This window comes from Stenotrophomonas sp. MH181796 (genome assembly GCF_009659995.1).
GTDB lineage: Bacteria > Pseudomonadota > Gammaproteobacteria > Xanthomonadales > Xanthomonadaceae > Stenotrophomonas > Stenotrophomonas riyadhensis.
Map to the genome: position 1 here is coordinate 1 of NZ_RAHU01000009.1, position 57,034 is coordinate 57,034.

The window sequence follows — 57,034 nt, forward strand, 5'->3', positions numbered from 1 at the left end:
CGACTCCTGTTTCCGGCACCAGTTGTAATGGAAAGCCCCGGCCCGTGGTCGGGGCTTTTTTTGTGCTCCGGTAGTGCCGGCCGCTGGCCGGCAGCTCCAGTAGTGCCAGCCCATGGCTGGCAGCCCAGGATTTCCGAGTCTCGCGGCCTACTCGCCCCACCGGCTTCCCAGGCGCTTAGCTCTTCGCACAGTTCCTGACCTGGCAACTGCAGCCAGCCATTCCTGTGCTATGAATACCCAGCCTTGCTCCAAGGCTCTTTCAGGGATTGGAAGGATGCGCAGGTTCGGGGGAGTTGCAGGCGGTGTATTTACCCGCTTGAGGGGATTTGAAGATCGAATTCGGAAGCTGGGGGCATCAGGCGCCTGGCTGTGCTGCGTGCTGCTGATCGGCTTTGGCTTGTCGCCAGCCGCAATCGCCCAGGAGACGGTCACCTACATCCACACCGATGCCTTGGGCTCGGTTGTGGCCGAGACCGATGCCAATGGCACCGTGGTCAAACGCTATGACTACGAGCCTTACGGCGCCGTGGTGGGCGGGGAAGTCACGGACGGACCAGGGTATACCGGACATGTGAGCGATTCGGCTACCGGGCTGAGCTACATGCAGCAGCGGTACATGGATCCGCAGTTGGGTGTGTTCTTATCGGTTGATCCGGTGACGGCGTATCAGAAACCGGTTGAGCAGTTCAATAGGTACCGGTATGCAAACGGGAATCCGTACACCTACGTAGATTCTGATGGAGAAGCCGGAAAAGTTGCATGGCTCGTCAGACTCACCGCAAACCAGGCCCATAAGATTGCACGACTGACTCAGGAGCAGGCCGTCAGTGCGCGCCGGGCGCAGCAGAACGTGATAGCGGACAGAAGACAAGTAGCGAGGCAGATTGAGACATCCGCACACGGGGCGGAGGGCCAGCTCAAACATGTGGGCCATGAACTAGAGGGGGGCGGCAAAGGACTTCCGCATTACCAGACAGAGAGCGTAAGGGGACACTCCTTCTGGGGTAAGGTCAGCGTCGGCGCACTAGCTCTGGCCGGTACGCTTGAGCAAGTTGCTGATTCGGCAGAGTACATCCCTGACCCGGTTCCTAGACCTGCTGAGCAGTCTGATATTGCAAGATGGAATGGCACTATGGGTGCGATCAGCGAGAAGACTGGCCTGCCTATGCCGGGCGTAAAGATGGGGGAGGATGGTGGATTTCAGGGTTATTTTCGAGTTGACGGAAGGATTGATTCTAAAAGGCTGGATCAAGAGCTGAGCAAGGGGAGATAGGCTTGTGAGATTCTATGAGTTCATGGTTGAAGGGATCTTTGTTCGAGCGTCTGGCCTCGGGGCTGATGTTGGCGGATTCCAAGCGACGTTTTTCATCAAGTCATCGAATGTTGCGACTGCAGTTGATCGCATGCGGTGGGTACTTTTGGATCGTATGGGTTCACATTTCGTATCGACTATTGAGATGGGATTATTCAGAACATATTTTTCAATACGTGATGTTTGGGAAATTTCTGAAGGGAGGATGTTTGAATTCGAAGGGCGTGACCTGGGTTTTACTTTTTTTAGGATAGGCAAGGTTGAGCGCATGTGTCTTGCGTTCCGGCGTATGCTGCTTAGGATCTTTCGGCCGCAGCGTGTGTTTTTCCCGCGCCGGAACGCTTAGATGTGGGCTGTGATGCACTGATTTGGGCTGGATGTATCCAGCAAGAATGTGGCGGCGTTCGAAGGATTTGCCTTGATTTGCATTTTCCCGCGACGATTGAGAGCGCACGAATTTCTTGGTCGCGGTCAATCCTTGTCCAATCACCGCCTCGCATCTTGTCCTAAGTTGGTCTTATGGCCACTTATGGATCCTCCGCCTGATGTCATCCGCCCTCACCAAACGCATTGTTCTCACGGCTGAGCTCCGAGACCGCCCCTATGAGCTTAGGGATGCCCAGGTTCGAGGTCTGATCCTGCGAGTGCAGCCTTCAGGGCACAAGGCTTGGATCGTGACCTGGGCCCACGGTAAGCGTCGAACCTTGGGTTCGGTTGAGCATCTGACGCTGGATCAGGCCCGCGACCAAGCCCGGCAAGCGGTCGCTGAGTAGGTTCAGTCCGGATTGCCTGCGCTTGCGAAGTCGAAGCCTACCAGTTGCACTCTCGAAGCGCTCCTCAACGATCACCTCGAACCCCGGGCGGTTGCTGAGCTCAAGGGTGGTCGTCAGTACCCGGGCCGCATGGCTTCCGATCAAACAATGAGTTGGAGTGACGTAGATCATGGAAACTGAAGCTGCGATCATTGAGATGACGACGCTTGTGAGAGAGTTCGCGTTGGGTTCCGTTGATGCCCAAATTTTTATTGAGAAATACTCGAATTTCTACTACTACGAAGCGCTGGACGGACATGAAGCTTCAAGTGCGCTGCATCCCGAGAGCAAAATTAAGCTCGGTCCCGCTATCGAGTTGCATCGCCGCGTTCAGGAAGATGTGGTGAACAAGATCTCGTTCGATGCGGGGCTGTCAGCTGAAGCGATGAGGATGGCTGGGCGACTCTCCCCGACGGAGGCGCGGCAGCATCCAACCACCGCCTCGCATCCTGTCCTAAGTTGGCCTTATCCCCACCTACGAACAGTTCGGCCAATGTCAGCCGCCGTTGCCAAATGCATCGTTGTCTCTGCTGTGCACCCGAGATCGTCCATGGCAGCTCAAGGATGCTCGGGTTCGCGGGCTGGTTCTTCGTACGCAGTCCTGGGTTTGCAGCCCTAGGGGGGGGGGCGTCAGTCACGCAGGCTCAGGGTCAGCTTGCCGCGTTCGGCCCTTGAACAAAGGCTGAGTGAATGATATTCATCCGGTTCACGTTGAGTTCACTTGCCTGATCGGATGGCGCATGCGTCTTCCGTGCACCCAAGGAGTGGTATCTCGCTATGGAAGCCATGAAGACGCACGCGCGAAGCTGTCGATGCCTGATCGGGCTGATTTTTCTGGGGATGTTCAGTGCTTCGGGCGCAGCTGCGCAGGATACCCAGCCCGGCAAGTATCCCTGGGAGGAGTTCGACAAGCGCTTGCAGAGCAGCATGGGCGTTGCCAGGTTGTCGGACGATTTGCTGGGAGACAGCGTAGGTCTTTCAAATGGCGCCTTGTCATTCTCGGCGGCTGACGTATCGCTGGAAAGTCATCACGCGTTACCAGTGAGCCTGAAACGCAAGTACGTGATGAAGAATCGCTATCAGTACGAGAACGATGCGCTTCTTGCTGACTGGGACCTGGACTTGCCCAGCATCAGTGGCGTTTTCTCAACAGACTGGGTCATGGGGCATGCCGCAGCGTCGCCCGGTGCGCGCTGCAGTGTCAGCACAGTGTCCCAGGCGCAGCCGTCCATTCCATTCAGCGGGTCGATGGATGTCAGTGACGTGTGGTCCGGAAACTCGATGAACATTCCGGGCGTGACCAGCGGGGAAATGCTGCTGATCAATGGTTCAACGGCCAGACCTGCCCAAGGGGGGCCGTACTACTGGATGACCAACGACCAGGTCTTCGTTGGCTGCCTGCCTGCCATTCGCAACGGCACCGGCGAGGGATTTCTGGCGGTCGGGCCAGACGGCACCCGCTATTGGTTCGACTGGATGGCCCAGTACGTCGAGCCGCAGATCAAGAATCCGTTGAATGGTACAAAGCGGCTGGATCGTAGGCTCAATGTGCTGTACGCCACGCGTGTTGAAGATCGGTTCGGCAATAGCGTGGCGTACAACTATGCCAACGCAGCCAATGCCCCCGCTCGACTGCAATCCATCGTTGCCAGTGACGGGCGTCAGATCAGTTTTTCCTATAATCCACGAGGTCAGATCGAGACCGCAACCACGAATGGCCGGACTTGGCGCTATCTGTATCGAAGCGACGGCAAGGTCTCGCTGTCGGCGGTCATCCAACCTGATGGAAGCCAGTGGAAGATCGACTTCTCGGGCCTCTCCAATGCCGCGTACTACGCCACGCTGCCTATTCCAAATGAGCCAGTCCGCAGTTGCTTCATGGACGGAACTCCGCTCGTGGGGCCGCAGTTGGCAACTGGCCGTATCGAGCATCCTTCCGGGGCCGTAGGGACATTTACTGTCGCCATCCGCGAGCATGGCCGGAGCAACGTCCCGATATCTTGCAAGAATTTCACGACAGGGATAGGTGGAAACGACACCGGTGATGATGTCAACCAGTGGGCGATTGCGTACAAGGCCTACACGCTGATCGAGAAGACCATCAGCGGACCGGCCATTTCTCCGATGGCCTGGAAGTACAGCTACAGTTCCGCAATCAGTTCCATTTTTTACCCGGGTGGAACGATGGATCGGCCATGCCCATTGACGGGTGGAGTGGTGTGTGGCGAACCGATCTGCACGAGTGACAGCTGCGCGGGTCGCGCAACGACGGTGGTGGAGGGGCCCGGCGCTGAGTGGACCCGCTACACCCACGGAAACAGCTTCAAGTATGACGAAGGAAAGCTCTTGCGCATTGAGCGTGGCAAGGGCGGCGATATCCTGCAGGTTGTCGAGAACACTTACGCGCTCTCTCCTGCAGGCCGGCCGTATCCCGCGCGTTTTGGTGTCAGCGCGCAGGATACCGGCGACAACTTCCCCCGCGAGGCGATCCAGCCAGAGCTGTCAACCGTCACGCGCCTGGACGGGGTGGTCTACACCCGTCGCACGAACAGCTTTGACAGCCTGGCTCGACCACTGAGCGTCTCCCGGTTCAGTAGTCAGGGAGACGCCCGTACGGATGTGACTGAGTATGGCGACAACCTTGGCCTCTGGGTGTTGGGTCAGGTGGCGCGCGTTTCCAGCTCGGATACGGCGTCCGTGATCACTCGCACCACCTACGACGGTCGGGCACTTCCGATCGAACTCCACCGCCACGGGCGCCTTCTGCAGCGCTACAGCTACAATCCGGATGGCTCACTCTCGAGTATTGCCGATGCGAACAATCACATCACCCATCTGGCGAACTGGAAGCGCGGCGTTGCGCAGACGCTGAAGTTCGCAGATGGCACGACACTGGTTCGTGGCGTGGATGACAATGGCTTCGTCACGTCGGTCACAGACGAGATCGGTGCCGCAACCGGGTATGAATATGACCCGATGGGGCGCATCTCGCGCATACGCTATCCAGCGGGCGACACGGTGGCATGGGCGGATACTGTTCGCAGTTTCAGCAAAAGCAGTGCAGATGAGTATGGGGTCGCTGCAGGCCATTGGCGTCAGGATGTTTCGACCGGAAATGCACGCAAGCGCGTCTACTACGATGCATTCTGGCGGCCGCTGCTGACCCAGGAGTTTGATGCGGCGTCGCCTGCTGAAACCCAGCGATTCGTGAGAGCCAGCTACGATCTACAGGGGCGCCTTGAGTTCCAGTCATATCCGTCGGCATCGGCCAATGCCTCCACGGGCACTTGGACGACGTACGACGGCCTGGGGCGAGTGGCATCTGTTTCGCAGGACAGCGAGTCTGGTTTGCTGACGACTACGACCAGTTATCTTGCTGGTGGACTGGTAAAGGTGATTGATCCGAAAGGTCGGGTGACTACGACTGCATACCAGGCCTTTGATCAGCCCAGTCAGACGCAGCCGATCGCCATTGCACATCCCGGGGGGGTGTTCTCCGAGATTGTCCGTGACGTTTTTGGCAAGCCACTTTCCATCAAGCGGCGAAACGCGTCTTCTACTGAAGCGCTGACGCGCACCTATGTCTACGACGGTCACCAGCAGCTTTGCAAGTCGATTGAACCGGAAACTGGCAGTACCGCGATGGGATATGACCCTGCGGGAAATCTGCTGTGGACGGCATCCGGGCTCGCATTGCCCAACGTCGCCTCCTGTGATGCTGCCGCAGCCTTGTCGTCTTCGCGCCGCGTGGACCGGACGTACGATGCGCGGAACCGTCTAGCGACACTGCGTTTTCCCGACCGGAATGGTGATCAGGACTGGCTCTATCATGCCGATGGCAAGCCCGCGCAGGTGACCACTCTGAATGACGGGGGCGGGGCCGTAGCGGTGAACGGCTATACCTACAACAAGCGTCGGCTTCTTACCGGTGAGTCGCTGCAGGAGTCGGCCGGACCCGCCCTTTCGCTGGGGTATGGCTACGACAGCAACGGTAACAGGGCCGGAATTGCCTATCCGAGCGGGATGTTCGTCGGCCTTGCCCCAAATGCGCTCGGGCAGGCAACCCAGGCCGGCCCTTACGCGACTGCAGTGAGTTATTACCCTAATGGAGCGATTCGCCGATTCACTTACGGTAATGGCGTCGTGCACAGCATGCAGCAGAACGCCCGCCAGCTGCCGGCGCAGGTTGTTGACGGCAACGGAGTGCTCGACTATTCGTATCTTTATGATGGCGCTGGAAACGTCGTCACCATCCTCGATGGCGTCGACAGCCTTCGTGATCGTCGGATGGAGTATGACCAGCTTGATCGCCTTCAGCAGGCGACCTCTGCGATGTTTGGCGGCAATGGTGTCATGCGCTACACCTATGACGCACTGGATAACCTTCGTAGCAGCAGCCTCGCCGGAGTGAGGGACCACCAGTACTGGTACGACGCATTCAATCGGCTGACCAATGTACAGGCGACGGGTGGTTCCACGATTATTGGCTTGGACTATGACCCGCAAGGAAACCTTAGGAATCGAAACGGCGTTGTTCACACGTTCGATGTCGGCAATCGGCTGCGAAAGGTGGCCGGGGCTGAGTCGTATCGCTATGACGCATACGGGCGACGAGTTTTGTCGTCTGCCGAGAATGAGGATCGCCGGATTTTCTCGCTGTATGGCGAGGATGGCTTGCTGCGGCGACAGAACAATGAGCGGACGGGTGAAATCTCTGAATATGTCTACCTGGGCAGCAGTCTCGTAGCGAAGGTCGTTGGGCATGTTGCACCGGGCGTTCCGTCGCTGTCGGTTCCGCCTTCGTCGGAGACGGGGAGCTTCAGCGTAAGCTGGGGGGAAGTCGGTCGCGCGGCGCGCTACGAGCTTCGTGAGCAGCGAGACAGTGGCGGCTGGACCACGGTGTATTCGGGGGCTGGTAGAGCCTGGGCGGCGAGCAATCGTTCGGCCGGTATCTACGGATACTCGGTGCGCGCGTGCTCGTCGAATGCGTGTGGTGCCTGGAGCAGTGTTGGCGCGATCAACGTTCAGGCTGAGCCGGTTGATGTTCCCATTGTCACAGTGCCGGCCACGAGCTATTCAGGAAGCTACGTCGTGACCTGGAGCACAGTCGCCGGCGCCAGTCGCTATGAGCTGCAGGCATCCACTGGAGGTGCGTGGGCGACCCTCCTCTCCGCCAATGTCGCGAATCATCCCGTTAGTGGGCAGCCCGCCGGCTCCGTGCAGTACCGCGTGCGCGGTTGCAACGGGCGTGGATGTGCAGCTTACTCGGCTCCCGCTTCCATCCAGGTCATCCTCAAGCCGGCGGCCGCGCCGACATTGTCGTTGCCGGCCAGCAACAGCTCCGGTGCGTATGTGGTTTCCTGGAGCCAGGTGGCAGGGGCAGCCCGCTATGCCCTGGAGCAACGCTCCGGTACAAGTGAATGGACGCAGATCGCGAACGCCGCCAGGACTTCGCAGGATGTTGCGGGGCGCCCCAGCGGTGAGGATGGCTATCGCGTCCGTGCCTGCAATGATGCCGGGTGTTCCAGCTATTCCGCCGTCGCGACCACCCGTGTCCTGCGCATCCCTGCCGTGGCGCCTGTAATGAGTGGCAACTCCGCGCAGTATGGCAGTCCGGTCGTTGTTGGCTGGAGCGCCGTGCCCGATGGTGCGAGCTATGCGTTGGAAGAGCAGGCGCCGGGTAGAGTCTGGGCCCAGGTGCAGAACTCCAGCGCGATCGCCGCAACGCTTCCCGAACGTTCGACAGGGACGTACGGCTATCGCGTGCGAGCCTGCAATGCCAGTGGTTGCGGACCGTTGTCCTCGGCGCTGCTTGTCGCCGTGCTGCGGGCGCCGTCTGCACCTGGTCTGTCCATCGATTCGTCAAACGTTGGAAGCGGTCAAGGGTTCAGGGTCTACTGGGGAGCCGTTGCCACTGCGAGTTCCTATCGGCTGGAGGAGCAATTTGCAGCAGGGCAGTGGACGCAGGTTCTGGACTCGGCCGAGACCCAGTTCGCTGCGGGTGCTCGCGGCGCGGGTGGCTACGGCTACCGTGCCCGTGCATGTAATGCCGCCGGGTGCAGCGGGTACTCCGCTGTGGCTACCTTCACGCTGGTCCTGCGCCCGGTGCCTGATGTGCCGGGGAACCTCAACGTCGCCGAAATGCGGAGTTCCTGTGAAATGGCCTGGGGAGCTTCCGCACGCGCTGAGCGGTATGAACTGAGCAATGACGGTGGCGTGGTTTACCAGGGGGCCAATACGTCCTTCTCACAGGCAAATCCGCGTCGATGCGTTTCACCGTATCGCGTCCGTGCCTGCAACAGTACTGGCTGTTCTGAGTGGTCGCTACCTGTCTATCATGGTGGAGGGGCTATGCTGTTGCGGAGCCGATGATCAGCAGGCCGGCAATCCATTGCGCACCGACTGCCGCAGGACGGTTTTCAACCGCGCCGCGTCGGTCCTGCGCGGGTCGCTCAGGTAGATCTCATGATGGGGGCCGGCAAAGGTGTAACCCAGTGCGGGCATCAGCTCGCCGTGCAGATGGGCCAGGATCGGGCCCTCGTCATCGTAGGCACCCACATGCAAGGTCTGCAGGCAGAGGCCTTCTTCAAGAATTTCATGGCGAAGGCTGGCCGGGACCTCGCCCAGTTTCTTCGCCGCATTGGCGATGGCAGCCTCCCACTGCTCTGGACTGATCCCGTTCGGCGTACGGATCATCACCGTCCACCTCCACTCATCCTTGCGGCGTGCGACAAAGCTCGACGGATCCCCGGCGCTCCACAGCGCTTCCAGCGGTGGCACCACGTAGTCCTGGCCCATGGCCTTCAGCGCGAACTTCAGTGCATAGCTCACCGAGTACAGCCACTGCACGGCCTGCAGGTAGGCGGGGGCGGTATTCGGATCACCGTGGCCGTCGACCATCACGTAGGGCAGGGGCGGTACGTCCACAGTCACGAACCGGCCCACCGGGGGCTGGTACAACGCGCGATCGCGCTTCTTGAAGTCGATCTTGTCCACGGACCCTCCTCCTGCGCCGAGCATCCCACGCCGGGCACCCATCAGCACGCCTGAACAGGTTCAGATGACTTTGCCGAACGAGGGCGGACCGCCGGCCAGCACCTGATGCTAGGATGCCGCCCCCGGGCGTTCTGCCCGCCGCGCCTGCGCGGTGCGACAACGTGTCGCAGCCAGAATCGGGCCTTTCCTGCGCTCGATCATTGTCAATGCCTTTCTTAAATGGTGGGTGACGGCCTAAAATTGAAAGGCTGACTCGACCCCACCTCCCTGCCTGTCTTCCGGACCGGTGGGACCGGCTTTGGCCGGAACAGGCAGGACGGGGAACGGCATTCCCTCGCAATTGGATCGACCGATGATTCCGTTGAAAACCCTTGGGCGCTGGTTGCGCCCGGGCCTGCTGCTGTCGTTGCTGGTGATGCTCACCGGTTGCGATGCGGTGGCCATCCTCAGTCCGAAGGGCCAGATCGGCCAGGATGAGAAGACCCTGCTGATCACGGCCACCGTGCTCATGCTGCTGGTCGTCATCCCGGTCATCATCATGACCCTGACCTTCGCGTGGAAGTATCGCGCCTCCAACACCAAGGCCCGCTACGAGCCGAAGTGGTCCCACTCGACGGCGATCGAGGTGGTGGTGTGGTCCATTCCCTGCATGATCGTGCTGGTGCTGGCGGTCCTGACCTGGCGCTCGTCGCACGCACTGGACCCGTATCGTCCGCTGGATTCGGACGTCAAGCCGGTCACCATCGAGGCGATCTCGCTGGACTGGAAGTGGCTGTTCATCTATCCGGAAGAGAAGGTGGCGGTCGTCAACGAAATCAAGTTCCCGGTCAACACGCCGCTGAACTTCAAGATCACGTCCGATTCGGTGATGAATGCGTTCTTCATCCCGCACCTGGGCAGCATGATCTACTCGATGGCTGCGATGGAGACCAAGCTCCACCTGATCGCCAACGAGACCGGTGAATTCCCGGGCATGTCCTCGCACTACAGTGGTGCCGGCTTCGCCAAGATGCACTTCACCGCCTACTCGGTTACCGATGCCGAATACCGCCAGTGGCTGGACCAGGTCCGTGCCGGTGAGCAGACCCTGGACAAGGCCTCGTTCAAGGCCCTGGGTGAAGCACGCAATGCCGAGTGGTACCCGGTCACCTACTTCGGCAAGACTGAAGAAGGCCTGTTCGACTGGGTCATCGCCAAGCACATGGGCGACAACAAGCATTACGGCATGAAGCACGAGCACAAGGCCCCGGCCGACGGTGCCGCTGCTGAAGGTCACGATGCCCATGCAGGTCACGAGGGCCATGAAGGCCACACCGACGCTGCCGCCGCTCCGGCCGAACACGCCGGACACACTGCTGACGAGCACGCCGCCGCCGGTCACGCCGGCCACGCGGGCTCGGGAGAATGAACATGTTGGGTAAACTCTCAATTGAGTCGATCCCCCACGATCCGATCGTGCTGACCACCCTGGTCGGCGCGGTGCTGGGTGGCCTGGGCGTCATGGCCCTGATCACCAAGTTCAAGCTGTGGGGCTATCTGTGGAAGGAGTGGTTCACCTCGGTGGATCACAAGAAGATCGGCGTGATGTACCTCATCGTCGCCTTCGTCATGCTGCTGCGCGGTTTCTCCGACGCCATCATGATGCGTACCCAGCAGGCGCTCGCCGTCGGCGGGTCCGAGGGGTACCTGCCGCCGCACCACTACGACCAGATCTTCACCGCCCACGGCGTGATCATGATCTTCTTCGTGGCGATGCCGCTGATCACCGGCCTGATGAACCTGGCCGTGCCGCTGCAGATCGGTGCACGCGACGTCGCGTTCCCGTTCGTCAACTCGCTCAGCTTCTGGCTGTTCGTGTCCGGTGCGGTGCTGATCATGCTGTCGCTGTGGATCGGTGAGTTCGCTGCCACCGGCTGGCTGGCGTTCCCGCCGTTGTCGGGCATCGAATACAGTCCAAGCGTAGGCATGGACTACTACATATGGGGTCTACAGGTCGCAGGCCTGGGTACCACGCTGAGCGGTATCAACTTCTTCATCACCATCCTGAAGATGCGTACCCCGAGCATGAAGCTGATGCAGATGCCGGTGTTCACCTGGACCGCCCTGGTGACCAACGTGCTGATCGTCGCTGCCTTCCCGGTGCTGACCATCACCCTGGTGCTGCTGACCCTGGACCGTTACCTGGGTACGCACTTCTTCACCAATGACGGTGGCGGCAACGCCATGCTGTACATCAACCTGATCTGGATCTGGGGTCACCCGGAGGTGTACATCCTGGTCCTGCCGGCGTTCGGTGTGTTCTCCGAAGTCATCGCGACCTTCTCGCGCAAGGCGCTGTTCGGCTACAAGGGCATGGTCTACGCCACCGCCTGCATCGGCGTGCTGTCGTTCATCGTGTGGCTGCACCACTTCTTCACCATGGGCTCGGGTGCCAACGTCAATGCCTTCTTCGGCATCACGACGATGATCATCTCGATCCCGACCGGCGTGAAGATCTTCAACTGGCTGTTCACCATGTTCCGCGGCCGCGTGCAGTTCACCACGCCCGTGCTGTGGACCATCGGCTTCATGGTCACCTTCACCATCGGCGGCATGACCGGCGTGATGCTGGCGATCCCGGCCATCGACTTCGTGCTGCACAACAGCCTGTTCCTGATCGCCCACTTCCACAACGTCATCATCGGCGGCGTGGTGTTCGGCATGTTCGCCGGCATCACCTACTGGTGGCCGAAGATGTTCGGCTTCCGCCTCAATGAGTTCTGGGGCAAGTGCGCGTTCTGGTGCTGGTTCATCGGCTTCTACGTGACCTTCATGCCGATGTACGTGCTGGGCTTCATGGGCATGACCCGTCGTCTGCAGAGCACCGTCAACCCGGCCTACGAGCCGCTGCTGCTGGTGGCCGCTGCAGGTGCCTTCATCGTGGGTGCCGGCATCCTGTGCCAGATCATCCAGGTGGCCGTGTCGATCCGCGACCGCAAGAAGACTGCCGACCTGACCGGCGACCCGTGGGATGCCCGTACGCTGGAGTGGGAAACCTCTTCGCCGCCGGCCTTCTACAACTTCGGCACCCTGCCGGAAGTCACCGAGCTGGACGATTTCTGGGAGCGCAAGCAGCGTGGTGAAGCCTGGCCGAAGCCGGCCAAGTACACCGACATCCACATGCCGCGCAACACCGGCACGGGCGTTGTCATCGGTGCCTTCAGCCTGGTGTTCGGCTTCGCGATGATCTGGCACATCTGGTGGCTGGCCATCGTCGGCTTCGTCGGCATGATCGCCACGTTCATCTACCGCACCTTCGACCAGGACGTGGACTACTGGGTCCCGGCCGCCGAGGTGGAACGCATCGAGAACGAACACCGCAAGCACCTGGAAAACCAGGGCCTGGTGAAGTCGGAGCTGAAGGCATGAGCACCAATACCTCGACCCTGAGCCACGGGCACGCCGCGCATGCGGCGGCCCATGGCCATGACGACCACGAGCACCACGACACCGGCGGCAACACCGTCTTCGGTTTCTGGGTGTACCTGATGAGCGACTGCCTCATCTTCGCCTCGCTGTTCGCCACCTACGTGGTGCTGTCCGGCGGTACTGATGGTGGTCCCACCGCGAAGGACCTGTTCGAGCTGCCGTTCGTGGCGTGGGAAACCGCGCTGCTGCTGACCTCGTCGCTGACCTTCGGCCTGGGCATGATCGCCATGCACCGCAAGCAGATGGGCCAGATGTACCTGTGGCTGGGCATCACCTGGCTGCTGGGCTTCGGCTTCATGTGCATGGAAGTGTGGGAGTTCCAGCACCTGATCCATCAGGGCTACGGTCCGGACCGCAGTGCCTTCCTGTCGGCGTTCTTCGCCCTGGTCGGTACCCACGGCCTGCACGTCAGCGCCGGCCTGCTGTGGCTGCTGGTGATGTTCGTGCAGCTGAAGAAGTACGGCCTGACCCCGACCAACAAGACCCGCATGGCGTGCCTGAGCCTGTTCTGGCACTTCCTGGACCTGATCTGGATCGGCGTGTTCTCCGTCGTCTACCTCAATGGAGCGCTGTAATGGCACATGACAACCATGCACACGACCACGCCGCCGGCGGCGAGAGCCACGGCAGCGTCAAGTCCTACCTGATCGGCTTCGTGCTGGCGGTGGTGCTGACCGTCATCCCGTTCTGGATGGTGATGTCGGGCGACTTCTCGCGCACCGTCAACGGTGTGGTGATCGCGGTCACCGCGGTGCTGCAGATGCTGGTCCACCTGGTGTTCTTCCTGCACCTGGACCGCTCTTCGGAAAGCCGCTGGAACGTCAACGCTGCAGCCTTCACCGTCGTGGTGATCGGCATCATCGTGATCGGCACCCTGTGGGTCATGCATAACATGAACGTGCACATGATGCACTGACGTCCGCGCGACGTTGCCACGCAGAAAGGCCGCCCTCGGGCGGCCTTTTTGTTGGCAGGTGGATGGGGTCGGATCCCTGGCCGCAGGCCAGGGCTCTGACCCCGGGGGCCGGTAGATCCAGGCCACGCGTGGATGGGGTTGCGTGGATGGAGTCAGAGCCCTTGCCCGCGGCAAGGGATCCGACCCCGAAACCGGGGCCTCACCCCACCCGGCGCAGGAACTCCTCGGGCTCCATCGGCCGCCCCAGGTGATAACCCTGCAGCTGGTCGCAGCCCAGCTCGCTCAGGTATTCGCGCTGTGCCTGCGTCTCCACGCCTTCGGCCACCACCTGCAGCTGCAGGGTGCGGCCCAGCGCGATGATCGATGAAACGATGGCGGCTTCTTCGTCATTGCGTTCCAGGTCGTGTACGAACGCACGGTCGATCTTCAGTTCGGTGGCGGGCATGCGCTTGAGATACAGCAGGCTGGAATAGCCGGTGCCGAAATCATCGATGGCGATGTGCACCCCCATCGCGGTCAGGTCGTTGAGGATCGCCAGGCTGGCATCGACGTCCTTCATCGCCGTGGTCTCGGTGATCTCCAGGGTCAGCCGCGAGGGGTCGATCCGGTGCCGTTGCAGCACCTCGCGCACACTGTCCAGCAGCGCCGGCGAGGCGAACTGCAACGGTGACAGGTTGACCGCCATCGACCATTCGCTGTGCCCTGCGTCGTGCCAGGTACGCAGCTGTGCACAGGCACGGTCCAGTACCCAGTCACCGATGGGCAGGATCAGGCCGCTGCGTTCGGCGATGGGAATGAACACATCCGGCGCCAGCAGGCCCAGCTCCGGATGCTGCCAGCGCAGCAGCGCTTCGGCGCCGGTGGCCGGTGCGCCGGCGGCAGGGAACTTGGGCTGGTAGTGCAGCACCAGCTCGTCGCGGGCGATGGCCTTGCGCAGGTCCTGCAGCAGGCGCAGCTGGCGGTTGGCGCTGAGCTGCATCGAGGGGGTGAAGAAGGTATAGCCGTTCCGGCCGGTTTCCTTGGTGTGGTACATCGCCGCATCGGCGTGCGCCATCAGCTCGCGCTCGTTGCTGGCGTCATCCGGGTACAGGGCGATGCCCAGGCTGGCACTGACCTGCAGCTCGGCCGCATCCAGCGTGAACGATTCGCCGGCAGCGGCGATGATGCGCTCGGCCACCACCACCGCATCGTCGGGAATATCGATGGCCAGCACGATCACGAACTCGTCGCCGCCGAGACGGGCAAACGTATCCTGTGGCCGCAGCAGGCCGCCGATGCGCTGCGCCACCGCCACCAGCAGACGGTCGCCGAGCTGGTGGCCATAGGCATCATTGACCGCCTTGAAGCCGTCCAGGTCGCAGAACATCACCGCCACGGCGCGGCCACGGCGGCGCGCCTTCTCGATGGCCTGCTCGATGCGGTCCTGCAGCAGCATGCGGTTGGGCAGCTGGGTCAGCGGGTCATGCAGGGCGGCCTGGATCAGCTTGTCGTTGGCGTGCGCCAGCGAATCGGCCAGCAGCCCGGTGCGAACGCGCATCTGCCGGTCGAACAGCGAGGCGACCAGGGCGATGCCCAGCGTGGCCACGGTGGTGACGATCACCAGCACCGCCAGCCAACGCGTGTCGATGCCGCCGCTGCCGACCGCACCGCAGATGCTGCCTTCGGGGAAGCGTGCGGCGGCCATGCCGGTGTAATGCATGCCGACGATGGCCAGGCCCATCACCAGGGAGGCCAGTGCGCGCAGGCGCATGGTGTTGCGCTGCTCGGCACGCAGGCGGAAGGCGATCCACAGCGCCGCGCCGGCGGCACCGATGGCGACCGCGATGGAGGCGGCGAACCATCCAGGGTGATAGTCGATGCCCGGCTGCATGCGCATCGCCGCCATGCCGAGGTAGTGCATGGTGGCAATGCCCAGGCCCATCAGCACGGCACCGGCCAGCAATCGTCGCCACGGCAGGCTGGGCCGCGACACCAGCCACAGTGCATAGGCCGAGGCGCCGATCGAGACTGCCAGTGAGTACAGGGTGATGCCCAGGTCGTAGCCGACCGGGATCGGCAGGTCGAAGGCGAGCATGCCGATGAAGTGCATCGACCAGATGCCCAGGCCCATCGCCGCCGCGCCACCGGCCAGCCACCAGCGGGCCACGCGGCCTTCGGCCGTGGCCAGGCGGCCGGCCATGTCCAGCGCCGTGTACGAGGCAAGAATGGCCACCAGCAGGGAGATGGCGACCAGGCTCTGACTGTAACTGCCAGTCATGTTGAATCCAGAGGGGGAGGGAGGGGCGCCCGCAAGGCGCACGCCCGCGACAGCTATCGGCGCGGGTGGGCGGGACTTGAGCGGTCGCAGCACCTGCGACCCGGCTCGGCTATCCTGCCACGCCTGTTCCCGTTGCTGGAAATCATCCGATGGCAAAAGCCCGCACCGCCTACGTCTGCAATGAATGCGGCGCCGAATTCAGCAAGTGGCAGGGCCAGTGCACCGAGTGCAACGCCTGGAACTCGCTGTCGGAAATCGTGCTGGAGAGCGCGGCGGCGGCCAAGGCGCCGGCCTCGCGCCGGGCCGGCTGGGCCGGCAAGATCGACCCGCCGAAGATCACCGCCCTGAAGGACGTGGAGCAGACCGAGCATCGCCGTGTCTCGACCGGCATCGGCGAGTTCGATCGCGTGCTGGGCGGTGGCCTGGTCGAGGGCGCGGTGGTGCTGGTCGGTGGCGATCCGGGTATCGGCAAGTCGACGCTGCTGCTGCAGGCGGTGGCGAAGATGGCGGCCGAGCTGCCGGTGCTGTACGTCACGGGCGAGGAGTCGCTGGCCCAGGTGGCCGGGCGCGCGCACCGGCTGGAATTGCCGCTGGACGGTGTCAACGCGCTGGCCGAGACCGGCGTCGAGTCGATCCTGCAGCATGCGTCCAAGGCCGGCCCGCGGCTGATCGTGGCCGACTCCGTGCAGACCCTGTGGACCGAGAGCCTGACCGCCGCGCCCGGCTCGGTCAGCCAGGTGCGCGAGAGCGCGGCGCGGCTGGTGCGTTTCGCCAAGGAGACCGGCACCGCCGTGTTCCTGGTCGGCCACGTGACCAAGGAGGGCGGTATCGCCGGCCCGCGCGTGCTCGAACACATGGTCGATGCGGTGCTGTACTTCGAAGGCGAGAGTGGCAGCCGCTTCCGCCTGTTGCGCGCGTTCAAGAACCGCTTCGGTGCGGTCAACGAGCTGGGCGTGTTCGCGATGGGCGACAAGGGTCTGAAGGAAGTCTCCAATCCGTCGGCGATCTTCCTGTCCGGCGGCAGCACCCACCAGCCGGGCAGCTGCGTGATGGTCACCCGCGAGGGTACCCGGCCGCTGCTGGTGGAAGTGCAGGCGCTGGTGGATGCGTCGCCGCTGTCGAACCCGCGCCGTGTCGCGGTCGGCCTGGAGCAGAACCGGCTGGCGATGCTGCTGGCGGTGCTGCATCGCCATGGCGGCGTGCTGGTCGGCGACCAGGACGTGTTCGTCAATGTCGTCGGCGGCATCCGCGTGCAGGAGACCGCTGCCGACCTGCCGGTGTTGCTGGCGGTGCTGTCCTCGCTGCAGGACCGGCCGCTGGCGGAAAAGACGATTGCGTTTGGCGAGGTTGGCCTGTCCGGCGAGATCCGACCGGTGCCCAATGGCGAAGACCGCTTGCGCGAAGCCGCCACCCATGGCTTCAAGCGCGCCATCGTGCCCAAGGCCAATGCGCCGAAGGGCGGTTCGGTGAAGGGTATGGAAGTGATCGCGGTGGAGCGCCTGTCCGAGGCCATCGACGCGGCGTGATCGCGCCGGGCATGGCCCGGCGTCACCACCGCGCACGTGGAATACGGCGGCCGACACGGCAACGGTCAGCCTCCCTGTGCTAGTTTTTCCCGCTCGACGAAGGCGCCCTCTGGCGCCTTTCCGTGCCCAGGAGTAAACGATTACATGCAGGACACCGCGCTCACCGCCCCCAACGCCGAAATCCGTCGCGCCGGGGTCGATCTCAATGGACTGATGACGGTGCTGGGCAAGCACCTGTATTCCACCCCGGTGGTGGCACTGCGTGAGCTGGTGCAGAACGCGCACGACTCGATCATTCGCCGCCGCATCGAGCAGCCCGGCGTCGAGGTGCCCTCGCGCATCGCGGTACAGGTCGATGCCGGTGCCGGCGTGCTGCGCATCATCGATACCGGCGCCGGCCTGACCCGCCAGGAGATCCACGATTACCTGGCCACCGTCGGCGTCGGCTACACCCGCGGCCTGCGCCAGGGTGGCGAGGACGATGAGGGCCTGATCGGCATGTTCGGCCTCGGCTTCCTGTCGGCCTTCGTGCTGGCGCGCCGGGTCAGCGTGCGCACCACCTCGTACCAGACGCCGGAACTGGGCCATCTGTACGTGTCCAGCAACGCCGAGCAGTACACCGTCAGCGAAGTGCCGGCACGCGCGGTCGGCACCGAGGTGGAACTGGAGCTGCATCCGGACTTCCTGCCGCTGGCCAACGAGGCGCGCCTGCACGAGGTACTGGGCCGCTACTGCGCGCTGCTGTCCGAGCCGATCTTCATCGGTGCTGCGGGCGAGGCGCTGAACCCCGAGCCGCCGCCGTGGCGCGGCCAGGGGGAGGTTGCCCTGCATCCGGTGCAGGCGCGTCGCCAGGCGCTGCAGTTCGCGGCGCGCTTCGAGCACGACTTCGAGCCGATCGTCACCCTGCCGCTGCGTGCGGATGGCAACAGCGATGCCACCGGTCTGTTGTGGGTGCAGGACGGCGCCACCTACGGCACCAGCGACAACCGCAACCTGTCGGTGTTCGTGCGCGGCATGCTGCTGGACGACGACGCGCGCGACCTGCTGCCGCCGTGGGCGGGCTTCATCGGCGGGGTGATCGAATCCTCGCGGCTCACGCCTACCGCCAGCCGCGAAGACCTGCAGCGCGATGACCAGTACCGCGCCGTGCAGCATGCGTTGCTGGAGGCGCTGATTGATGGCCTGGCCGACGTCGCGCGGCAGCAGCCGGAAGCGTGGCGACGTGTATTGAGCCGCCACAACGAGGCGCTGCTGGGCGCGGCGCTGTGCGATGACCGCCTGTTCGACCTGTTGCTGGAGCACGTGCGCGTGCCGACCTCGCAGGGCGATCTGCCTGCCAGTGCGCTGCCCGCACGCGGTGCCGTGCATGTGATCCTCGACAACGGTGGCGGCTTCGAGGAAATGCTGTTCCGTGCGATGGGCGTGCCGGTCGCGCATGGTCATCGCTATGCAGTAGTGCCGTTCCTGCGGCGCTGGGCCCAGGCCAAGGGCCTGCGCTTGGTTGAACTGGGCACCGAACAGGGCAACCGTGCGCTGTTCCGCAGCGATGACAGCCTCGACGAGGCGCAGCTGGCATGGCTGCGCGAGCAGCTGGGTGACGGCGAACAATTGCTGCCGGCACGCTTCAGTCCCGAGTCGCTGCCGGTGGTGGTGGTGCCCGACCGCGAAGCCGAGCTGAAGCAGCGCCTGGAAGACGATGAGAACGACAAGCGCGTTTCAATGGCGGCGCTGCGGCTGGCGCGTCAGTTCACCGCGCGCATCGAATCGCGTGCGCCATCGCGGCTGTACCTCAACCTCGACAACCCCGCGGTGCAGGCGCTGCTTCGCGCCCAGCGCGAGGGCCACCCGCAGGCCGAGGCCGCAGCGCGCCTGCTGCGCTCACTGAAGATCATCGTCGCCGCGCAGGGCCGTCCACTGGCCCGCGCGACCGCCTCGCCCGGCCCGGATCTCAACGGCGCCTTCACCGATATCGCCGGTGCCCTGCAGCAGATGCTGCGCTGAGCACCGCATCCTCTCATCCAGCCTTCGCTAGACAGGAGTACTTACCCCATGGACATCTGGAACTGGGTTGAAAAACTGCAGGGTGACCTGCGCCAGGCCGGCCAGGCGCAGAATGCGCACCTGCTGAACCGCCTCGCCGACGAGGTGAGTGAACTGCGTGTCGATCGCGTCGACGCGCTGCTGCCCGAAGCGCGTGCGCTGGGCAAGGCGCTGGACAACCCGTGGGTCGACGTCTACGTCGGCCACTGGGCGCTGCGCAACCGCGTCGGCAACCGCGTCGAAGGCGAGAGCGCGCTGGGCGAAGCCGTGGCGCTGTTCGAGCGTGCGCATCGCGAGGACACCCTGGAATGCCCGCAGTCGATCTGCGTGACCCAGGATCTTGCCGCCTGCTACGGCAACATCGATGGCCCCGGCTGGGTGCCGGAGCGCATCGAGGTGTGCGACGAGACGCTGGGCCGCATCGACCCGAGCTGGGCCTGCTTCCAGTGCCTGAGCTGCGAAAAGGCCGATGCACTGCTTGATGATGGCCGTGGCCAGGATGCACTGGATTACCTGCAGGTGCAGTCCGACGCGATCGAGGCCTGCGGCAAGGAAGTGTTCGACAGCTTCCCGGAGATGCAGATCAAGATCCTGCTGGGCATGGGCCGCGCCGAAGAAGCGCTGCTGCTGATCGAGAAGCGCGAGGCCGAAGTGGCCGCGTCCGGCGAGTACGAGCCGGCCAACTGCACGGTGCCGCGCCGCCTGTCCAAGGCGTGGGCGCTGGCCCAGCTGGACCGCGACGAAGAGGCCTTGCAGCAGCTGGTGCCGTGGAGCGAGCTGACGCCTACCTACTGGCGGCTGTGGGCGAACACCGCCGCAGCGCTGTGCCGGCGTGATCCCGCACGCAATACCTGGGACCTGGGTACGCGCTTCAACACCATCATCGAACACTTTGCCGAGGTTGGCTCGCACCGCCTGCTGATCGAAGTCGCTGCGCTGAGCCTGGAGCTGGCCCTGCAGCGTGGCGCACGCTGGGTGGCGATGCGCCAGCTGGAACTGGCGCGTACCCATCTGGCACAGCTGCGCCAGGACCGTGGGGCGGCTGCGCTGGTGGCCGGCCTGGCCGCGCGCATCGATGCATTGCCGGACGTGGCACCGCTGCCGGTGCCGGCCGGCGAGCTGCTGGCATGGCTGGAGACGCAGGGCGAACAGAACCAGGTGCGTGACCCCGAGCGTGAGGCGCAATGGCTGCTGCAGGCGCATGCCGAGCTGCCGGATGATGAAGCGCTGGCCGAGATGGCTGCCTCCGCGCTGAGCGCCTGTGGGGCGCAGACGGAAGCGCGCGCATTGCTGTGGCGCTTCGTGCGCGCACATGCGCAGGATGATGGCCCGGCCGCCTACACGCTGATGCGCTGGCTGACCGAGCAGGGCGACGACGAAGGCCTGCGCCAGTTGGCTGATCTCTATCGTGGCAGCGTGCCGGTGTTCGCGCACTGGTGCGAGGTGCAGCGCGCCCGTCGCGTGTCCGACTGGCCGGCACTGGAGCAGGCCGCGCAGGCGCTGCTGGCGGCCTCGCCGGGCTCGCATGGCGCACGCGGTACGCTGGCGCGGATGTACATGGAAACCGGTCGCTTCAGCGAGGCGCAGGCCTGCTATGCGCAGCTGGTGGAGCTGCTGGAAGAACCCAACGCCGCACACTGGGACCACATGAGCGCGGCCAGCGCGGCACGCGACTGGGATGCGGTGCGCCGTTCGGCGGCAGCGATCGGCATGGAGCTGTCCAGCCAGGACGGCGTGGTCGAGGAGCCGTGGGGCTGGGTGATCATCCGCAGCGAAGAGAACGGCGAGCCGATGGAGTACTACGCGCGCCGCAGTGGCCCGGTCACCGCGCGTATCGTCGAGAACGCGCCGGCCAACCGCGCCCAGCAGGTCGGTGACTGGGTGGTGTTCGATGCTGCCTTGGTACATCCGGCGCCGGAGGAGGAAGAGGCGCGTGAGCACTTCATCCCGACCTATGCGCAGGTGCATGTGCTGGAGCGTGGTGGTTTCGCCCGCAGTTGGCTGATCGACGGTGCGCACCCCGGCGAAGAGGCCTGGAACGACTTCGTGGAAGCGGCCGAAGCGCAGGGCTGGAAGGTGTGGTCGCACAGCCGTGCGGACTACACCGTGACCGATCCGGATATGGAGGAAGGCACGCTGCCGGGCCTGCTGTTCACGGTTGCCCAGCCGCAGGACCATGCGCCGTTGGCGCTGCACCGCTTCCTGCAGCAGGAGACCGCGAAATGGCTGTATCCGCATTGCTGGCTGCGATTGGCCGAGGCGTGTGACCAGGATCGCCGGCCGCACCTGGATGTGATCGAGCGTTACGGGTTGTAAGCCTGGTCTCGGGTAGTGCCAGCCGCTGGCCGGCAACGCCATGAGATCCTGTGTTGCCGGCCAGCGGCCGGCACTACCTCAAGGAGAAATACATGCGAAAGACTGGGATGTTCGTGATCATCGGCCTGCTGCTGGCCCCCATCGCGCAGGCTGCGCCCGCCTGCCAGGAGCCCACCGCCGTGGCCCGTGCCTTCTACGAGGCAACGACGGGCGATGGCGACCTGCTGGAGCCGCCGGCCGCACTGGTCAGCCCGGCCTTTGGCAAGGCGCTGCGCGGCGAACGCGCCTGCCAGGTACGCGAAGAGGGCATCTGCACGATCGATTCCGACCCCTGGCTGGATGCGCAGGACGGCGACATAGAAACCCCGGTGCGTTACAGCTGGAAAGAGGCGTCGGCCACCGCCGGCCAGGTCGAGATGCGCTATTCGGTATGGAAGAAGGCCTACGTGACCCGCCTGCCGATGGTGCGCCAGGGGCAGGGCTGCTGGCAGGTCGATGACATCCTCACCAACAGCGGCCGTTCGGTACGGAAGATCCTGGCCCAGCCGGTGCCCTGACCTTCTGCGGCATCCACGCAGGGTGCGGCCCTGTTGCCGGCCAGCGGCCGGCACTACCGGGGTGGGTGCCGACCGTTGGTCGGCACACCGCCTATCGCGTGTGCCCGAACACCAGTTCGATCACGAACTGGCTGCCGAAGAACGCCAGCAGCAGCAACAGCATCGCCGCCAGCGTCCAGTGCACCGCCTTCATGCCGCGCCAGCCATAGCGCCGGCGGCCGATCAGCAGCACGCCGAACACGATCCACGACAGCACGCTCAGCACGGTCTTGTGTACCAGCTTCTGCGCCAGCAGGTCGTCGACGAACAGCACGCCGGTGACCAGGGTCAGGGTCAGCAGCGCGAAGCCGACAGTGATCACCCGGAACAGCAGGGATTCGAGGTCCGCCAACGGCGGCAGGGCACGCAGCCACGGCCGGAATTCACGGCGGCGCAGGGCGCGTTCCTGCAGCCACAGCATGATCGCCAGCAGCGCGGCGATGCTCAACGTCGCGTAGGCCAGCAGCGCCAGCCAGGCGTGGCTGGCCAGGCGCCAGCCCAGCACCTTGCTCGGTTCGTGGCCGTAGCCGTGGTAGGCCAGCAGCAGTACCGCGGCCAACGGGAACACCACCACGCCCAGTGCCGACATCCGCCCGCGCGCGCCGACCAGCGAGGTCAGCCAGGCCATGCCCAGGCCGACCAGCGACAGCGCGGCGAAGAAGTGCATGTCCGGCCCGCCGTTGGTGCGCATCGCCACCATCACGTGGTAGCCGCCATGCAGCAGCATCGCCGGCAGGGCCGGCCACAGCCAGATGGGGGAGCCGGTGCTTTCATCGCGGCCGAGCGCGCGCACCAGCAGGGTACTGGCAGCCAGGTAGAGCAGGACGGCGATGAGAACGATTGTCATCGTTGCAGTTTCGCATACCCCCGCGGTGGTGGCGACGGCCGCGGCGTCGCAGTCCGGCAGGCGTGGCGGACCCGTTATACTGTCTGCCTTATTGTCCCCCGTTTTCAGACAGGTCGTACCGCATGTTCGAGTCCCTGACCCAGCGCCTTTCCGGCACCATCGAGCGCCTGCGTGGCCGCGGCCGCCTGACCGAGGAGAACATCCGCGAGGCCACCCGTGAGGTCCGCATCGCGCTGCTCGAAGCCGACGTTGCGCTGCCGGTGGTGCAGGCCCTGATCGAGCGCATCAAGGTGCGCGCGGTCGGCCAGGAAGTGCTGAAGTCGCTGACCCCGGGCCAGGCCCTGATCAAGGTCGTGCGCGACGAGCTGACCGCGGTGATGGGCGCCGAAGCCAGCGACCTGAACCTCAATGTTCCCGCTCCGGCCATCATCCTGATGGCAGGCCTGCAGGGCGCCGGCAAGACCACCACGGTGGGCAAGCTGGCCAAGCACCTGAAGGAAAAGCGCAAGAAGAAGGTGATGGTGGTCTCGGCGGACGTCTACCGCCCGGCCGCGATCGAGCAGCTGAAGACCCTGGCCGAGCAGGTCGGCGTGCTGTTCTTCCCGTCCAGTGCCGACCAGAAGCCCGAAGCCATCGTCCGCGCCGCCATCGACGATGCGCGCAAGTCGTTCGTCGACGTGCTGCTGGTCGATACCGCCGGCCGCCTGGCCATCGACGAAGCGATGATGGCCGAGATCAAGGCCCTGCATGCTGCGGTGAACCCGGCCGAAACCTTGTTCGTGGTCGACGCCATGACCGGCCAGGACGCGGCCAACACCGCCAAGGCCTTTGGCGATGCGCTGCCGCTGACCGGCGTGGTGCTGACCAAGACCGACGGTGACGCCCGTGGCGGTGCCGCGCTGAGCGTGCGCTACATCACCGGCAAGCCGATCAAGTTCGTGGGTGTGAGCGAAAAGCCGGAAGGCCTTGACGTGTTCCACCCGGACCGTATCGCCAGCCGCATCCTCGACATGGGCGACGTGCTGTCGCTGGTCGAGCAGGTCGAGCAGCAGGTCGACAAGGACAAGGCCGCCAAGCTGGCCGAGAAGGTCGCCAAGGGCAAGAAGTTCGACCTGAACGACATGCGTGACCAGCTCGAGCAGATGCAGAACATGGGCGGCATTGGCGGCCTGATGGACAAGCTGCCGGGCCTGGGCAACATCCCGGACCATCTGAAGCAGCAGGTCAGCCAGGGCAAGGAAGTGCCGCGCATGATCGCCATCATCGGCTCGATGACCAAGAAGGAACGGCGCAACCCGAACCTGCTCAATGGCTCGCGCCGCGCGCGCATCGCCAAGGGCTCGGGCGTGACTCCGGCCGACGTCAACAAGCTGATGAAGCAGTACATGCAGATGGAAAAAATGATGAGCAAGATGGCCGGCGGCGGCATGAAGGGCATGCTGCGCAGCATGAAGGGCATGATGGGCGCCATGGGCGGCCGCGGCATGCCGTTCCGTTGATGTCTGAAAGGGGGAGAGGGCGCAGGTGCCGGGACCGGCACTTGCGTGGCCAGCCCCCTGTTGCTTGACTACGTGTTGATCTGACAAGGGAATGCTCATGAACAAGATGATCGTGGTAGCGGCGCTGGTGCTGGCGCTGGCCGCATGCAAGGACGACACGTCCGTATCGCAGAAGGCCGGCAGTGCCATCAGTGGCACGGCGGCCGATTTCGTCGCCGGCCTGGGCGAAGGCGTGGACAAGCGCATGAACGTGACGCTGCAGGCCGATCCTGGCCTGGCCGCACATGGCCTGACCGTGACCCTGGGCAAGAGCCGCGGCATGGGTTCCAAGGAAGCGGCGGTGTATGTGGTGGCCGACAAGGCCTTCAAGGGCAAGCTGGTGGCGCGCGCGCTGGACGCAGAGGGCACCGAGATCGGCCGCGCAGCGGCCGAGGTGGAGTTCGCCGCAGACGACGCGCGCTACGTGACCTTCCAGTTCAACGAGGAAATGGACAGCCAGCTGGTGCGCACCTACGCGGTGGTGGCGCGCTGATCCTTGCGCGACCGGGTCTACGGATCCGGTCGCGGCGACTGGCGTATGCTGGGTGGTGACTTCTCCCACAGGTATGTCGCGTGAACGCATCGCCGATCCTTGAGCGCGCCGACACCTTCTGTCGGCGTTTTTCATTGCAGCTTCCGATCCTGCTGGCCCCGATGGCCGGCGCCTGCCCGGTGCCGTTGTCGGCTGCGCTGGCCAATGCCGGCAGCATGGGGGCGATGGGCGCAGTGCTGTCGTCATCGGCCGATATCGGCCACTGGATGGATGACTTCCGCGCTGCCTCGACGGGCCCCGCACAGGTGAACCTGTGGGTGCCGGACCCGGCACCGACCCGTGATGTCGCCGCTGAAGCCGCCAGCCGCGCCTTCCTTGCACAGTGGGGCCCGGACGTGCCAGCCAGCGCTGCCGACGCCACGCCCGCCGATTTCGAAGAACAGTTCGCCGCGCTGCTGGCCGCGCGCCCGGCGGTGGCCTCGACCATCATGGGCGTGCTGCTGCCGCGCCACGTGCAGCAGTTGAAGGATGCCGGCATTGCATGGATTGCCTGTGCGACCACTCTGTCCGAAGCGCGCGCGGCACAGGACGCCGGTGCAGACGCGGTGGTGGCGCAGGGCGTGGAGGCCGGTGGTCATCGCGGTGCGTTCGATCCGGCGATGGCCGAGCGCCAGCTGGTCGGCCTGTTTGCGTTGTTGCCGCGCCTGGCCGATCACCTGCAGATTCCGGTGATCGCTGCGGGTGGTATCGCCGACGGCCGTGGCATTGCTGCCGCACTCACCCTGGGGGCCAGCGCCGTGCAGATCGGCACGGCCTTCCTGCGCACGCCCGAAGCGGCGATCGCTTCGGCGTGGGCCGATGGATTGGCGGCCAGCGAACCGGAAGATACCTGGCCGACCCGTGCCTTCAGTGGCCGCCTCGGCCGTGGCCTGGCGACCCCCTATGTGCGCGCCGCCGCTGCGGAAGGCGCCCCCGCGCCGCGTCCATACCCGGTGCAGCGCGGCCTGACCGCGCCGATGCGCAGGCAGGCCGTGCAGGAAAACCGGCTGGCGGCGATGCAGGCCTGGGCCGGGCAGTCGGCGTGGATGGCACCGGCACAGCCGGCCGCTGACGTGTTGCGTGGCATGTGGCAGCAGGCGCAGGCGATGCTGCGATGACGCTGACCTGCAACGGCCGGCTGGCGCAGGTGGAGGATCTGCTGCCTGCACTGGTCAACTATGGCCACTTCACCTCGCTGCAGGTGCGCGGCCACGCCGTGCAGGGACTGGACCTGCATCTGGCGCGGCTGTCGCAGGCCACGCGCGAACTGTTCGGCAGCGAACTGGATGTGGCGCAGGTGCAGGGCTGGATGGCGCAGGCGCTGCAACAGGCCGGCCTGGCCGATGCCTCGCTGCGGGTGACGGTGTACTCGCGCCGCTTCGATTTCCGTAATCCGCTGGCGACGGTACCGGTGGACGTTCTTGTGGCCGTGTCTGCACCGGTGGCGCTGGTCGCGCCAAAGCGGGTGCGTAGCGTGGTGTGGCAGCGCGAGCTGCCGCAGATCAAGCACGTCGGTACGTTTGGACTGTTTGCCGAGCGTCGCGCGGCGATGGGCGGGGGCTTTGACGATGCCTTGCTGGTCGGCAGCGACGACTGCATCAGCGAAGGCACGACCTGGAATCTGGCCGTGCACGACGGTCACCAGTTGCTCTGGCCGCGCGCCCCCGCTCTGCGGGGTACCGCCGAGAGTCTGCTGAAGCAGCACTGGCCCGGCCCGCAGGTCACCCGGCCCCTCCCGCGGGCGGCCCTGGCCGGTGTGAAGGCGGCCTTCGCCTGCAACGCCAGCGGCCTATGGGCGCTGGAGGCCATTGACGAGCATGTCCTGCCCGGCTCGGAGGCGCTGGCTGAACAGGGCAGGGCAGTGCTGGCGGCGGTGGCTTGGGACGGCTTGGGGTCAGATCCCTTTTGCGTCGCAAAAGGGATCTGACCCCGGGCGAGCCCCCGGGGTTGGCTCGGCCGGGCTCTGCCGCTATAATCGCCCGCTTACCTCGCCATCCTGGCGACTGGGCAATAGGAAAAACACCATGGTCAAGATTCGACTGACCCGCGGCGGCGCCAAGAAGCGTCCGTTCTACCACATCATCGTCACCGACGTGCGCAGCGCGCGCGACGGCCGCAACATCGAGCGCGTTGGCTTCTACAACCCGGTCGCCCAGGGCGCCGAGAAGCGCATCGAGCTGGACCTGGCCCGCGTTGACCATTGGGTCAAGAACGGCGCCCAGCCGACCGACAAGGTCCGCAACCTGATCAAGGAAGCGACCAAGTCCCAGGCCGCTGCGGCCTGATCCTGACGGGCCACGCTTCGGCGTGGCCCTCTTGGTTGAAGCAGATGAAAGATATCGAGCGCCGCATCCTGCTGGGCAGGGTTGTCGGCGCTTTTGGTGTGCGCGGCGAGATCAAGCTCGAGTCCTGGACCGAGCCACGTTCCGCCATTTTCCGTTACCAGCCGTGGATCGTGCGCAGCCCGTCCGGCGTGGAAACCACGATTGAAGGTGTACGCGGCCGCGACAGCGGCAAGCACCTGGTCGCGCGTTTCCCCGGCGTCGAGGACCGCGATACCGTCGAAGCGATGCACGGCACCGAGATCTACGTGGCCCGCAGTGCATTGCCGCCGCCGAAGCCCGATGAGTATTACTGGGTGGACCTGGAAGGCCTGGACGTGAGGACCGCCGAGGGCGTTGCCCTGGGCCAGGTCTCGCACCTGTTCAGCACCGGCGCCAACGACGTGGTGGTGGTCCGTGGTGACCGCGAGCGGATGATTCCGTTCGTGCAGCCGGACTTCGTCAAGTCGGTCGACTTCGAGGCCAACCTGGTCGTGGTCGACTGGGATCCCGAGTTCTGAGTGTGAGCATGCGTTTCGACGTCATCACCCTGTTCCCCGAGTTCCTTGCCCAGTCCGCTGGACTGGGCGTGGTCGGGCGCGCGCAGGAGAAGGGACTGTTCAGCCTGCATGGCTGGAACCCCCGTGATTACGCCGAAGGCAACTACCGCCGGGTGGACGACCGTCCGTTCGGCGGTGGCCCCGGCATGGTGATGCTGATCGAGCCGCTGCAGGCCTGCCTGCAGGCGATCCGTGATGCTGATCCGACCCCGGCGCGGGTGATCCATCTCAGCCCGCAGGGGGCGCCGTTGACCCAGGCCAAGGTGCGGGAACTGGCGGCGCTGCCGCGCATGGTCCTGCTCTGCGGCCGCTACGAAGGCATCGACGAGCGTTTCCTGGAGGCCAATGTCGACGAGGAGATTTCCCTCGGCGACTACGTGCTGTCCGGTGGCGAGCTGGGCGCGGCGGTGATCATCGACGCCGTGGCCCGCCTGCAGGACGGTGCCCTGAATGACGCTGAATCGGCGGCGCAGGACAGCTTCGAGGGCGACCTCGGCCTGCTCGACTGCCCGCACTACAGCCAGCCGGCCCAGCACCCGCTGGGTGACGTGCCGGACGTGCTGCGCTCGGGCAACCACGCGGCCATCGCGGCCTGGCGCCGCCAGCAGTCGCTGGTCCGTACCGCCCAGCGGCGCCCGGACCTGCTGGATGAACAGGCGCTGGGCAAGGCCGACCGCAAGCTGCTGGAGCAGGGCCGTCAGGCCCAGAAATACAAGGCCAGCCCCTAGCGCAGGGCTGGCTTTATCGGCTATCATGGCCAATTCCCGCCGGCCCCGGTCGGCGCGCGCAGTACCCAAAACAAACGTGCAGCACAGTCCGGTGACTGCATGAGCCTACGTTGTCGATACGACACGCCCACCCGAACAAGAATCGGTGTAACCCATGAGCAAGCTGAACAAGTCCATCGTCGCGGAATTCGAATCCGCCCAGATCACCCGTGAACTGCCGAAGTTCAGCCAGGGCGACACCGTTGTCGTCAACGTGAAGGTGAAGGAAGGCAGCCGCGAGCGCGTGCAGGCCTACGAAGGCGTTGTCATCGCCACCAAGAACGCCGGCCTGAACTCCTCGTTCACCGTCCGCAAGATCTCGCACGGCTACGGCGTCGAGCGCGTTTTCCAGACCCACAGCGCCATCATCGACTCGGTCGAAGTGAAGCGTCGTGGTAAGGTCCGCGCCGGCAAGCTGTACTACCTGCGTGGCCTGGAAGGCAAGGCTGCCCGCATCAAGGAAGACCTGGCTGCCGCTGCTGCCGCCAAGGCTGCCCGTCTGGCCGAAAAGGCCTGATAAACAACTTCGGTTGTTGCCGCGACGGCCACCTTCGGGTGGCCGTTTGCGTTTCCGGTATCGCATCGGCCACGATCAGGTGATGAACGACATCAACCCGCGCTATCCCGCCGTGATCCAGTCGGCGCTGCGCTTCCTCGACGGCAAGGGGCTGGCGCGCGTGCAGTCGGCACCGCTGCTGCATCGCCTGCTGTGGCGCTTGGGCATCGCGCTGCCACCGCCGATCCTGGCCAGCTTCGGCATCAATGCGCTGGTGCAGGGGCTGTTGTTCGGGCTGTTCTGGACCGGCCTGATGTGGCTGATGCTGTGGCAGGGCAGCGAGCGTCCGCTGGCGCTGTTGCTGTTGGCCGGTCTGTTGGCCGGTGCCCTGTTCGGCATGGTGATGGCGGCGCTGATGCGCTCGCTGCGCCGCCACCGCAAGCTGCCGGACTGGCAGCAGTTCCGGGCGCGGCAGGCGGACTGAGCCGATGGCGCACCGCGCCGTGACCGGCAGGTGCGAGCCGCGCTAGGCTGCGGTTTCATCCTGATGGACGTGCCGTGCGATGCCTGCCAAGCGAACCGCACCTTCCGCCGCGCCCACGCTGCTGTCCGGCGGCAACCCGCAGATTGCCAAGGGCGAGGGCGATGCCCCGGTGCAGGCCTATATCGCGGCGATGCCGGACTGGAAGCGGCCGATCGGAGCACAGCTGGACGCGCTGATCGAACAGGCTGTACCCGGTGTGCACAAGGCAGTGAAGTGGAATTCGCCGATGTATGCGGTTGCGCCGGGCGAAGGCTGGTTTCTCAGCTTCCACTGCTTCACCCGCTACATCAAGGTGGCATTCTTCCGCGGCGCTGCGCTGAAGCCGGTGCCGCCGGAGCCGTCGAAGAGTGCCGATACGCGCTACCTGCACATCCAGCAGGAGGGTGCGTTGGATGAGGCGCAGTTCCTCGACTGGGTGCGCCAGGCCGCGGCATTGCCCGGCGAGCGCATGTAAGTGCATCGTTCCGATCTCCCTGCCGACGAGAACCGCTGATGGCCACGCATGCACCGAACCCTGCCGATGCCGGAACCCCGGCCGCTGAACTGATCGATGCACGCATCGCCGAGCTGGGGGATTGGCGTGGCGAAGCGCTGGCACACGTGCGCGCGCTGATCCATGAGGCGCTGCCGGACGTGCAGGAAACCTGGAAGTGGCGCGGTACACCGGTGTGGGAGCACAACGGCATCCTGTGCACCGGCGAGACCTACAAGCAGGCGGTGAAGCTGACCTTCGCCAACGGTGCCGCGCTGGCGGACCCGAAGGGCCTGTTCAACGCCAGCCTCGAGGGCAACACGCGGCGTGCGATCGACATCCATGAAGGCGCGATGCCGGATGCCGCTGCGTTCAAGGCGCTGATGCGCGCGGCGGCGACGTTCAACGCGGCGAAGAAGAAGCGGTAGAGCCGGCCGCTGGCCGGCTGTTGCGCGATGCCCCCGGAGGGGTTTGAGGTTGCCGGCCAGCGGCCGGCACTACCGCAGCGGCGCCGCATCCGGGTCGGCCACCGGCGACGGTGGGCAGGCGGGAATTTCCGAGGGCGTGGCCAGTTCTTCGGCATGCGAGGGCTTGCCCATCATCTTCGCCTTGCGCCAGCCACCCCAGCGGTAATACGCCAGCGACAGCAGCATCGACACCAGTGAGCTGACCGGGAAGCTCCACCAGATTGCGTCGGCGCCCCAGTACGGCTGCAGCAGTTCGGCGAACGGGACGCGTACGCCCCACAGCGAGCCGGCCAGGATCAGCAGCGGCGGAATCACCGCGCCGGTGGAGCGCACCACGCCGGAGATCACGAAGCTGACGCCGAAGAACAGGAACGAGCCGATCACCACGTGGTTGAGGTGGCGGGCGATGTCCAGCGCCTGGCTGGCCGGTGGCAGGAACAGCGCCAGCAGCTGGCGGTCGAACACCACCAGCGGCAGGATCAGCGCACCGGTCAGCAGGAAGTTGAACAGCACGCCCTGGCGCGCGGTGCCGCGCACGCGATCCCAGCGCTGCGCACCGACGTTCTGCGCGGCCATCGACGAGCAGGCCGCACCGATCGCCATCGCCGGCATCTGTAGGTAGTTCCACAGCTGCAGCGAGGCGCCATAGCCCGCGCCGGTAGCGGTGCCGTACTGGTTGACCATGGTCATCAGCAGGATCACCGACAGCGAGATCAGCACCATCTGCAGGCCCATCGGCACGCCCTTGAGCACCAGCGCCTTGAGGATGGTCAGGTCGAGCTTGAACAGGCGCATGTCGGCGCGGCCCAGCCACAGGGTGTGGCGCTTGTGCCGCATGTACAGCAGCAGGCCGGCCAGCGACAGCGTCTGCGCGACCAGCGTGGCCCAGGCCGAGCCGGCGATACCCAGCGCGGGGAACGGCCCCATGCCGAAGATCAGTACCGGGTTCAGCACGATGTCCAGTGCCACCGACACCATCAGGAAGCGGAACGGCGTGCGCGAGTCACCGGCACCGCGCAGTGCGGCGGTGAGGAAGGCGAACGCGTACAGCGTCGGCATCGCCAGGAAGATGATCTGCAGGTAGGCCTCGGCCAATGGCAGCGAGGCGGCCGGCGTGCCCATCGCCGCCAGCAGCGGATGGGCCATGAACCAGCCAGCGATGGCGATGATCACCGACAGGCCGATGAAGAAGGTGGCGCTGGTGCCGACCACGCGCCGCGCCTGCGCGATGTCACGCGCGCCGATCGCCTGGCCGATCAGGATGGTCGAGGCCATGCCGAAGCCGAACACCGAACCGATCAGGAAGAACATGATGTTGTTGGCGTTCGCGGTGGCGGTCAGTGCCGCCTCGCCGAGGAAGCGCCCGACCCAGACCGCATTCACCGAACCGTTCAGCGACTGCGCGATGTTGCCCGCCAGGATCGGCAGGGAAAACAACAGGAGATTGCGGCCGATCGGGCCGGAGGTCAGGTCAAGCGGCGCTTTGGCCATGGAGTGGTGATCGAATCCCGGGAGGCGCACACTAGCACCAAGCCGGTTTGCGGGATGTGGCAATGCATCAACGACTGCAGGTGAAGCGAAGCCTGGCACTGGCCTTGATCGGCACCGCGCTGGCCGCATGTTCGACAGGTGACCGGCTGGGCGATACCCAGGTGCGGCCGACCGACCGCCCCGAGTGCCTGGTCGGCAGCCAGCGCCAGGATCTGTCTGCTGGCGTACCCACCTTGATCGGGGGCAGCGGTTGCCGTACCGACCCCGATCATCCGCGTCCCCTGAACAAGCCACCGGAGTAGCACGCACCAATGCCCGAGCTTTCCCCGCTGTCGCCCAGTGTCCGCCTGGACATCTGGCTGTGGGCGGCCCGTTTCTTCAAGACCCGCAGCCTGGCCAAGCAGGCCATCGAAACCGGCAAGGTCAGCGTCGCCGGGCAGCGCCCGAAATCCTCACGCGCAGTGCGCGTCGGTGAGCAGCTGCAGGTCGACCGCGGCGAGGAACATTTCGAGATCCAGGTGCTGGGGCTGAGCGATCAGCGTGGGCCTGCGCCGGCGGCGCAGCAGCTGTATGCAGAGAGCGAGGCCTCGAAGGCACGCCGTGCCGAACAGCGTGCACTGCGCATCGCTGCACGCGATGGTTTCCAGCCGCCGGAACACAAGCCGGACAAGCGCGCCCGGCGCTTGATCCGTGCGCTGGGCGATATCGACGCGTTGTAGGTAACGGGGCGCCGGACCAGTTCCGGCGCCCGCTTGCCTCAGCGCTTGCCGCCCAGCAGGTTGCCGCCGAGCTTGAGCAGGTCGCTCATGCCGAACTGGCCGTCGCCGTCCTGGTCCAGCACGCTGCCGAGCAGGCCGCCGGCGATGCCGCCCTGCTGCTGCACCTGCTGCTTTTCCTGGCCGAGCGCCTGGCTGAGCGAGCCGGCATCGGCCTGGCCGCCACCGAGGCGCTGGGCGAGGAAGGCCATCACGATCGGTGCGAGGATCTGCAGCAGCTGGCTGGTGCGGCCACTGTCGAGCTGGGTGGCCTGGGCCAGGCCGGTTTCCACCTTCTGCTGGCTGCCGCCGAAGATGTGGCCGAGGATGCCGGCGCCGTCGCTGGCGGCACCACCGCCACCGCCGCCCAGCACCGAGCCGAGCACGCTGCCCAGGTCCAGGCCGCTGTGGTTGTTCTGCAAGGCGCCGAGCAGGGCCTGCGCGCCCTGCGGCTGCGAGGCGTTGTTGCCCAGCGCGCCCATCAGCACCGGCAGCGCGGCACTGATCGCACCGGAGGCCTGGGTATCGCTGATGCCGAGCTGCTGCGACACCTGCTGCAGCGGGGCGCCCTGCAATTTGGCGAGAAGTTCGTCGGTCAGGCTCATCTGCGGAATCCTTGATTGGGGTTGGGCGTGCAGAAGGTACGACGCAGACCGTTAAAACGGCGACGCCGCCTCACAGGGAGGCGGCGTGCCGTACACGGAGCAGGGCGATCAGAGCTCGATATCTTCGGCGCCCGGGGTCGCGGTGGGGAAGTCCGCTTCCGGCTGTGCCGGCTTGAACGGATCCGACGGCTGGCTGGCCAGCGCCTTCAGCGCCGCGGCAATGCCGGCACCGTAGGCCGGGTCGGCCTTGCTGCAGTTGTCGATGTGGCGCTGCTTGATGAAGTCCGGCGCATCGCCCAGGGCACGGGCGGTATTGGCGAACAGGCGATCCTTCTGTGCCTGGTTGTAGCTGCGGAACAGGGCGCCGGGCTGGCTGAAGTAGTCGGCGTCGTCCTCACGGAAATTCCAGAAGTCGGCGTCGCCCCGGATCTTCATCGGCGGCTCGCGGTACTGCGGCTGCTCCTGCCACTGGCCGTAGCTGTTCGGCTCGTAGTGCGGCAGGCCGCCGTAGTTGCCGTCCACGCGCATCGCACCGTCGCGGTGGTTGCTGTGCACCGGGCAGCGCGCAGCGTTCACCGGAATCTGGTGGTGGTTCACGCCCAGGCGGTAGCGCTGCGCATCGGAATAGGCGAACAGGCGCGCCTGCAGCATCTTGTCCGGCGACGGGCCGATGCCCGGCACCAGGTTGCTCGGCGCGAACGCCGACTGCTCCACGTCCTGGTACCAGTTGACCGGGTTGCGGTTCAGTTCGAACTGGCCCACTTCGATCAGCGGGTAGTCGCTCTTCGGCCACACCTTGGTCAGGTCGAACGGATGCACGCGGTAGGTTTCCGCCTCCAGCTCCGGCATGACCTGGATGAACAGCTTCCACTTCGGGAAGTCGCCCTTCTCGATCGCGGCGAACAGGTCGCGGCCGTGGCTTTCGCGGTCATGGCCGACCAGGATCTGCGCCTGCGCGTCGGTCAGCGATTCGATGCCCTGCTGGCTGACGAAGTGGAACTTCACCCAGAAGCGTTCGCCGTCGGTGTTGGTGAAGCTGTAGGTGTGCGAGCCGAAACCGTGCATGTGGCGGAAGCTGCGCGGAATGCCGCGGTCGCTCATCACCACGGTCACCTGCAGCAGGGCTTCGGGCAGCAGGGTCCAGAAGTCCCAGTTGTTGCGCGCGCTGCGCAGGTTGGTATGCGGGTCGCGCTTGACCGCCTTGTTGAGGTCGGCGAACTTGCGTGGGTCGCGCAGGAAGAACACCGGCGTGTTGTTGCCGACCAGGTCCCAGTTGCCCTCTTCGGTGTAGAACTTCAGCGCGAAGCCGCGGATGTCGCGCTCGGCGTCGGCGGCGCCACGCTCGCCGGCCACCGTGGTGAAGCGGGCGAACATCTCGGTCTGCTTGCCGACCTTCTCGAACAGCTTGGCGCGGGTGTACTTGCTGATGTCGTGGGTGACGGTGAAGGTGCCGAACGCGCCCGAGCCCTTGGCATGCATGCGGCGCTCGGGAATGATCTCGCGGTTGAGGTTGGCCAGCTTTTCCAGCAGCCAGACGTCTTCCATCAGCAGCGGGCCACGCGGGCCGGCGGTCTTGCTGTTCTGGTTGTCCACCACCGGTGCGCCGAAGGCCGTCGTCATCGGCGTGACCGGATCATCGCCGTGCTTCTGCTTGGGCGTGGTGCTCAGCTCGCGCTGCTGCTCGGCGCCCTGCTCCGGCGACGGGGCGGTGTGATACGGGCACTTGGCGTTGTTGTTGTCGGACTGGCTCATCGGCTGGCTCCTGGTGGCGGTGAAGACGTGGGAGAAACATCTTCACTCGACTGTAGCTAGGGCCAGATGAAATGAATAATCGAATGATCCATTCAGGTTGATAGATTCTGTCAATTGAAACGCAGAATCGGATTTGCATAGCCTTTCAACAGGCCTCCCGCAAGGTAGGCGAGAGGCCTTGGGCGTGCGCTGCGACTACAGCAGTGCCTTCAACCGGTACAAGGCTTCCAATGCCTGCTTCGGCGTCAGTTCGTCCGGGTCGATGGCCGCCAGCGCATCCTGCGCCTTGCTGGCCGGTGCGCTGAACAGGCCGAACTGCTGCGGCGCATCCAGTGCCTGCGGCGCCAGCTCGGCGGCATGGCTCTCACCGCCGCGATGCTCCAGCTCGGCCAGACGACGACGTGCCTGTGCCACGGTGGCGCGCGGCAGGCCGGCCAGTGCGGCCACCTGCAGGCCGAAGCTGCGGTTGGCGGGGCCGTCCTTCACCGCGTGCATGAACACCAGCGCTTCACCGTGCTCGACGGCATCCAGGTGCACGTTGGCGATGCCGCTGCGGCCGCCCTCGTGCTGCTCGTCGGCCAGCGCGGTCAGCTCGAAGTAGTGGGTGGCGAACAGCGTGTAGCAGCGGTTCTGGTAGGCCAGGTGGCGGGCCACTGCATCGGCCAGCGCCAAGCCATCGTAGGTGGACGTGCCGCGGCCGATCTCATCCATCAGCACCAGCGAATGGGCGGTGGCGTGATGCAGGATGTAGCTGGTCTCGGCCATCTCGACCATGAAGGTCGACTGCCCGCGGGCAAGGTCGTCGCCGGCGCCGATGCGGGTCAGGATGCGGTCGATCGGGCCGATCAGCGCGCGGCTGGCCGGCACGAAGCTGCCGATGTGGGCCAGCAGCACGATCAGCGCGTTCTGCCGCATATAGGTCGATTTACCGCCCATGTTCGGGCCGGTGATGACCAGCATGCGCCGGTCCGCATGCAGATCCAGATCATTGGGTTCGAACGGCTGCTCGCGCACTGCTTCGACCACCGGGTGGCGGCCGCGCTCGATCTTCAGGCACGGCTCGGCCTGCAGCTCTGGGCGCGCCCAGTCCAGCGCCTGCGCGCGTTCGGCGAAGGCCGCCAGCACGTCCAGTTCGCTCAGCGCGGCGGCACACTGCTTCAGCGGTTCCAGCTGCCCGCCAAGGGTGTCCAGCAGCTGCTCGTACAGGTACTTCTCGCGCGACAGCGAGCGGTCACGCGCGGACAGCACCTTGTCCTCGAACGCCTTCAGTTCTTCGGTGATGTAGCGCTCGGCATTGGTCAGCGTCTGGCGGCGGGTGTAGTGCACCGGCGCGCGGTCGGACTGGCCCTTGCTGATTTCGATGTAGTAGCCGTGCACGCGGTTGTAGCCCACCTTCAGGGTGGGAATGCCGCTGCTCTCGCGCTCGCGCAGTTCCAGGTCGACCAGGAACTGGTCGGCATGGGTGGACAGGCGGCGCAGCTCGTCCAGCTCTTCATCGAAGCCATCGGCCAGCACGCCGCCATCGCTCAGCTTCAGCGGCGGCATCTCGGCGATGGCGCTGGCCAGCAGCTGCGCGCACTCGTCGTGTTCGCCCAGCGCCGCATGCAGCGTCTGCAGGCGCGGCGAATCCAGTGGTGCCAGCACCTCGCGCACGGCCGGCAGCAGGCCCAGGCCGTCGCGCAGGGTGGAGAAATCACGCGGGCGCGCCGAGCGCAGCGCGACGCGGGTGAGGATGCGTTCCAGGTCGCCGAGGCGGCGGAACTGTTCGCGGATGTCGGCGTCGCTGCCGCGATCGATGAGGGTTTCCACCGCATGGTGGCGCTGTACCAGTACCTCGCGCAGGCGCAGCGGGCGGTGCAGCCAGCGTCGCAGCAGGCGCCCGCCCATCGGCGTCACCGTGCTGTCGAGCACGCCCAGCAGGGTATTGCGGGTGTCGCCGTCGACGCGCGTGTCCAGTTCCAGGTGGCGACGGGTGGCGGCGTTCATCGCGATCGCCTCGCCGGCGGTTTCCATCGCGATCGAAGTCAGGTGCGGCAGGCGCTGCTTCTGGGTTTCCTCGACATAGCCAAGCAGGGCGCCGGCCGCAGCGGTGGCGCGCGGCTTGTCGTCGATGCCGAAGCCGCTCAGGTCGTGCAGCTTGAAGAAATTCAGCAGCTGGCGGCGGCCGCTGTCGGCGTCGAACAGCCACGGCGCGCGGCGACGTACGCCGGTGCGCTGGCGCAGGAACTCCGGCCAGTTCTCTTCATCGGGGACCAGCAGCTCGGCCGGTTCCAGCCGTGCCAGTTCGGCTTCCAGCGCGTCGTCGGTTTCCACCTCGTTGACCAGGAAGCGGCCGCCGGCCAGGTCGGCCCAGGCCAGGCCGTAGCCCTGCTTCGTGCGCGACAGGGCCATCAGCAGGGTGTCGCGGCGTTCGTCCAGCAGGGCTTCGTCGGTGACGGTGCCGGGGGTGACGATGCGCACCACCTTGCGCTCGACCAGGCCCTTGGCCAGCGCCGGGTCGCCGATCTGCTCGCAGATCGCCACCGATTCGCCCAGCGCCACCAGCCGTGCCAGGTAGCCTTCATAGGCATGTACCGGTACGCCGGCCATCGGGATCGGTGCGCCCCCGGAGCTGCCGCGCTGGGTCAGGGTGATGTCGAGCAGGCGCGCGGCCTTGCGGGCGTCGTCATAGAACAGCTCGTAGAAGTCACCCATGCGGAAGAACAGCAGCAGGTCCGGATAATCGGACTTGGCCGCGAAGAACTGCTTCATGAGGGGCGTGTGCTCTGCACTGGCCTTCGATGCAGACGGTTTCGCTTTTGAATCAGTGGTTTGCAAGAGAACTTCCTACGGGTTGTAGCGATCAATCCAGGCCACTTGCGGCAAGTAACGGGGTTCTTCGTTGCGCCGCGGTTGCGCCAGTCACTCAAAGAGGATCAAATCGATGTTGCGACGGACAGACGGCGGATCGACCATGGATACGGTTGTTGCGGCGCAGGCAGAGGCCCCGCGCCGCCGAGGCACCAAGTTTAAGCTGACCTACCGGCAAATCTGCGAACTGAGCGTGGCCAAAGGTCCCGTCGAAGGCAAGCAGGGAAGGGTAGTCATCGCCCCTCGACTGCCCGAAGACGCCGGGAAGCCTTACCGCGTCCTGGACGGCAATCAGGGAGCGCCAACGGGCTTTGGCTTCTACGTGGGCACCACCCGCACCACTTACGAAGTCGTGGTCCGAGGCCCGGCGGGGGTTCGTCGGTTCTCCCTGGGCAGCGTCACCGACATCGGACCGGAGCAAGCCTACGAGCTGGCGCGACGGAAGTTGGCGGTCGTTCGAGAAACGGGCGAGCATCCTTCGAAGGAAGAGGCCCGAGCCGAGCAGCTGGTGGAGCTGAAGGGGCTGACGCTAGCGGATTGCTTTGCGGCCTACGTTGAGGACCTGAAGAAGCGCGTGCGCAACAAGAAGGCCAAGCCCGCCAGCATCCGAGCGATCCAGGACAGCCTGGCGCGGTTTGCCCGCCCGGAAGTCGGGCTGGCGGACAAGCCGATCCTTCAGCTGTTGGACAAGGACATCCACCGTGCGTTCGACGGCCTGCGGCGATCGTCCATGGTGCGCTCCAACCGGATCCCTACCCCGATGCGCCAAGCGCTGGCTGATCAGCCGGATTGGGCTGCGCTCTCCACGCAACAGCTCGAAGCGTTGGGCGTGACCGGGAAGTACATCCAGCGAGTCAAAGCGGCCGGTTTGGCGTCGACCGAGCACGCGTTCACAGACGCGAAGAGGGCGGTCGACCTGGCGCTGAAGCGGGAACGCAAAGCGGCGGCTCAGCAGCAGCGGGAGCCGGTGCTGCGTTACAACCCGTTCCAAGTCATCCACGACGACGACATGCTGCGGGACTCGCAAGCACTGCGCCGACACTACGAGCGCGCGGAAGTGCGCAATCCGTTGGGGGACGACACGCTGCCCACCGTCCTGAAGGTGATTTTGGCCAGGCGGGACGAGCAGGGCGGCTTGAACGCCACCGGCGCGGACTACCTGCTGCTGACCCTGCTCTGGGGCACCCGCCGCGGCGAGGCCGCTCCCCTGCGCTGGTTTGACCGGTGCTCCCCGGGCGAGCTGCGCCAGTCGGAAGTGTCCTGGGTATGGTTGGCCGGGCCGGAGGAGGTCAACCCTTACACGAGGCGGGCAGGGTCTCAGGTCTACCTGTTTGACACCAAGAATGGCGAGGAGCGCTACCTGCCGGTGGCCTACTTTGCTGAAAAGATTTTGCAGCGGCGTTTCGACGAGCGCGCGGACGAAACCAGGCTCAAGCAAGACTTGGCGGACGCGGAAGAAGTGTTGGCCGCCGCCCGAGCCAGGCGTGCTCGCCGGGATCTGCTGGACCGGCTGGAAAAGGAGGTGGAGAGGGCGCGCCGCGCGCTGGCCAAAACCATGTTCGTGTTCCCCGCCCGATCGGACCGAAGCACGACGGGGCACTACTCGGACAGCAAGAGCATCGTGGCAAACGTGCGCCGGGACGCGGGGTTGCTCGATCTTCGGGCAGAGGTCGACATCGGTCTGACCATCCACGATCTGCGCCGGACGCTCGGCCGTTACGCCGCCCTCCTGTTTGGCGAGAGCCGGATCGTGTCCCAACTGCTCCACCACAGAACGTTGGGCCGCGGCGAGGATCGCATGGCGGCTGTCTCGGAGCGCTACACCGAGCAGGAGTGGTCCAAGCTCCGCGAGGCCATGGGGCGGGTTGAAGAGCACATGGTGGCCACGAGTCCCCGTGTTTGGAATCGTTTGAAGGGGACGGACAAGCCTCGGCTGGACGAGTCCGGCGATGCCCCAGTCTCCATTTTCTCAGCAAGAAACCGGCGCGACGCCCAGTAAGGAGCGACCCAATGGAATGCCAGCGTAAAGAAGAGGACTACCTCGAACAGCGCTCTGCAGCACTGGATGCTGAACTGAACAAAGCCGCCGCAGGCTTGCCGCCTCCGACGATCAGCTCCAAGGCGGCGGCGCGTTACCTCGGGGTGCACTTCGACACGCTCGGGGAGTGGCGCCGTCGAACGCCTCCTGCAGGGCCGCCCTTTGTGAAAGGCGCCGGCCGCGTTGGTGGCGGGGCGAACGAGCACGTTCGTTACCCCTACACGGAACTTGTCGCTTGGCAGGCCTCGCGCGTGGGGCGCAGCGTCAGAGAGCGTCGCTTGATCGATGAACTTGACGCGGCCCAGCAACGGGTCCGTGAGCTGGAAATCGAACTGGCCTTGCGGCAGGCGCGGGACGACGCAAGCCGGCTGCAGAAGAAGTTGGGCCGCATCGCTACGCTGGCCACGCTCGATGACATAGCCGGGGTGTCCCACGAGTGGGTGCTGGTGGACGGTCGGTTAGCTGGCCATGTCTTGGTGGTGAGCGACCAGGTGCTCAGCTGTGCGCTTGAACGGGGTGACGTTTGGGATGCTACGGTCGAGGTAGCCCTTCAGGCACCTTGGGTCGACGGAGAGGCGCGTGAGCCCTACCACGCCGCTTACGCAAAGGTGTTGCAGGCAGCGATGCATGAACTCTGCGAGGCGCAAGCCGCCCAGCGAGCCAACGATCTGGAGGCGCGTTGGGCGCCAGGGGATGCGATGGGTGTGCCAGTGCGGCCTTTTGCCCGAGACGAAGCAGGGTCGTGACGCGGCAGACGACCCCGGGAAAGGCGACTACCGGCATATTTTACAGACAGCGCGCAATTGACCTAAGCCGATGCCGTAGCGCGTAGCACCCACTTGGATAGGTGATGGTTCTTCAACCTCAGAGAGGAAAAGATATGAACGCAAGCATTGCAGCCGCCATGGGTTTCGACGACCTCTACGGGGGCAGTGAGGCTTTCCGCGAGCGCTTCGATGAGATGCTGGACGCAGTGAAGGCGCTGCCAGTAGGCCTGCAGGAGCGTGGGCGGTCACTGATGTATCCCCAACTGCACAACGCCTGCGTGATGGGGGATGTCGAACTTGTGACGGCGCTATTGGCTACTGGGCTGGACCCGGACGCGTATACCTATACAGACGACGATGATGATCAGCCTCCGTTGGTCTGGCTAGCCCGTGACCTGCAGCTCGATTTCAAGGCGAAGCGTCAGATCGCCGAGGCACTGCTCGCGGCGGGGGCGAGCGTGGAAGAGGGAGAGCTCGAGGGGGAGGCCAAGAGCATTGGTGACGACGGTTTCGCTCGCTTCCTGAGGCCGAGGACTCGCGTGGGTTGACGCCCTTTCATCCGCCCCTCCGCCCGGTATTCATACCGTCATCGGACGCAGAAAGGGCCAGATCAGGAAGCGCATGCCCGGATCCTAAGTAATTGATTTTTATAGACATCAAAGCTCGGAGTGGTGCACTGCCTTTCGTTCGTTCATTGTTAGGCTTTGGAAGAAGCTTCTCATCGGTCGGCGCAAACGGCTTGACTTGCGCTCTCAATGCAAAAGAAGTAGCTTCTATTAGTGAAGAAATAAGATCAGACGCCATGAAAGCCACGACTTCAAAACGAAGTGCTTCTAGGTCTAAGCTAAGAGTGCACCCTGCCGCCGAATATGGTTGGAGGGCGTTGACGGCTTCTGCTCGCAAAGCTTTGAGTGCTGAGGTTACTAGCTCTCGCCATATAGAACAGACCAAATTGCCGGATACTTATTCGGCAAAGAACGGTGATGTGCGTGTGATCTTCAAAAAAGAAGAGAGTGGTGCAAGCACCATTATTTCAGTTTTCACTGCGCGCGAGTTTAATGCCTTTCGTTAGGTTTTTTTGTTTGGCTCCGCTCAAGGAAGAACGTGGCTCTAAAGAAGAATTCCAAGGTAACCAAATCTGCCGCTCAGGGCGGCTCGGCGCAGGCAAATCTGGTTGTACCCAGTACCTTTCATTCTATTGATGCTAATGCCATCGGACAGAGGTGGGATGCGGATATTGACGCTCTTGAAAGGCTGCTCGCAACCGCTGTTGCTACAGGAGCAGGGCTAGATGAAAAGACATTGGTCGATTGGTTCGGCGCCAGCGTAGAGCGAATTTCTCTGTTGGCATTCGCTGTGCATGGGTTCATGCCTAGCTTTGTCGCTAGAGAGATGACTCTATCTAATTTTCGTGCTGATTTCGCATGGATAATTCTTGCCGAGAACAAGGTTGGTACGTCCACAGTCTGCTTCGCGGAAATGGAGGGTGCCCTTCCTGATACACTGTTTCGTCAGTCGACTAGATCGTATCCGTATTATGGCGCAAAATTTCTAGATGGATTTAGTCAGTTAGTTGATTGGTGCTCGTTCGGTCATGGCGAAGCTGTGTCGCACCCTAAGGTCTCAGTCGCATTAAAGGGTACGCCTCCAGGAAGTGGTACTGCTTATCAATACTGTCTCGTTGCTGGGCTTGATCATTTCTTGGATGCGCATACCAAGGGGCGGCTCGCTTGGTGGCGTGATAATGTGAAAATTGGGCATGGGACGAGTTACATGACTTTCTCTGAAGTTGTAGAAATAGCTTCGTTCCGGAGAAAAAATCTGAAATCGCTGTACATGTAATGCGCTAAATGCTCCCTGTTGCGTGGTGTCTCATGGGTATTTTAAAAATCACCTTTGTGGAGGCTTTCTATCTCACTTGGGAAGTCGGATTTAATCTGTAGTCGATTGTGTCCAGCAGTCTCCTCTGAGGTTGGGGGGTAAGTCATCCATAGGATCGTGGATCCTATGCCGCGTTGTGGCTGAATTGAAATCGCCTTGGCTAGAGCTGTCAATTTATTTGGTTTTTCTAACGACCGCCCTCGACCTGGATCCATTGCGAATACAATCGAGTGCGCGAGCCTCGTTCACTTCGGTGCTGATGTTAGTAGTAATCAGTGCGCGCCAATAGCTGCTGCCCTGTTGACTCAAGTCGATATGACGCGCGCTCACTTAGGAAGGAGACGGCAGGGCGCTCTGGCAGTGAGCGATCAAGATTGTCTCTTTATGCGCATGGCGCGGAAAGACCAAGGGCAGTGGAGGTGTCGGCCCGAAGCAGCCGACGGTGGACTCGTTTGCTGAGAGCGTGCCGCACCTACCAGTTATGGCGTTGTTGAAGTGGCTCTATGACCAACCCCCACAGCAGCTCTGCCGCCCCCTCCTGGGTGAGCTTCCGATCATGCTCGCGTCCGAACGATGACATGCCCATGCTGGTCAGGAAGAGCATTTGGTCGTCAGCCTGGACTGACAGAGACTCATTGGACGAGTTGCTGCTGTCGGTTTCGCCTTGAAGGTAGTTGATCCCGCCCAGCATGCCACCCATATAGATGGTCGCTCGTGCAACGTCCTTGCCATCCTTGTAGATCGTGGCAAAGAAGCGGTTAGCATCCACCCGCCGGAACATGCCTTCAAATCCTGGGTTCCTTGCCTGCAGTTCAGCAAGAGAGTTCTCGAAGTAACGGGCAATGTATTCGAACGTCTCGGCCTTGAAATGGTCCTTGTCCCGTTGGGTGAAGGTCTTGGACAACCGCAAGTTGCTCGAGCGTGGGCTTGTTATTGATTGGCTGGCATCACTTTGTCTGACGGTTGCCTTCGGCGAGGGATTTTTCACGGTAGCCGGAGCTTGGCTCCCTGAAATGCGTCCGGCGGCGTCCCGAACCGATCTGGCCACCTGGAGAAACGCTTCATCTCGGTCCGGCCATTGGGTGACAGGCTTGCCGTCTTTGGGTGTGCCGAGTAGCTTTCCGAAGGGCGCATGGTGCCAGTCGCAAGCACGCAAAATGACGGGGATGACGATGGCTTCGCCTGCTTCGTGGCGTTCCATGGCCCGCTTCATCTCGATGTCGTAGCAGTAATCGGAGGCGATGAAGTCCGGACTGACCAATAGCAAAATGATGTCATCGCTGTTGATGTGATCATCGATCACCTGACCGAGCTCTTGCCCCGCGCCAATGCGGCGATCGTGCCAAGTCTCAATCACACCTTGCCGCTTGAGCATGGCCAACTGCTTCTCAAGCTGGTCCCGAAGGTCCTCGTCGGCGTGGGAGTAGGAAAAGAACACAGTGGGCACAACGTTCTCCTGAGCAGGTGAAGTTATTGCGATTGCATGGGCGGACTAGCCTGGTCAGACGCCTTTGCAGTCGATAGGTGAGTTCTTATTTCAATGCCATCGTTTTTGAGAGTTCGCACCGTCTTCAGCTCGCTGTCGTAGATTGCGATCCAGCTGTCGCTCGCCTCAATAACGCGGCCTTCGGCAAGGCGCTCTGAATCCTTCCAGAGTTCTGAGCCCTTTGCCGAGGCTTCCGCAAGAAGCAGCTTCTTTGTTTCGTCGGCTTTGCTTTTGCCAAATTTCTCCCCTACAAGGCCCGGCACGATAGCCAATAGCAGGACAAAGCAACCGACGCTCGCTGCGGCAGAGAGGAACACCGCTGATCCCAGGAGCGCAACGATAGGTTGTCTGATCCAATAGGACCGCCGCTCAAGCCACGCTCGCATCGCGGTGTTCTCCTTGACGGGCGCACGGGCGATGACAATGGACAGCGTGGACATTCCGATCATGGTAAACACGATGCCCCAGGGAACATCGCTGATCAGCCGAATGCCTTGGATGATGACCACGTAGTAGCCATGGATGATTTTTGCATCGGTGGCCTGGGGGAAGAGGGCCGCAGGAACACCCATCTCGGTCAAATAGGTCGAATGCGCGACATCACCGGACAAATGGAGGAAGAACCCGATCAGGGTAGCCACGGCCAAGATGCCGCCCGCCATCGTTGTCAGCGCGGAAGCGATGTGCGAAGGCGACTTCGCGCCTGACTTGCCTGTTTCCTTCTTCGTCTGCTCCCGGTCATCTCCAGTGTCCGCCATTCCCTTGCCTCTCTGATATGCGTCCTAGAATCCTTGTGCCAGATTTAATGCATGGACGCAACGCACAGGCCCCGCCGAAGCGGGGTCTTTTGAGGGGGGGAATCAGGAAGCACCTACTTGCGTGAGGTCTGGTGCGTCATGCTATGGAGAATTGCCACTAGGCCGGGCGGCGCCACATTCGGCGGCACAAGCGCCAAAACGAGGAGGCTGAAGATCGCTCGGTTTTGGTCAGGACGGTGCAGTAGGTCGGCAAAGCCTGTCCCGAGGAAAGCGGTCAAGTGGGCAGCCATCATTATCGCCCAAGTCACCAAGCCGCCTGCGCCCGAGAAAACTACTGCGATCGCCTATTCGGGATGCGCCAACAGGCGCTCAATGGCTTGCTTTCGCTTTCCTGGGGGGAGCGCGGTCAGCTCTTCTAAGGCTTTAGACAGCTTGGCCTGCTGGGCCTCGCTTTCAACGCCCAGCGCCAAGATGGCGTCGGCCATTGCCGGCGTCGTCGCCAACAGGTAAGCCGGTGGCACGTCCAGTGCCTGCGCGAGCTCAAACAGTGCTTCCAGGCTCACCGTCATCGATTCGCTCTCATAGCGACTGATGCGAGCCGATGCAGTGTCTTTGTCCAGGCCCATCCTGACCCCCACTTCGCGCTGGCTAAAGCCTCGAAGGATCCTGGCTTGGCGCAGTCGCGCCGCCACGATCGCTCGCGGAGTTGTCGGCGTAGTCACAGGCTGAACGGATGCAGTGCAAGCATGCACCGATCATGACGCAAGCCCTACGCCCCGGGTAGACTCTACGTGCCACGTAAGTTTGTGGCAAGTCCATCCATCACGGAACGAGGGGCTGTATGAAGAACGGGGCAGTTCTGGCTGGCGCGCTCGCGCTGGCCGTATCGACGGGCGCCAGCGCCCAATCCACGACCGCATCGGGCCTGCTTCGGCAGATCGGTGGGGTCCTTCCAGGAAAGTCCGGCTCGCAGGCCAAGGTGTCCCACCCCCTGTACGCCGAGCCGGCTGGCATGTATTGGGACCTGGACGGGGACACCCTTGAGGGTGCTCAGCACCTGCGCGAAGGGCTGTCCTCCAGCGGCGCGCAAGGGATCGACATGTGCGACATGGGCCTGCTGGCGATGGCCCATTCCACCTACCAGCTGAGGCCTGACAAACGGCAGTGGTGCTTGCGGCAGGCGTGGGTGGCCGCAAAGAGGACGACGGGCAGCAAAGAGGCGCAGCCGCCTGCTGCGGTGATCGAGGAGCGCTTTGGCCCTGCTTTCGACGCCCGGCTGGAGCGGTTCAAAGGGATTCGGCGGTATGCCATTCGCCCGAACTTCAAAGCGCTGGGCGGGGTCAGCTACAACCCGGATCGGGGCGTCATGGAAGTGTTCGTGCCCATGCCGCAGATCTCGCTTGCTGGCTTGAGTGTCACCGGAAAGAACTTCGTCCCCTGGATCCGCAAGACGCCCACCGGCGTGTCCAGCCCGCCGAACGCCGGGCGCTACCGGCTGCTGATCCGGATGGACCCCGCTGAAGCGGCCAGCCTCGCGCGGCAAGGCCGCTCGTTCCAGGACGACCGTGTGGTCTTCTCGGTCAATCGGGTTTGGATCGACGGCACGGAACCCAAGATGGACGTGACCGTCGAGAAAGTGAGCTTGGGCTATCGGAACGAAACGATCGAAGTGGACGTCACCAAGAACCAAGGAGAAGGTGCATGAAGCGTGGAATGGTGGCCGCTGCAGTAGCCACTGTCGGCTTGGCCGCATGCAGCAAGGCGGACCAGGGGCCGTCGATGGAGCAGGTGGCGAAGGGTTACGAGCAGTATTTGAACGCGAACCTGTTGGCCGAACTGGGGCAGCGGGTGGAAGTGCGTGGCTGGGAGGACTTGAACGCAGACTGCAATCCGAGCGGGCCCGAGCGAACGACGTGCGTCACGGGCGGCACCCTCGATGTGATTGGTTTCCAAGGTGGGCGCCAGCTGAAGGAGGCTCCTGCGCCCGTGCCGGCCCGCGCCGACCTGGTGTTTGAAAAGCGGGCAGGGCAGTGGGTGCTCATTGACGCACAAAAGAAGCCCTGATTGGTCCTTGTAACCCGCCCAAGGTCTCGCTCATTTGGAGGTTCCATGAATGCCCATGCCCGCTCTCACTCAACCGCGTCCTACATGCAGTGGGGCCTGCTCGCACCCGCAACGGTCCTCCTGGGTGGCGGTGGCCTGCTCGCCTTCGCTGGCGCTGTAGAAATTTCTGGAGAGCTGGGGTTTGCCTGGCAGGCTGTGGCAGCGTTTGCAGCCGGTGTCGGCGTGCTGACGCTCCTCCTGCTGCTTTACGTGCTGAACTGGCGGGCGGCGCGCGTTCGAGCTGCCAAGGTGGCCAATCCCTTTCTGGAACCGAGGCGCGGGGGCTTTTGGAAGGGAGCATTGATGGGCACGCTGGTCGTGGTTGCTGTCCAGATCGGAAGCATCGGAGTGGGGATCTTCTACCCTGGCCTGACCGAGTCGGAACGCAACTTCTTCGTGTCCGTCCCGCCCTTGGCGTTGGCCGCCCTCTACACCGTCTTCCCGATTGCGCCACTGGTGGGTGGGTTGATCGGGCGCGCGTGGCGCGCCACCAATCTGTAGGGCGGGCGGGGTGCTTCCAACAATCGTAAAAGGGGTAGGTGAACCCAGGCAGCAGTTCGAGAAAGATGTCGGCTGGGCGCGTCTATCAACGTCAGAGTTAGATTCTGGCAGTCCACGCTGCGTTGGGCAGCCTGTGCCACGCTAGCGAAGAGGATGGTCCGGCTCCAAACAAGCCGGACCATCCACCGCAACCTGTTACTTCTTCTTGACCGTAGACTGCGCCTGCGCGTCGCACCGGTCCTTCAGCGCCTTGGTCTGAGGATCGGCAAGATCCACCTTGAACTTCGTCCGGTCAGCCAGCTGTTCACACGTCGCAGGCTTTGCCTTGGGCGCCTCCTTCACTTCCGACTCGGCATGAAGCGCCGGATCATGTGCGAAGGCCGATGCGGACGCTGCAATGGAAGCGAAAAGGACGCAGATGTGGGCAATACGATTCTTCATGTTGCTTCTCCTGGGTTGATTTCGGCGTTATGCCGGGTGTTACGGCCGGTAGAGGTCGGCCTGGTAGCCGGTAATTTGCACCTCGATGATCACGGGGGTGCTGCCGCGGTTCTGCCAGTACCACCCATGGGTACCTTCAAAGGGAGCAATGAACGTTCCCTCAGCCTGACGCTGGGCGCCTTCAACGGCGTAGCTGGTCCAGGGGCCCTTCACGTCGGGACGCTCGCCATGCATATCCACGGCAACATCAGACGTGGCCTTCCAGCTGAAGACCATCCCGGCGCCCTGAGCCATATGGGCCTTCACTTCCTGGCCCTTACCAGGGGCAAGCTCGATCGTCAGTGAGTCCTGCCGCAGCGGAGTGTTGGCGAGAGAGACAGCGGCGGGCTCGAAGGCCTGCTTGGCATTGCTCCCGAAGGCAACCTTGGCCTTCTCGAACAGCGCCGAGACTGCTTCGGCGCCGCCCGCAGATGCTGGACCAAGTGGAGCTACGGCCCCTGCATCGTCACTGAGGGCAAGAGCGTCCAGACCCAGAACCTTGCCTACGCCCGTAGGGTCGATTCCGTACTCTGCGGGAAGCACGGTGGTGAGCAGAATCACTCCTGCAACTGCAGCGGCTAAGGCGGTGGATTTCAGCAGTTTGCGAGTGCTGGGCAACTGATTGGAAAGCGTGATGGACATGAATGCCTCTGTAGATTCAGGAAACGAAGTAGCCGGTGAGCTGCATGCCAACGAGCACGAAGCCAGCGCACATAAGGGCGGTATTGATGCTGTACGCCTGCCGATGGAATGACGGCAATCGGCGCCAGAAGCCCATCACGATCAAAATGCCTGCGAGCGCAAGCAGCTGTCCGATCTCGACTCCAACGTTGAAGGCGAGCATGTTCGGGACAAGCCCATCAGGAGAGAGCGAGAAATCCTGCAGCTTTGTCGCCAGACCAAATCCATGGAAGAACCCGAAGATCAGCACGGCGGCTTTGGTGTTGGGCTGTACGCCAAACCAGCGCTTGAACGCACCCATGTTGTCCAGTGCCTTGTAGACAACGGATAGACCAATAATGGCGTCGACCAGGTAGGCATTCACATGCAATCCGCCCAGGACACCTAGCAGCAAAGTGGTGCTGTGGCCGATCGCGAACAATGTCACGTAGATGCTTACATCACGCATCCGGTACAGGAAGAAGATCACCCCAAACAGAAACAGGAGATGGTCGTATCCAGTCACCATATGCTTGGCACCGAGGTACGTGAACGCGATGAGCTGCAGGCCGGTACTGTCCTCCAGGAAGGCCTGGTCGCCTTCACTGACGCCATGCGCCCAGGCAACGTAAGGCAGAAGCATGGCTGCAAGCAGGTAGAGCCAAGCTTGGGTTCGTTTGGAAATGGTCAACTGCATGTTCCTAGGAGGGGTTGAGATGGACGGGTTCACGCTGGGTCCTCCTTCCGCTCATCCCCTTCTCGATGGATGAGGCGATAGAGCGCCGGCAGCACCAGCAAGGTCAGCAGCGTGGAGGAAATGATTCCACCGATAACGACTGTCGCCAGGGGGCGCTGCACTTCCGCGCCGGCCCCAACGTTCAGGGCCATTGGCAGGAAGCCCAGGCTGGCAACCAGGGCCGTCATCAGCACAGGACGCAGGCGGGTCAGTGCACCTTCGGTTACCGCTTGGTGCAGGGGAGTGCCCTGTTCCCTAAGGCTCTTGATGAAGCTGATCATGACCAGGCCGTTGAGCACGGCGACGCCCGACAGCGCGATGAACCCCACGCCTGCAGAAATCGACAGGGGTATGTCGCGCATCCACAGGGCCACCACGCCACCGGTCAACGCAAGTGGAACGCCGCTGAACACGATGGCAGCGTCCTTGCCCGAGCCGAACGCCATGAAGAGCAATCCGAAGATCATCACCAGCACGACCGGAACGACCACGGACAGCCGCTTGCTGGCAGAGATGAGCTGCTCAAAGGTGCCGCCGTACTCAATCCAGTAGCCTTCTGGCAACTGCACCTCCTGGCCAACCTTCTCCCGCAGCTCCTCTACGAATGAACCAAGGTCGCGACCACGTACGTTGCTGGTGATGACGACGCGACGCTTGCCGTTCTCGCGACTGACCTGATTTGGGCCGGGCGCAACTTCGACCTTGGCCAGCTGCCCCAGCGGAACGAACGCTCTCTGTTCGCCGGAACTGGCCCCGGCGGCGACGGCTACCGGCAGCGATGCGAGCGTCCGGGTGTCCTGGCGCAGGTTCTCGGGCAGACGAACGACGATGTCGAAGCGACGATCACCCTCAAAGACCTGACCGACCGCCTCACCGCCCAACGCCACCGAGATGGTCTTCTGGACCTCATCGATCGAAACGCCATAGCGGGCCAAAGCATCCAGGTCAGGCGTGATGGTCATAAGAGGCAGGCCACTGATCTGCTCCAACTTCACGTCTGCGGCTCCTGGGATGGAACCCGCGGCGTCCTCGATCTGGCTGCCGATCTGCGCCAGCTGGTCCAGATCGTCTCCGTACAACTTCACTGCCACCTCAGCGCGTACACCGGCAATCAGCTCGTTCATGCGCATCTGCACGGGCTGGGTGAACTCGTAGTTGTTGCCGGGAATTGCCCGGACGGCCTTTTCCAGCTCAGCAATGAGCTGCGCCTTTGGCTTGCGGGGATCAGGCCATTGGTCGCGATCCTTGAGCATGATGAAGGTGTCTGCGACCGACGGCGGCATGGGGTCGGTCGCTACCTCCGCTGTGCCGATCTTTGCGACAACTTCATCGACCTCGGGGAACTTCTTGATGGTCGCTTCAAGCTGGCGCTGCATGCCGATGGCTTGTGTCAGACTCGTGCCGGGAATGCGCAGCGCGTGAAGCGCAATATCACCTTCGTCCAGATTCGGAATGAACTCAGTGCCCATGCGACTGGCCAGAAGACCCGCCAGTACGGTGAGGACGGCTGCACCACCCACGACCAGTTTTCGAGCGCTGACTGCCCGTTCCAGCATCGGGCCGTAGAGCTTGGTCACGCCCCGCATGGCCTTGGTTTCCTTCTCTGAGACCTTGCCCGTGACAAACTGGGCAACTGCAGCGGGAACGAACGTGAGGGACAATGCCATCGCACCGGTCAGCGCGATAACGACGGTCAGGGCCATCGGGTGGAACATCTTTCCTTCCACGCCGGAGAGCGCAAAGATCGGGATGTAGACGGCGGCAATGATGAACAAGCCGAACAAGCTGGGCTTGATCACCTCGGCACTGGCGCTTGCGGCCAAGGCAAAGCGCTCATCCCGGGTCAACAGACGCCCCAGGGCGTGCTGACGCTCGCCGAAGCGGCGCAGACAGTTCTCAACAATGATGACCGCGCCGTCCACGATCAGACCGAAGTCCAGCGCACCCAAGCTCATCAGGTTAGCTGAGACACGGTTCTGGACCATGCCGGAGATGGTCAGCAGCATGGTCAAAGGAATGACCGCGGCCGTGATCAGTGCGGCGCGAAGATTTCCGAGCAGAAGGAACAGCACCGCAATGACCAGCAGGGCACCTTCCAGCAGGTTCTTCTTAACGGTTTCAATGGTGCGGTCGACCAGCTCCGTACGGTCATAGACCGGGTGCGCGCGGACACCTTCTGGAAGCGTCTCGTCGATCTCCTTCAGCTTGGCTGCGGTTCGCTGAGCGACGTCGCGGCTGTTCTCACCAATGAGCATGAATGCGGTACCAAGTACCACTTCCTTGCCATCCTTGGTCGCTGCACCCGTTCGCAGTTCGGTCCCCTCGTGAACGTCTGCGAGGTCACCGACGCGAAGCGGCAGCCCATCGCGATTGGCGACCACGATCTTGCGCAGGCCGTCCATGTCCGCCACTTGGCCAGGAACGCGCACAAGGTACTGTTCACCACTCCTTTCGATGTAGCCGGCACCCACGTTCGCGTTGCTGCGCGCCACGGCTTCCATCACATCCTGCATGGTCAGCTCGTACGCCTGAAGCTTGCGCGGGTCAGGCGTGATGTGGAACTGCCGCACATAGCCGCCGACGGTGTTGACCTCTGTCACACCTTTCAGATGGCGCATCTGGGGGCGTACCACCCAATCCTGGAGGGTACGAAGCGCCATCGGCGTCCAGGTCTCTTCAGCTCCCTTCTCGGCTTCCACGGTGTACATGAAGATCTCACCGAGACCGGTGGCGACCGGGCCCAGCGTTGGCTTCAGCCCAGTTGGAAGCTGGGATGCGGCTTGCTGCAAGCGCTCGGCCACCTGCTGCCGTGCGAAGTAGATGTCGGTACCGTCTTCGAATACAACGGTGACCTGGGAGAGACCATAACGCGAGATGGACCGCGTGTACTCCAGCTTGGCCAGGCCGGCCAAGGCTGTCTCGACGGGGAACGTTACCCGCTGCTCTGCCTCCAGTGGAGAGTAGCCTGGTGCTTCGGTGTTGATCTGGACCTGGACATTGGTGATGTCAGGGACGGCGTCGATTGGCAGCTTGCTGTAGTTCCAGATGCCCAAGCCTGACAGCGCCAGGACCAGAAGCAGCACAAGCCATCGATGCGCGATGGACGCGCGAATGATTCGCTCTAGCATGATGGATCCTTAGTGGTCGTGGCTGGCGCCAGACTTCTCGATGTCTGCACGGATCAGATAGCTCTGCTCGGCGACGTATCGCGTTCCGGGCTTCAGTCCGCCAAGAACCTCTGCCCACTCGCCATCACGCTTTCCAAGCTCAAGCATGCGGACCTCATAGGTATCGCCCACCTGCGCAAAGACGACGGTAAAGTCGCGGAATCGCTGGAGCCCTGACTCTTTGATGGCAAGTGGAACAGGTGTCTCGGCAATGATGACCTCGGCCGAGACAGCCATTCCTGGACGCCACTTGCCGTCACCATTGGGGATACTCACGCGCGCAACCACGCTTTGACCGCTGCTTGCCAGCGGAAGCAGGCTTTGGAGCTTACCTTCAGTCTCCAAGGCACCCGTGGCAGAACGGATCCGCACTGCTTGACCTGGAGCGAGACGCTCGGCGTCAGTGCCCAGAGCTCGTAGATCGACCCAGACCTCTGACAGATCGGCAACGTCGAACAGTGTGTTGTCGGCGGCCACATCACCAACACTGGTGTTGCGCGCAAGAACGATGCCGCTGAAAGGAGCAATCACCGCGTAGGTGCGCATGCTGTCATTGCCTTCAACCGTTGCCAGCGTCTGCCCTGCCGAAACGCGTTGGCCCATCTCGACCGACACGCTGCGGACGATACCTGGAAATCGTGCTTTGACGGAGGCCTGGCGGCCAGTGTTGACCGCGATGTTCCCCATCAGCGTGACCGTATCGCGGATAGTGCCAGCGGTAGCCTCTTCCACCACCACACCCGCATCCTTGGCAGCGCTTGGCTCGATGGTGGTACGGCCTTCATAGGACTGATAGGACCAGGTGTGTGTCTTTCCTCCTACCACTGCGTCTGCCTTCACGTCGAAAGAATGAGGTTCCACGACCTCGCCGTTCCCCACGAGATAGTCGTTTTCGGCGGTGAACGTGAAATCATTGACCTCACCGTCGAGGCGCTTCAACTGCATTGTTGCCTTCACCTCATTCGGTGAGATCGGCTTGTCATTTCGATAGGCGTAGAGGCGGAACTGAGGAGGCGTGTTGGTTTCATAGACGGTGACTTCAAGTGCGAAATCACCATCGCGGAGCATGCGACCGCGGTTAGGGCCGCGCTCGTAGTCGCCGGCCGCGGCGGCGGATTCTGCGGCTTCTTTCTCAGCCGGCCTTTCACCGCCACAAGCGGCCAGTGCCAGCGGAAGCAACATAAGAAGGGCGTAACGATTCATGGGCGGATATCCTGGGCGGAGGCGGTGAGGCGATCTGCCTCGACCAGCAATCGGAGATAGAGCGCGGCGGACTCGACTTCGCGCTCGCGAAGGTCGAACAACGTCTTCTGCGCCTGGCTCAATGCGAGATAGGAGAATCGACCCTCCTCGAAGCCACGACGGCTTTGATTCATCGCCTGCTCCGCCTTGGGGAGCTGCCGCTCACGAACGGAGGTGACCTCCAACTGGGCTTGGCGCAGCTGTTGATAGACTCCGAACAGCTCCTGGTTGAGCTCCAGCATCTGTGCTTCGCGGCGTGACTTGAGCGCACTCAGTTCGTAGTCGACTTCGGATACCGAGTAGGCTGATCGACGCCGGGTTCCCAAGGGAACCGAGATCGACATGACCAAGCCACTGTCCTTCGTTGCTTCAAGACGGCGAAGTCCAAATCCAACACTCACGTCAGGCTTCGCGCTGGAAACGGCGACATCGCGGCGCGCGGCAAGAATTCTGGACTGGGCATCGAAGGCACGTTGCTGTGGCGCGTTCTGAAGTCGTTCGGACAGCGTCTGGTAGTCATCGAGCGGGGGGAGGATGTTTGTATCGCCGGCGACGGTGACGAAGTCAGCGGTGAAAGAGCCCCAGGAAGACGCAAGCGCCATGCGCGATGCCTCCAACCGCTGGACCGCTTGATCACGCTTGAGCTCTGCATCGGCCAGGGCGATTTCAGCGGCCCTCAGGTCTGAGTCCGGGTTCCGTGCCGCAGAGACCCAGCGGGCCACCTCTCGCTGGAGCGCGCGGGCCATACGAATCCGCTCTTCCGCATGCTCGACATGCTCCTGCGCCGCAAGCACGTCGATGAATCGACCAGCAGTGCGTGTGGCGATGGCCACCCGGGTCACATCAGCCTCTCGCTGGGCTGCATCCACCTCAGCGCCGCCAAGCGCTTGGCGGGCCGCCCGCTTGCCACCCAGTTCCAGAATCTTGGATACCCGGAACGTTGCCTCGGCAGCGTCCATACCTCGCACGCTGCCACTACCGGCCACGTTTTCCAGTTCTCCGCCGAGCACCAACGGGGCTGCTAAGCCCTCTCGCGCCGCACGGTTCTTTGTCGCCTCTATTTGTGCGGCATCTGCCTGCACGCTTGGGTGGGTGCCAAGGGCGCGGGCAACCGCATCCTCCAGGCGCAGCACTTCGGCGGCGTGGCCAGGAACGGCCACACCGCAGGCGCCGGCAACAGCCAGCGCCCACACACTACGGAATTTCACGGAAGCCTCCGGAAAGAAAGTCAGAACGACGCGCCGCGTCCCGCTACACGGGAGGCGCGCTCAGGCTGCTAGAGCGCAGCTAGGGTCGTCAGACGATCGGAGGTCGGAAGGGTGACGCCGGGTGCCCTGCAGGCACCCTCAGAAGTCGCAGAGTATGGACTTCATCGGCCAGCGGTAGTGAAGCCAGGTAGACGTGGGGCGTGAACAAGCTTCCAGCGAAACTCGCGTCTGCCTGATGCAGTACCGCATGAGCGCCAGTGGCGTGATCCGGGTCCAGATTGTCGCCCGCACCGCCGGCATGTGAATGGCCATGGTCCACCGCTGCTGCGATGTCATGTTCCAATCCGTGCAGTTCGCTGAGCTGGATCACCATCGGCCGCGCAACGACACTCAACAGCATCAGCGCAAAGAGGCTGATCCTGAGGGCAAGGCCGTGGCGGGCGGAAAGGCGCATATGGGGCTAGCTTAAGCGTGGCTGGCTGGGGTTGTCGAGGGGCCGAAACTGGGCGCAGCCCGTCGGAAACACCGCACATAGGGCAGTGGCCGGGCCTGAAGCGCACCCGGCCACCGCTCACCGCTGCGGTTTACATCTTCTTGATCAGCTCGTACTCCCCTCCGGTGCGGAGCAGCAGCGTTACGGGCTCCTCGCCCCTGTTGCGCCAGAACCATCCGTGGTTGCCGTCAAAGGCAGCCAGGAGCACCCCCTGCTTGGTGGCCTCCCCTCGACCCTTCTCATAGCTGATCGCTCGACCGCCGCCGTCGCCGTGGGTGTCGAAGTTCACGACGCCGCCTTCAACAGACCACTGGTAGCTGGCGCGCTCGCCCGCCTTCATGGCGAGCTTGATCTCGGTGCCTTGGCCCGGGGCTAGGACAACCTGTTCTTCGTCCCGCCATTCGGCAGCGGCGGCCGCATTGCTTGCGACGGGCTTCTGCGCAACTTCAACGGTCTTGCGGTTCTGCGTGGACACCTGGGTGAGCAGGGCGGCGGCCTCGTCTTCGGCGGCCTTCGCGTCCATCGCCGCGTCAGCGGCCGCTTCCTCGGCAAGCTGTTCCTTGATCTCCCCCATTTCCTTCAGGCCGAGTACCCGACCAACACCAGTGGGATCGATTCCGTATTCAGATGGCATCACCACTCCAACCAGGAGGACGATAGCGATGCCGGCGGCAATTGCGGTGGTGCGTGCCAGCTGGCGGCTGGTGGGGAGGTCGCCTTCGGCGGGCTTACTGTTGTACATGATGTAGGTCTCTTGAAAGTCAGGAAACGAAGTAGCCAGTGAGCTGCATGCCGATCAGAATGAATCCGGCGCAGAGCATGGCGGCATTGGCGGTGTAGGCGTGCTTGAAGAAGCTGGGCGTGCGGCGCCAGTAGCCCATTGCGATCAGAATCGCGCCAAGCGAGAGGATCTGGCCGATCTCCACGCCGACGTTGAACGCAAGCAGGTTGGGCAACAGACCATCGGGGGAGATGTCGTACTCGATGATCTTGGTTGACAGACCAAAGCCGTGAAACAGGCCGAAGATCAACGTCGCAACCTTTGTGTTTGGCTGGAAGCCGAACCAACGCTGGTAGGCGCCCAGATTGTCCAGGGCCTTGTAGACCACAGACAGACCAATGATCGCGTCGATCAGGTAGCTGTTGATGCCCACGTTGAACAGCACACCCAGCAGCATCGTTGTGGAGTGCCCGATCGCGAATAGCGTCACATACAGCGCGACATGCTTCATCCGGTACAGGAAGAACACCACGCCCAGGAGGAACAGGATGTGGTCA

General features: G+C 63.6%; 52 protein-coding genes (1 of these 52 cut by a window edge). 32 read left to right on the forward strand and 20 right to left on the reverse strand.

The genetic code is table 11. The features are described from left to right. The first annotated feature begins 376 nt into the window (after positions 1–376). A complete protein-coding gene (locus D5301_RS24310) occupies positions 377–1,273 on the forward strand; it encodes an RHS repeat-associated core domain-containing protein (RefSeq protein WP_248859677.1) in 897 nt (298 codons plus the stop codon). A 208-nt stretch (positions 1,274–1,481) separates the two neighbouring features. Here D5301_RS24310 and D5301_RS21210 read toward each other — a convergent pair whose 3' ends face one another. Then, the gene (locus D5301_RS21210) at positions 1,482–1,787 is read right to left on the reverse strand and encodes a hypothetical protein (RefSeq protein WP_153856799.1); all 306 of its coding nucleotides are present in this window, start codon (positions 1,785–1,787) and stop codon (positions 1,482–1,484) included. A gap of 467 nt (positions 1,788–2,254) precedes the next feature. Between D5301_RS21210 and D5301_RS21220 the strand changes: the two genes are divergently transcribed. Next, positions 2,255–2,743 carry a hypothetical protein gene (locus D5301_RS21220; protein WP_153856800.1) on the forward strand — a complete coding sequence of 163 codons (489 nt, stop codon included), beginning with the start codon at positions 2,255–2,257 and terminating at the stop codon, positions 2,741–2,743. Positions 2,744–2,901: 158 nt separating this feature from the next. Continuing rightward, positions 2,902–8,496: an RHS repeat domain-containing protein gene (locus D5301_RS21225; RefSeq protein ID WP_228756476.1), complete on the forward strand. Its 5,595-nt coding sequence runs from the start codon at positions 2,902–2,904 to the stop codon at positions 8,494–8,496. On the opposite strand, the gene D5301_RS21230 is transcribed toward D5301_RS21225, so the two are convergent. Beyond that, positions 8,497–9,120 carry a GyrI-like domain-containing protein gene (locus D5301_RS21230; protein WP_110711619.1) on the reverse strand — a complete coding sequence of 208 codons (624 nt, stop codon included), beginning with the start codon at positions 9,118–9,120 and terminating at the stop codon, positions 8,497–8,499. It lies immediately after the preceding gene. A 352-nt stretch (positions 9,121–9,472) separates the two neighbouring features. Between D5301_RS21230 and cyoA the strand changes: the two genes are divergently transcribed. Genes cyoA through cyoD form a run of 4 tightly spaced genes read left to right on the forward strand, consistent with a single transcriptional unit; the run spans position 9,473 to position 13,504 of the window. Then, complete coding sequence (gene cyoA, locus D5301_RS21235; protein ID WP_075675026.1) at positions 9,473–10,528, forward strand: ubiquinol oxidase subunit II; 1,056 nt, start codon at positions 9,473–9,475, stop codon at positions 10,526–10,528. Positions 10,529–10,530: 2 nt separating this feature from the next. After that, on the forward strand, positions 10,531–12,528 hold the full coding sequence (gene cyoB, locus D5301_RS21240; RefSeq protein WP_040008505.1) for a cytochrome o ubiquinol oxidase subunit I: 1,998 nt from the start codon (positions 10,531–10,533) through the stop codon (positions 12,526–12,528). Then, positions 12,525–13,163 (forward strand): cytochrome o ubiquinol oxidase subunit III, encoded by a 639-nt coding sequence (cyoC, locus tag D5301_RS21245; protein WP_110711620.1) that lies wholly within the window; start codon positions 12,525–12,527, stop codon positions 13,161–13,163. Before cyoB ends, cyoC begins: the two co-directional genes overlap by 4 nt. Then, positions 13,163–13,504 (forward strand): cytochrome o ubiquinol oxidase subunit IV, encoded by a 342-nt coding sequence (gene cyoD, locus D5301_RS21250; protein ID WP_014036396.1) that lies wholly within the window; start codon positions 13,163–13,165, stop codon positions 13,502–13,504. Before cyoC ends, cyoD begins: the two co-directional genes overlap by 1 nt. Before the next feature lie 199 nt (positions 13,505–13,703). On the opposite strand, the gene D5301_RS21255 is transcribed toward cyoD, so the two are convergent. Further along, positions 13,704–15,761, reverse strand: a complete 2,058-nt coding sequence (locus tag D5301_RS21255) for a bifunctional diguanylate cyclase/phosphodiesterase (RefSeq protein WP_153856801.1) — start codon at positions 15,759–15,761, stop codon at positions 13,704–13,706. A 149-nt stretch (positions 15,762–15,910) separates the two neighbouring features. On the opposite strand from D5301_RS21255, the gene radA reads away from it, so the two are divergent. The 4 genes from radA to D5301_RS21275 all read left to right on the forward strand — a co-directional run bounded on the left by radA (position 15,911) and on the right by D5301_RS21275 (position 22,200). Beyond that, positions 15,911–17,287 (forward strand): DNA repair protein RadA, encoded by a 1,377-nt coding sequence (gene radA, locus D5301_RS21260; RefSeq protein ID WP_014646395.1) that lies wholly within the window; start codon positions 15,911–15,913, stop codon positions 17,285–17,287. Between the two features lie 144 nt (positions 17,288–17,431). Then, complete coding sequence (locus D5301_RS21265) at positions 17,432–19,288, forward strand: ATP-binding protein (protein ID WP_153856802.1); 1,857 nt, start codon at positions 17,432–17,434, stop codon at positions 19,286–19,288. Between the two features lie 48 nt (positions 19,289–19,336). Next, on the forward strand, positions 19,337–21,643 hold the full coding sequence (locus tag D5301_RS21270; RefSeq protein WP_153856803.1) for a tetratricopeptide repeat protein: 2,307 nt from the start codon (positions 19,337–19,339) through the stop codon (positions 21,641–21,643). Between the two features lie 92 nt (positions 21,644–21,735). Further along, positions 21,736–22,200, forward strand: coding sequence for a hypothetical protein (locus D5301_RS21275; RefSeq protein WP_110711624.1), 465 nt, complete (start codon positions 21,736–21,738; stop codon positions 22,198–22,200). A 91-nt stretch (positions 22,201–22,291) separates the two neighbouring features. On the opposite strand, the gene ccsA is transcribed toward D5301_RS21275, so the two are convergent. Next, positions 22,292–23,086 carry a cytochrome c biogenesis protein CcsA gene (gene ccsA / locus D5301_RS21280; protein ID WP_110711625.1) on the reverse strand — a complete coding sequence of 265 codons (795 nt, stop codon included), beginning with the start codon at positions 23,084–23,086 and terminating at the stop codon, positions 22,292–22,294. Between the two features lie 122 nt (positions 23,087–23,208). Here ccsA and ffh point away from each other — a divergent pair, with 122 nt between their 5' ends. The 11 genes from ffh to D5301_RS21335 all read left to right on the forward strand — a co-directional run bounded on the left by ffh (position 23,209) and on the right by D5301_RS21335 (position 30,744). Then, a complete protein-coding gene (gene ffh, locus D5301_RS21285) occupies positions 23,209–24,585 on the forward strand; it encodes a signal recognition particle protein (protein ID WP_014036403.1) in 1,377 nt (458 codons plus the stop codon). 97 nt (positions 24,586–24,682) lie between these two features. Continuing rightward, positions 24,683–25,117 carry a hypothetical protein gene (locus D5301_RS21290; RefSeq protein ID WP_110711627.1) on the forward strand — a complete coding sequence of 145 codons (435 nt, stop codon included), beginning with the start codon at positions 24,683–24,685 and terminating at the stop codon, positions 25,115–25,117. A gap of 80 nt (positions 25,118–25,197) precedes the next feature. Continuing rightward, positions 25,198–26,274, forward strand: a complete 1,077-nt coding sequence (locus D5301_RS21295; RefSeq protein WP_164160676.1) for a nitronate monooxygenase — start codon at positions 25,198–25,200, stop codon at positions 26,272–26,274. Next, positions 26,271–27,083, forward strand: a complete 813-nt coding sequence (locus D5301_RS21300; protein WP_110711629.1) for an aminotransferase class IV family protein — start codon at positions 26,271–26,273, stop codon at positions 27,081–27,083. The genes D5301_RS21295 and D5301_RS21300 overlap by 4 nt, the downstream gene beginning before the upstream one ends. Before the next feature lie 97 nt (positions 27,084–27,180). Further along, positions 27,181–27,441, forward strand: a complete 261-nt coding sequence (rpsP, locus tag D5301_RS21305) for a 30S ribosomal protein S16 (protein ID WP_005415733.1) — start codon at positions 27,181–27,183, stop codon at positions 27,439–27,441. Between the two features lie 44 nt (positions 27,442–27,485). After that, a complete protein-coding gene (gene rimM, locus D5301_RS21310) occupies positions 27,486–27,998 on the forward strand; it encodes a ribosome maturation factor RimM (RefSeq protein WP_153856804.1) in 513 nt (170 codons plus the stop codon). Positions 27,999–28,006: 8 nt separating this feature from the next. After that, a complete protein-coding gene (gene trmD / locus D5301_RS21315; protein WP_153856805.1) occupies positions 28,007–28,765 on the forward strand; it encodes a tRNA (guanosine(37)-N1)-methyltransferase TrmD in 759 nt (252 codons plus the stop codon). A gap of 154 nt (positions 28,766–28,919) precedes the next feature. Then, on the forward strand, positions 28,920–29,321 hold the full coding sequence (rplS, locus tag D5301_RS21320) for a 50S ribosomal protein L19 (RefSeq protein ID WP_005408597.1): 402 nt from the start codon (positions 28,920–28,922) through the stop codon (positions 29,319–29,321). Positions 29,322–29,403: 82 nt separating this feature from the next. Then, positions 29,404–29,784: a DUF6404 family protein gene (locus D5301_RS21325; RefSeq protein WP_153856806.1), complete on the forward strand. Its 381-nt coding sequence runs from the start codon at positions 29,404–29,406 to the stop codon at positions 29,782–29,784. A gap of 79 nt (positions 29,785–29,863) precedes the next feature. Beyond that, positions 29,864–30,298 carry a DUF1801 domain-containing protein gene (locus D5301_RS21330; RefSeq protein ID WP_153856807.1) on the forward strand — a complete coding sequence of 145 codons (435 nt, stop codon included), beginning with the start codon at positions 29,864–29,866 and terminating at the stop codon, positions 30,296–30,298. Positions 30,299–30,336: 38 nt separating this feature from the next. Beyond that, positions 30,337–30,744, forward strand: a complete 408-nt coding sequence (locus tag D5301_RS21335; protein WP_153856808.1) for a DUF1801 domain-containing protein — start codon at positions 30,337–30,339, stop codon at positions 30,742–30,744. Positions 30,745–30,813: 69 nt separating this feature from the next. Here D5301_RS21335 and D5301_RS21340 read toward each other — a convergent pair whose 3' ends face one another. After that, positions 30,814–32,274, reverse strand: a complete 1,461-nt coding sequence (locus D5301_RS21340; protein ID WP_153856809.1) for an MATE family efflux transporter — start codon at positions 32,272–32,274, stop codon at positions 30,814–30,816. A gap of 62 nt (positions 32,275–32,336) precedes the next feature. Between D5301_RS21340 and D5301_RS21345 the strand changes: the two genes are divergently transcribed. After that, a complete protein-coding gene (locus D5301_RS21345) occupies positions 32,337–32,576 on the forward strand; it encodes a hypothetical protein (RefSeq protein WP_110711636.1) in 240 nt (79 codons plus the stop codon). A gap of 9 nt (positions 32,577–32,585) precedes the next feature. Continuing rightward, positions 32,586–32,993 (forward strand): RNA-binding S4 domain-containing protein, encoded by a 408-nt coding sequence (locus D5301_RS21350; protein WP_110711637.1) that lies wholly within the window; start codon positions 32,586–32,588, stop codon positions 32,991–32,993. Between the two features lie 38 nt (positions 32,994–33,031). Here the strand turns inward: D5301_RS21350 and D5301_RS21355 are convergent, their stop codons facing one another. From D5301_RS21355 to mutS, 3 genes are all read right to left on the reverse strand, one after another. Continuing rightward, on the reverse strand, positions 33,032–33,634 hold the full coding sequence (locus D5301_RS21355) for a DUF937 domain-containing protein (protein ID WP_049446404.1): 603 nt from the start codon (positions 33,632–33,634) through the stop codon (positions 33,032–33,034). A 108-nt stretch (positions 33,635–33,742) separates the two neighbouring features. After that, positions 33,743–35,254, reverse strand: coding sequence for a catalase (locus D5301_RS21360; protein WP_194936662.1), 1,512 nt, complete (start codon positions 35,252–35,254; stop codon positions 33,743–33,745). Between the two features lie 327 nt (positions 35,255–35,581). Beyond that, positions 35,582–38,137, reverse strand: coding sequence for a DNA mismatch repair protein MutS (gene mutS, locus D5301_RS21365; protein WP_228756477.1), 2,556 nt, complete (start codon positions 38,135–38,137; stop codon positions 35,582–35,584). Between the two features lie 202 nt (positions 38,138–38,339). On the opposite strand from mutS, the gene D5301_RS21370 reads away from it, so the two are divergent. From D5301_RS21370 to D5301_RS21390, 5 genes are all read left to right on the forward strand, one after another. After that, positions 38,340–40,235 (forward strand): integrase, encoded by a 1,896-nt coding sequence (locus D5301_RS21370; protein ID WP_228756478.1) that lies wholly within the window; start codon positions 38,340–38,342, stop codon positions 40,233–40,235. 11 nt (positions 40,236–40,246) lie between these two features. Further along, on the forward strand, positions 40,247–41,020 hold the full coding sequence (locus tag D5301_RS21375; RefSeq protein ID WP_153856813.1) for a nucleotide-binding protein: 774 nt from the start codon (positions 40,247–40,249) through the stop codon (positions 41,018–41,020). A gap of 134 nt (positions 41,021–41,154) precedes the next feature. Further along, positions 41,155–41,589 (forward strand): hypothetical protein, encoded by a 435-nt coding sequence (locus D5301_RS21380; RefSeq protein ID WP_153856814.1) that lies wholly within the window; start codon positions 41,155–41,157, stop codon positions 41,587–41,589. Between the two features lie 254 nt (positions 41,590–41,843). Then, a complete protein-coding gene (locus tag D5301_RS21385) occupies positions 41,844–42,113 on the forward strand; it encodes a hypothetical protein (protein WP_153856815.1) in 270 nt (89 codons plus the stop codon). Positions 42,114–42,145: 32 nt separating this feature from the next. Further along, positions 42,146–42,883, forward strand: a complete 738-nt coding sequence (locus D5301_RS21390; protein ID WP_153856816.1) for a hypothetical protein — start codon at positions 42,146–42,148, stop codon at positions 42,881–42,883. A 511-nt stretch (positions 42,884–43,394) separates the two neighbouring features. Here the strand turns inward: D5301_RS21390 and D5301_RS21395 are convergent. The 3 genes from D5301_RS21395 to D5301_RS21405 all read right to left on the reverse strand — a co-directional run bounded on the left by D5301_RS21395 (position 43,395) and on the right by D5301_RS21405 (position 45,846). Beyond that, complete coding sequence (locus tag D5301_RS21395) at positions 43,395–44,369, reverse strand: toll/interleukin-1 receptor domain-containing protein (protein WP_324187367.1); 975 nt, start codon at positions 44,367–44,369, stop codon at positions 43,395–43,397. Positions 44,370–44,392: 23 nt separating this feature from the next. Next, positions 44,393–45,166 (reverse strand): hypothetical protein, encoded by a 774-nt coding sequence (locus D5301_RS21400; RefSeq protein ID WP_153856817.1) that lies wholly within the window; start codon positions 45,164–45,166, stop codon positions 44,393–44,395. A gap of 344 nt (positions 45,167–45,510) precedes the next feature. After that, complete coding sequence (locus D5301_RS21405; RefSeq protein WP_153856892.1) at positions 45,511–45,846, reverse strand: helix-turn-helix transcriptional regulator; 336 nt, start codon at positions 45,844–45,846, stop codon at positions 45,511–45,513. A 161-nt stretch (positions 45,847–46,007) separates the two neighbouring features. Between D5301_RS21405 and D5301_RS21410 the strand changes: the two genes are divergently transcribed. Genes D5301_RS21410 through D5301_RS21420 form a run of 3 tightly spaced genes read left to right on the forward strand, consistent with a single transcriptional unit; the run spans position 46,008 to position 47,770 of the window. Next, complete coding sequence (locus D5301_RS21410; protein WP_153856818.1) at positions 46,008–46,871, forward strand: hypothetical protein; 864 nt, start codon at positions 46,008–46,010, stop codon at positions 46,869–46,871. Beyond that, positions 46,868–47,230 (forward strand): hypothetical protein, encoded by a 363-nt coding sequence (locus tag D5301_RS21415; RefSeq protein WP_153856819.1) that lies wholly within the window; start codon positions 46,868–46,870, stop codon positions 47,228–47,230. Before D5301_RS21410 ends, D5301_RS21415 begins: the two co-directional genes overlap by 4 nt. Positions 47,231–47,275: 45 nt before the next feature. After that, positions 47,276–47,770 (forward strand): ABC transporter permease, encoded by a 495-nt coding sequence (locus tag D5301_RS21420; protein ID WP_228756479.1) that lies wholly within the window; start codon positions 47,276–47,278, stop codon positions 47,768–47,770. Positions 47,771–47,965: 195 nt separating this feature from the next. Here D5301_RS21420 and D5301_RS21425 read toward each other — a convergent pair whose 3' ends face one another. From D5301_RS21425 to D5301_RS21465, 9 genes are all read right to left on the reverse strand, one after another. Then, a complete protein-coding gene (locus D5301_RS21425; RefSeq protein ID WP_153856820.1) occupies positions 47,966–48,211 on the reverse strand; it encodes a hypothetical protein in 246 nt (81 codons plus the stop codon). 39 nt (positions 48,212–48,250) lie between these two features. Further along, positions 48,251–48,892 carry a hypothetical protein gene (locus D5301_RS21430; RefSeq protein WP_153856821.1) on the reverse strand — a complete coding sequence of 214 codons (642 nt, stop codon included), beginning with the start codon at positions 48,890–48,892 and terminating at the stop codon, positions 48,251–48,253. A 16-nt stretch (positions 48,893–48,908) separates the two neighbouring features. Next, positions 48,909–49,607 carry a HupE/UreJ family protein gene (locus D5301_RS21435; protein ID WP_153856894.1) on the reverse strand — a complete coding sequence of 233 codons (699 nt, stop codon included), beginning with the start codon at positions 49,605–49,607 and terminating at the stop codon, positions 48,909–48,911. Positions 49,608–49,636: 29 nt separating this feature from the next. Beyond that, positions 49,637–52,774, reverse strand: coding sequence for a CusA/CzcA family heavy metal efflux RND transporter (locus D5301_RS21440; RefSeq protein WP_153856822.1), 3,138 nt, complete (start codon positions 52,772–52,774; stop codon positions 49,637–49,639). A 9-nt stretch (positions 52,775–52,783) separates the two neighbouring features. After that, a complete protein-coding gene (locus tag D5301_RS21445; protein WP_153856823.1) occupies positions 52,784–54,016 on the reverse strand; it encodes an efflux RND transporter periplasmic adaptor subunit in 1,233 nt (410 codons plus the stop codon). Then, a complete protein-coding gene (locus D5301_RS21450; protein ID WP_324187368.1) occupies positions 54,013–55,263 on the reverse strand; it encodes a TolC family protein in 1,251 nt (416 codons plus the stop codon). Before D5301_RS21450 ends, D5301_RS21445 begins: the two co-directional genes overlap by 4 nt. Before the next feature lie 88 nt (positions 55,264–55,351). Further along, positions 55,352–55,717 (reverse strand): hypothetical protein, encoded by a 366-nt coding sequence (locus D5301_RS21455; protein ID WP_153856825.1) that lies wholly within the window; start codon positions 55,715–55,717, stop codon positions 55,352–55,354. Between the two features lie 130 nt (positions 55,718–55,847). After that, on the reverse strand, positions 55,848–56,498 hold the full coding sequence (locus D5301_RS21460; RefSeq protein ID WP_153856826.1) for a transmembrane anchor protein: 651 nt from the start codon (positions 56,496–56,498) through the stop codon (positions 55,848–55,850). Positions 56,499–56,517: 19 nt separating this feature from the next. Beyond that, positions 56,518–57,034: the 3' portion of a HupE/UreJ family protein gene (locus D5301_RS21465; RefSeq protein ID WP_223224807.1), read on the reverse strand. The gene runs 134 nt beyond the window's last position; the window shows 517 of its 651 coding nt (coding positions 135–651); its start codon lies off the right edge, out of view — the gene reads right to left on this strand; its stop codon occupies positions 56,518–56,520.

Bases quoted from the DNA above. Each gene is read 5' to 3' on its own strand.
- D5301_RS21440 (WP_153856822.1), bottom strand. From the start codon at position 52,774: ATGCTAGAGCGAATCATTCGCGCGTCCATCGCGCATCGATGGCTTGTG.
- D5301_RS21350 (WP_110711637.1), top strand. From the start codon at position 32,586: ATGCCCGAGCTTTCCCCGCTGTCGCCCAGTGTCCGCCTGGACATCTGG.
- cyoB (WP_040008505.1), top strand. From the start codon at position 10,531: ATGTTGGGTAAACTCTCAATTGAGTCGATCCCCCACGATCCGATCGTG.
- ccsA (WP_110711625.1), bottom strand. From the start codon at position 23,086: ATGACAATCGTTCTCATCGCCGTCCTGCTCTACCTGGCTGCCAGTACC.
- D5301_RS21410 (WP_153856818.1), top strand. From the start codon at position 46,008: ATGAAGAACGGGGCAGTTCTGGCTGGCGCGCTCGCGCTGGCCGTATCG.
- D5301_RS21385 (WP_153856815.1), top strand. From the start codon at position 41,844: ATGAAAGCCACGACTTCAAAACGAAGTGCTTCTAGGTCTAAGCTAAGA.
- cyoA (WP_075675026.1), top strand. From the start codon at position 9,473: ATGATTCCGTTGAAAACCCTTGGGCGCTGGTTGCGCCCGGGCCTGCTG.
- D5301_RS21220 (WP_153856800.1), top strand. From the start codon at position 2,255: ATGGAAACTGAAGCTGCGATCATTGAGATGACGACGCTTGTGAGAGAG.
- D5301_RS21355 (WP_049446404.1), bottom strand. From the start codon at position 33,634: ATGAGCCTGACCGACGAACTTCTCGCCAAATTGCAGGGCGCCCCGCTG.
- D5301_RS21435 (WP_153856894.1), bottom strand. From the start codon at position 49,607: ATGCAGTTGACCATTTCCAAACGAACCCAAGCTTGGCTCTACCTGCTT.
- rimM (WP_153856804.1), top strand. From the start codon at position 27,486: ATGAAAGATATCGAGCGCCGCATCCTGCTGGGCAGGGTTGTCGGCGCT.
- D5301_RS21430 (WP_153856821.1), bottom strand. From the start codon at position 48,892: ATGTCCATCACGCTTTCCAATCAGTTGCCCAGCACTCGCAAACTGCTG.
- D5301_RS21360 (WP_194936662.1), bottom strand. From the start codon at position 35,254: ATGACGACGGCCTTCGGCGCACCGGTGGTGGACAACCAGAACAGCAAG.
- D5301_RS21425 (WP_153856820.1), bottom strand. From the start codon at position 48,211: ATGAAGAATCGTATTGCCCACATCTGCGTCCTTTTCGCTTCCATTGCA.
- D5301_RS21290 (WP_110711627.1), top strand. From the start codon at position 24,683: ATGAACAAGATGATCGTGGTAGCGGCGCTGGTGCTGGCGCTGGCCGCA.
- D5301_RS21335 (WP_153856808.1), top strand. From the start codon at position 30,337: ATGGCCACGCATGCACCGAACCCTGCCGATGCCGGAACCCCGGCCGCT.
- D5301_RS21415 (WP_153856819.1), top strand. From the start codon at position 46,868: ATGAAGCGTGGAATGGTGGCCGCTGCAGTAGCCACTGTCGGCTTGGCC.
- mutS (WP_228756477.1), bottom strand. From the start codon at position 38,137: ATGAAGCAGTTCTTCGCGGCCAAGTCCGATTATCCGGACCTGCTGCTG.
- D5301_RS21460 (WP_153856826.1), bottom strand. From the start codon at position 56,498: ATGTACAACAGTAAGCCCGCCGAAGGCGACCTCCCCACCAGCCGCCAG.
- D5301_RS21325 (WP_153856806.1), top strand. From the start codon at position 29,404: ATGAACGACATCAACCCGCGCTATCCCGCCGTGATCCAGTCGGCGCTG.
- cyoD (WP_014036396.1), top strand. From the start codon at position 13,163: ATGGCACATGACAACCATGCACACGACCACGCCGCCGGCGGCGAGAGC.
- D5301_RS21225 (WP_228756476.1), top strand. From the start codon at position 2,902: ATGGAAGCCATGAAGACGCACGCGCGAAGCTGTCGATGCCTGATCGGG.
- ffh (WP_014036403.1), top strand. From the start codon at position 23,209: ATGTTCGAGTCCCTGACCCAGCGCCTTTCCGGCACCATCGAGCGCCTG.
- D5301_RS21330 (WP_153856807.1), top strand. From the start codon at position 29,864: ATGCCTGCCAAGCGAACCGCACCTTCCGCCGCGCCCACGCTGCTGTCC.
- D5301_RS21420 (WP_228756479.1), top strand. From the start codon at position 47,276: ATGAATGCCCATGCCCGCTCTCACTCAACCGCGTCCTACATGCAGTGG.
- D5301_RS21375 (WP_153856813.1), top strand. From the start codon at position 40,247: ATGGAATGCCAGCGTAAAGAAGAGGACTACCTCGAACAGCGCTCTGCA.
- D5301_RS21275 (WP_110711624.1), top strand. From the start codon at position 21,736: ATGCGAAAGACTGGGATGTTCGTGATCATCGGCCTGCTGCTGGCCCCC.
- D5301_RS21340 (WP_153856809.1), bottom strand. From the start codon at position 32,274: ATGGCCAAAGCGCCGCTTGACCTGACCTCCGGCCCGATCGGCCGCAAT.
- cyoC (WP_110711620.1), top strand. From the start codon at position 12,525: ATGAGCACCAATACCTCGACCCTGAGCCACGGGCACGCCGCGCATGCG.
- D5301_RS21300 (WP_110711629.1), top strand. From the start codon at position 26,271: ATGACGCTGACCTGCAACGGCCGGCTGGCGCAGGTGGAGGATCTGCTG.
- rpsP (WP_005415733.1), top strand. From the start codon at position 27,181: ATGGTCAAGATTCGACTGACCCGCGGCGGCGCCAAGAAGCGTCCGTTC.
- radA (WP_014646395.1), top strand. From the start codon at position 15,911: ATGGCAAAAGCCCGCACCGCCTACGTCTGCAATGAATGCGGCGCCGAA.
- D5301_RS21265 (WP_153856802.1), top strand. From the start codon at position 17,432: ATGCAGGACACCGCGCTCACCGCCCCCAACGCCGAAATCCGTCGCGCC.
- rplS (WP_005408597.1), top strand. From the start codon at position 28,920: ATGAGCAAGCTGAACAAGTCCATCGTCGCGGAATTCGAATCCGCCCAG.
- D5301_RS21370 (WP_228756478.1), top strand. From the start codon at position 38,340: ATGGATACGGTTGTTGCGGCGCAGGCAGAGGCCCCGCGCCGCCGAGGC.
- trmD (WP_153856805.1), top strand. From the start codon at position 28,007: ATGCGTTTCGACGTCATCACCCTGTTCCCCGAGTTCCTTGCCCAGTCC.
- D5301_RS21455 (WP_153856825.1), bottom strand. From the start codon at position 55,717: ATGCGCCTTTCCGCCCGCCACGGCCTTGCCCTCAGGATCAGCCTCTTT.
- D5301_RS21345 (WP_110711636.1), top strand. From the start codon at position 32,337: ATGCATCAACGACTGCAGGTGAAGCGAAGCCTGGCACTGGCCTTGATC.
- D5301_RS21255 (WP_153856801.1), bottom strand. From the start codon at position 15,761: ATGACTGGCAGTTACAGTCAGAGCCTGGTCGCCATCTCCCTGCTGGTG.
- D5301_RS21380 (WP_153856814.1), top strand. From the start codon at position 41,155: ATGAACGCAAGCATTGCAGCCGCCATGGGTTTCGACGACCTCTACGGG.
- D5301_RS21270 (WP_153856803.1), top strand. From the start codon at position 19,337: ATGGACATCTGGAACTGGGTTGAAAAACTGCAGGGTGACCTGCGCCAG.
- D5301_RS21445 (WP_153856823.1), bottom strand. From the start codon at position 54,016: ATGAATCGTTACGCCCTTCTTATGTTGCTTCCGCTGGCACTGGCCGCT.
- D5301_RS21400 (WP_153856817.1), bottom strand. From the start codon at position 45,166: ATGGCGGACACTGGAGATGACCGGGAGCAGACGAAGAAGGAAACAGGC.